The 57,671-nt window shown below is 46.0% G+C and carries 47 protein-coding genes, 1 tRNA gene and 1 pseudogene (2 of these 49 running past the window's edge); 13 read left to right on the forward strand and 36 right to left on the reverse strand.

Going from position 1 to position 57,671, the window contains the following annotated elements:
* Positions 1-411: the 5' portion of a bifunctional adenosylcobinamide kinase/adenosylcobinamide-phosphate guanylyltransferase gene (gene cobU / locus F453_RS0100430; RefSeq protein WP_018966226.1), read on the reverse strand. 117 nt of this gene lie to the left of the window's left edge; only the first 411 of its 528 coding nucleotides appear in the window; its start codon is at positions 409-411; its stop codon lies off the left edge, out of view.
* 217 nt (positions 412-628) lie between these two features.
* On the opposite strand from cobU, the gene F453_RS0100435 reads away from it, so the two are divergent.
* Positions 629-1,780: an OmpA family protein gene (locus tag F453_RS0100435; RefSeq protein WP_018966227.1), complete on the forward strand. Its 1,152-nt coding sequence runs from the start codon at positions 629-631 to the stop codon at positions 1,778-1,780.
* 373 nt (positions 1,781-2,153) lie between these two features.
* Positions 2,154-2,921, forward strand: a complete 768-nt coding sequence (locus F453_RS0100440) for an acyl-[acyl-carrier-protein] thioesterase (protein WP_018966228.1) — start codon at positions 2,154-2,156, stop codon at positions 2,919-2,921.
* Between the two features lie 119 nt (positions 2,922-3,040).
* Here F453_RS0100440 and F453_RS0100445 read toward each other — a convergent pair whose 3' ends face one another.
* Positions 3,041-3,901, reverse strand: a complete 861-nt coding sequence (locus F453_RS0100445; RefSeq protein WP_018966229.1) for a FimB/Mfa2 family fimbrial subunit — start codon at positions 3,899-3,901, stop codon at positions 3,041-3,043.
* A gap of 432 nt (positions 3,902-4,333) precedes the next feature.
* Here F453_RS0100445 and F453_RS0100450 point away from each other — a divergent pair, with 432 nt between their 5' ends.
* The 4 genes from F453_RS0100450 to F453_RS0100465 are packed head-to-tail and all read left to right on the forward strand — an operon-like array spanning position 4,334 to position 6,584.
* A complete protein-coding gene (locus tag F453_RS0100450; RefSeq protein WP_018966230.1) occupies positions 4,334-4,804 on the forward strand; it encodes a GFO_1088 family ECF-type sigma factor in 471 nt (156 codons plus the stop codon).
* A complete protein-coding gene (locus F453_RS0100455; protein ID WP_018966231.1) occupies positions 4,797-5,246 on the forward strand; it encodes a PG0215 family putative anti-sigma factor in 450 nt (149 codons plus the stop codon). Before F453_RS0100450 ends, F453_RS0100455 begins: the two co-directional genes overlap by 8 nt.
* 26 nt (positions 5,247-5,272) lie before the next feature.
* Positions 5,273-5,710 (forward strand): DUF6108 family protein, encoded by a 438-nt coding sequence (locus F453_RS0100460; protein WP_025789845.1) that lies wholly within the window; start codon positions 5,273-5,275, stop codon positions 5,708-5,710.
* 10 nt (positions 5,711-5,720) lie between these two features.
* Complete coding sequence (locus F453_RS0100465) at positions 5,721-6,584, forward strand: hypothetical protein (RefSeq protein WP_018966233.1); 864 nt, start codon at positions 5,721-5,723, stop codon at positions 6,582-6,584.
* 513 nt (positions 6,585-7,097) lie between these two features.
* On the opposite strand, the gene F453_RS0100475 is transcribed toward F453_RS0100465, so the two are convergent.
* From F453_RS0100475 to sppA, 14 genes are all read right to left on the reverse strand, one after another.
* On the reverse strand, positions 7,098-8,801 hold the full coding sequence (locus F453_RS0100475; protein ID WP_018966235.1) for a putative transporter: 1,704 nt from the start codon (positions 8,799-8,801) through the stop codon (positions 7,098-7,100).
* A gap of 56 nt (positions 8,802-8,857) precedes the next feature.
* Positions 8,858-10,621: a DUF349 domain-containing protein gene (locus F453_RS0100480; protein WP_018966236.1), complete on the reverse strand. Its 1,764-nt coding sequence runs from the start codon at positions 10,619-10,621 to the stop codon at positions 8,858-8,860.
* A gap of 113 nt (positions 10,622-10,734) precedes the next feature.
* Positions 10,735-11,661: a magnesium transporter CorA family protein gene (locus F453_RS0100485; RefSeq protein ID WP_018966237.1), complete on the reverse strand. Its 927-nt coding sequence runs from the start codon at positions 11,659-11,661 to the stop codon at positions 10,735-10,737.
* 737 nt (positions 11,662-12,398) lie between these two features.
* On the reverse strand, positions 12,399-13,325 hold the full coding sequence (menA, locus tag F453_RS0100490) for a 1,4-dihydroxy-2-naphthoate octaprenyltransferase (protein ID WP_018966238.1): 927 nt from the start codon (positions 13,323-13,325) through the stop codon (positions 12,399-12,401).
* Positions 13,322-14,191: a type II pantothenate kinase gene (gene coaW, locus F453_RS0100495; protein WP_018966239.1), complete on the reverse strand. Its 870-nt coding sequence runs from the start codon at positions 14,189-14,191 to the stop codon at positions 13,322-13,324. The genes menA and coaW overlap by 4 nt, the downstream gene beginning before the upstream one ends.
* A complete protein-coding gene (locus tag F453_RS0100500) occupies positions 14,182-14,877 on the reverse strand; it encodes a B3/B4 domain-containing protein (protein ID WP_018966240.1) in 696 nt (231 codons plus the stop codon). The genes coaW and F453_RS0100500 overlap by 10 nt, the downstream gene beginning before the upstream one ends.
* The gene (ligA, locus tag F453_RS0100505; RefSeq protein WP_018966241.1) at positions 14,874-16,874 is read right to left on the reverse strand and encodes an NAD-dependent DNA ligase LigA; all 2,001 of its coding nucleotides are present in this window, start codon (positions 16,872-16,874) and stop codon (positions 14,874-14,876) included. The genes F453_RS0100500 and ligA overlap by 4 nt, the downstream gene beginning before the upstream one ends.
* A 47-nt stretch (positions 16,875-16,921) precedes the next feature.
* A complete protein-coding gene (locus F453_RS0100510) occupies positions 16,922-17,731 on the reverse strand; it encodes a DUF4738 domain-containing protein (protein ID WP_009235279.1) in 810 nt (269 codons plus the stop codon).
* A 22-nt stretch (positions 17,732-17,753) separates the two neighbouring features.
* The gene (locus tag F453_RS0100515; RefSeq protein WP_018966242.1) at positions 17,754-19,070 is read right to left on the reverse strand and encodes a UDP-glucose dehydrogenase family protein; all 1,317 of its coding nucleotides are present in this window, start codon (positions 19,068-19,070) and stop codon (positions 17,754-17,756) included.
* Between the two features lie 44 nt (positions 19,071-19,114).
* Entirely contained in the window at positions 19,115-19,663 is a 549-nt protein-coding gene (rfbC, locus tag F453_RS0100520; RefSeq protein ID WP_025789843.1) for a dTDP-4-dehydrorhamnose 3,5-epimerase, read from the reverse strand.
* Positions 19,664-20,050: 387 nt separating this feature from the next.
* Positions 20,051-21,124 carry a thiamine-phosphate kinase gene (gene thiL, locus F453_RS0100525; RefSeq protein ID WP_018966244.1) on the reverse strand — a complete coding sequence of 358 codons (1,074 nt, stop codon included), beginning with the start codon at positions 21,122-21,124 and terminating at the stop codon, positions 20,051-20,053.
* 58 nt (positions 21,125-21,182) lie between these two features.
* Entirely contained in the window at positions 21,183-21,992 is an 810-nt protein-coding gene (locus F453_RS0100530; RefSeq protein WP_081619090.1) for a purine-nucleoside phosphorylase, read from the reverse strand.
* Positions 21,877-23,055, reverse strand: a complete 1,179-nt coding sequence (gene lpxK / locus F453_RS0100535; protein ID WP_018966245.1) for a tetraacyldisaccharide 4'-kinase — start codon at positions 23,053-23,055, stop codon at positions 21,877-21,879. Before lpxK ends, F453_RS0100530 begins: the two co-directional genes overlap by 116 nt.
* A gap of 9 nt (positions 23,056-23,064) precedes the next feature.
* Complete coding sequence (gene sppA / locus F453_RS0100540) at positions 23,065-24,840, reverse strand: signal peptide peptidase SppA (protein WP_018966246.1); 1,776 nt, start codon at positions 24,838-24,840, stop codon at positions 23,065-23,067.
* A gap of 460 nt (positions 24,841-25,300) precedes the next feature.
* On the opposite strand from sppA, the gene F453_RS15575 reads away from it, so the two are divergent.
* On the forward strand, positions 25,301-25,516 hold the full coding sequence (locus F453_RS15575; RefSeq protein WP_148295772.1) for a hypothetical protein: 216 nt from the start codon (positions 25,301-25,303) through the stop codon (positions 25,514-25,516).
* Between the two features lie 336 nt (positions 25,517-25,852).
* Here the strand turns inward: F453_RS15575 and F453_RS0100545 are convergent, their stop codons facing one another.
* From F453_RS0100545 to mltG, 11 genes are all read right to left on the reverse strand, one after another.
* Positions 25,853-27,412, reverse strand: coding sequence for a C10 family peptidase (locus F453_RS0100545; RefSeq protein WP_018966247.1), 1,560 nt, complete (start codon positions 27,410-27,412; stop codon positions 25,853-25,855).
* A gap of 301 nt (positions 27,413-27,713) precedes the next feature.
* Positions 27,714-27,787, reverse strand: a tRNA-His gene (locus F453_RS0100550).
* Between the two features lie 166 nt (positions 27,788-27,953).
* Complete coding sequence (locus F453_RS0100555) at positions 27,954-28,877, reverse strand: EamA family transporter (protein ID WP_018966248.1); 924 nt, start codon at positions 28,875-28,877, stop codon at positions 27,954-27,956.
* Between the two features lie 307 nt (positions 28,878-29,184).
* Positions 29,185-29,919, reverse strand: a complete 735-nt coding sequence (truA, locus tag F453_RS0100560) for a tRNA pseudouridine(38-40) synthase TruA (protein WP_009235290.1) — start codon at positions 29,917-29,919, stop codon at positions 29,185-29,187.
* Positions 29,920-29,945: 26 nt separating this feature from the next.
* Positions 29,946-31,544: a ComEC/Rec2 family competence protein gene (locus F453_RS0100565; RefSeq protein WP_018966249.1), complete on the reverse strand. Its 1,599-nt coding sequence runs from the start codon at positions 31,542-31,544 to the stop codon at positions 29,946-29,948.
* A gap of 12 nt (positions 31,545-31,556) precedes the next feature.
* Positions 31,557-32,894 carry a DUF3078 domain-containing protein gene (locus F453_RS0100570; RefSeq protein ID WP_018966250.1) on the reverse strand — a complete coding sequence of 446 codons (1,338 nt, stop codon included), beginning with the start codon at positions 32,892-32,894 and terminating at the stop codon, positions 31,557-31,559.
* A 138-nt stretch (positions 32,895-33,032) separates the two neighbouring features.
* On the reverse strand, positions 33,033-33,719 hold the full coding sequence (gene trmD, locus F453_RS0100575; protein WP_025789841.1) for a tRNA (guanosine(37)-N1)-methyltransferase TrmD: 687 nt from the start codon (positions 33,717-33,719) through the stop codon (positions 33,033-33,035).
* 30 nt (positions 33,720-33,749) lie between these two features.
* Positions 33,750-34,430: a DedA family protein gene (locus F453_RS0100580; RefSeq protein ID WP_018966252.1), complete on the reverse strand. Its 681-nt coding sequence runs from the start codon at positions 34,428-34,430 to the stop codon at positions 33,750-33,752.
* Between the two features lie 12 nt (positions 34,431-34,442).
* A complete protein-coding gene (locus tag F453_RS0100585) occupies positions 34,443-35,858 on the reverse strand; it encodes a tetratricopeptide repeat protein (protein WP_018966253.1) in 1,416 nt (471 codons plus the stop codon).
* 146 nt (positions 35,859-36,004) lie between these two features.
* Complete coding sequence (locus F453_RS0100590; protein ID WP_018966254.1) at positions 36,005-37,720, reverse strand: glutamine--tRNA ligase/YqeY domain fusion protein; 1,716 nt, start codon at positions 37,718-37,720, stop codon at positions 36,005-36,007.
* 969 nt (positions 37,721-38,689) lie between these two features.
* Positions 38,690-39,739, reverse strand: a complete 1,050-nt coding sequence (mltG, locus tag F453_RS0100595; protein WP_018966255.1) for an endolytic transglycosylase MltG — start codon at positions 39,737-39,739, stop codon at positions 38,690-38,692.
* Between the two features lie 189 nt (positions 39,740-39,928).
* Here mltG and F453_RS0100600 point away from each other — a divergent pair, with 189 nt between their 5' ends.
* Positions 39,929-40,573, forward strand: a complete 645-nt coding sequence (locus F453_RS0100600; protein ID WP_018966256.1) for an HAD family hydrolase — start codon at positions 39,929-39,931, stop codon at positions 40,571-40,573.
* Positions 40,574-40,938: 365 nt separating this feature from the next.
* Here F453_RS0100600 and F453_RS0100605 read toward each other — a convergent pair whose 3' ends face one another.
* From F453_RS0100605 to rfbA, 3 genes are all read right to left on the reverse strand, one after another.
* A complete protein-coding gene (locus F453_RS0100605) occupies positions 40,939-41,370 on the reverse strand; it encodes a BT0820 family HAD-type phosphatase (protein WP_018966257.1) in 432 nt (143 codons plus the stop codon).
* A gap of 63 nt (positions 41,371-41,433) precedes the next feature.
* A complete protein-coding gene (locus tag F453_RS0100610; protein WP_018966258.1) occupies positions 41,434-43,938 on the reverse strand; it encodes a GumC family protein in 2,505 nt (834 codons plus the stop codon).
* Positions 43,939-44,013: 75 nt separating this feature from the next.
* Positions 44,014-44,892 carry a glucose-1-phosphate thymidylyltransferase RfbA gene (rfbA, locus tag F453_RS0100615; protein ID WP_009235302.1) on the reverse strand — a complete coding sequence of 293 codons (879 nt, stop codon included), beginning with the start codon at positions 44,890-44,892 and terminating at the stop codon, positions 44,014-44,016.
* A gap of 439 nt (positions 44,893-45,331) precedes the next feature.
* Between rfbA and F453_RS0100620 the strand changes: the two genes are divergently transcribed.
* The 5 genes and pseudogenes from F453_RS0100620 to F453_RS15950 all read left to right on the forward strand — a co-directional run bounded on the left by F453_RS0100620 (position 45,332) and on the right by F453_RS15950 (position 51,006).
* Positions 45,332-46,453, forward strand: a complete 1,122-nt coding sequence (locus tag F453_RS0100620) for an MORN repeat-containing protein (RefSeq protein WP_009235303.1) — start codon at positions 45,332-45,334, stop codon at positions 46,451-46,453.
* Positions 46,454-46,522: 69 nt separating this feature from the next.
* Complete coding sequence (locus F453_RS0100625) at positions 46,523-46,960, forward strand: NanQ anomerase/TabA/YiaL family protein (RefSeq protein WP_234398246.1); 438 nt, start codon at positions 46,523-46,525, stop codon at positions 46,958-46,960.
* Between the two features lie 249 nt (positions 46,961-47,209).
* Positions 47,210-49,297, forward strand: coding sequence for an alpha amylase C-terminal domain-containing protein (locus F453_RS0100630; RefSeq protein WP_018966260.1), 2,088 nt, complete (start codon positions 47,210-47,212; stop codon positions 49,295-49,297).
* Complete coding sequence (locus F453_RS0100635; RefSeq protein WP_025789838.1) at positions 49,298-50,440, forward strand: DUF6057 family protein; 1,143 nt, start codon at positions 49,298-49,300, stop codon at positions 50,438-50,440.
* Between the two features lie 338 nt (positions 50,441-50,778).
* Positions 50,779-51,006: pseudogene (locus tag F453_RS15950) on the forward strand (hypothetical protein).
* A gap of 227 nt (positions 51,007-51,233) precedes the next feature.
* On the opposite strand, the gene F453_RS0100645 reads toward F453_RS15950, so the two are convergent.
* The 6 genes from F453_RS0100645 to mtaB all read right to left on the reverse strand — a co-directional run.
* Positions 51,234-51,926, reverse strand: a complete 693-nt coding sequence (locus F453_RS0100645; protein ID WP_026292398.1) for an ankyrin repeat domain-containing protein — start codon at positions 51,924-51,926, stop codon at positions 51,234-51,236.
* A 39-nt stretch (positions 51,927-51,965) separates the two neighbouring features.
* Positions 51,966-54,731: a methionine synthase gene (gene metH, locus F453_RS13975; RefSeq protein ID WP_052328490.1), complete on the reverse strand. Its 2,766-nt coding sequence runs from the start codon at positions 54,729-54,731 to the stop codon at positions 51,966-51,968.
* 105 nt (positions 54,732-54,836) lie between these two features.
* On the reverse strand, positions 54,837-55,316 hold the full coding sequence (smpB, locus tag F453_RS0100655) for an SsrA-binding protein SmpB (protein WP_009235309.1): 480 nt from the start codon (positions 55,314-55,316) through the stop codon (positions 54,837-54,839).
* Positions 55,317-55,376: 60 nt separating this feature from the next.
* Positions 55,377-55,886 (reverse strand): DMP19 family protein, encoded by a 510-nt coding sequence (locus F453_RS0100660; protein ID WP_009235310.1) that lies wholly within the window; start codon positions 55,884-55,886, stop codon positions 55,377-55,379.
* A 178-nt stretch (positions 55,887-56,064) separates the two neighbouring features.
* The gene (locus F453_RS0100665; RefSeq protein WP_025789837.1) at positions 56,065-57,090 is read right to left on the reverse strand and encodes a glycosyltransferase family 2 protein; all 1,026 of its coding nucleotides are present in this window, start codon (positions 57,088-57,090) and stop codon (positions 56,065-56,067) included.
* A 24-nt stretch (positions 57,091-57,114) separates the two neighbouring features.
* Positions 57,115-57,671, reverse strand: the final stretch of a protein-coding gene (mtaB, locus tag F453_RS0100670; RefSeq protein WP_018966266.1) for a tRNA (N(6)-L-threonylcarbamoyladenosine(37)-C(2))-methylthiotransferase MtaB. 784 nt of this gene lie beyond the right edge of the window; the window shows 557 of its 1,341 coding nt (coding positions 785-1,341); its start codon lies beyond the right edge, outside the window; its stop codon occupies positions 57,115-57,117.

The raw sequence follows: 57,671 nt of genomic DNA on the forward strand, positions 1-57,671 counted from the left end.
GCTTACTCCGCCACTTCCAATCTCGTTAGTAACGAAGATAAAGGTGGTTTCTTGGGCAGTAAGTTTATCGAACTCGGCCTTCAGTTCCTCAAGTGTCTTGTCTACATCTGGCAATGTTGAGGTGTCGTGATTTGCGTCGTAGAAAAAGTTGGTGCACCAAAGGGTGATGCAATCCACAACCACCACCTTATTATATAATAGGTGTTTGCTCAGTTTTTTTTCTTCTTCGATGTTGGTCCAGCATGCTCCGCGCCGTTCTTGATGCTTCGCAATGCGTTGTCTGAACTCATCGTCCCAAGCGTGAGCAGTGGCCAAGTACACCGGTGTAGGTGATAGGCTGAGTGCCATGCGCTCGGCTGTGATGCTCTTGCCGGATCGTTGCCCGCCCGTAATCAAAATGATTTTCTTCATGATGCGAAGTTACAAAAAAGGCGAAAGAGTGCGTAGAAAAGAACCATTTTTCTCGTTGTAAAGGTTAAATAGTGTTCCGTTTTATCTCTTTTTTGGGTAAATTAGGGGGTGAAATGCATCTTTTTTGAAGTTTTGTTTGGTGCTTACAGGTTTTTTCTTTTCCTTTGCAATCGTTTAGATTGAGATTTAAGACATTATCAAATTAAATTATTCAGGAATGAAAAAGTTGTTTACTCTTTTTGCTGCCGCTTCTTTGGCAGCTTCAGTTTCTGCACAAACAGTAACTGAAAGCAAAACTTTCGACAATTTCTACATTGGAGTTAATGGTGGTGTAACAACTAACACAACAGGTGTTAGATGGATGCATAACCTCAACCCTAACGCAGGTCTGCGTATCGGTCGTTACTTTACGCCCGTATTTGGTGTGGCAGTTGAAGGCAATGCTTACTTCTCTAACAAGCCAGGAGTGTCACATGGTACGTTCGTTCGTTTCATTAACAGCTCTGCTTTGGCAACCATCAACTTCAGCAACTGGTTTGGTGGCTACAAAGGTGAGCCCCGTACGTTCGAGGTTATCGGTTTGTATGGCTTCGGTTGGTTGCACACTTTCAACAACCAAGGCTGGAAAAACATAAACGCTCTTACCTCTAAGGCTGCTATCGACTTTGCGCTGAACTTTGGCGCTGCTAAACAATTCCAATTCTATGTTGAGCCCGCTATCGTGTATACGCTTAACGGTGCTGGTTACAGTGGTTTGGAATACAACCTCAATAAGTCGCGTGTTCAACTTAACGGAGGTTTGATTTATCGTTTCGGAAACTCTAACGGTTCGCACAACTTCACGGTTGCACAACTTCGTGATCAATCTGAAATCGATGGTTTGAATGCTCAGATCAACAGCCTTCGTGGTGACTTGAGCGGTAAAGAAAGCCGTTTGGCTGAGAAGGATCGTCAGATCGCTGACTTGCAAAAGGCATTGGATGACTGCAACAACCAACCCAAGACGATTGTTAAGAACGTGAAGTCGGAAACGGTTACCAACCTGCAACCCACCGTTCTCTTCCGTCAAGGTAAGTCGGTTATTGATCCCGCACAGTATGCTCCGCTGGAACTTATCGCTTCGTACATGAGAAATCATCCCGATGCTAAGGTAGAAATTCGCGGTTATGCTTCTCCCGAAGGTAGCGCTGAATTGAACCAAAAGCTTTCTAACGCTCGTGCACAAGCCGTTAAGGATGCACTTGTTAGAAAGTACAAGATTGCTGCTAGCCGCCTTACCACTAAGGGTATGGGTGTAACAGACACGCTGTTTGAAGAGGTTTCTTTCAACCGTGTTGCTACTTTCAACGACAGTACTAAGGGCGAATAATTTTCGTAACTAGCAAACAAAGATAAGTCCCGACATTCGAAAGAGTGTCGGGACTTTCTTATTTATAGGGTTAGGCAATATACAGACATGATGATGAAAGCTACGCAAGGGTACTGTCTGACAAGTCTGACCTTTTCTATTGATAAGTTTATTCTCGCCCATCAAACCATTCTAAATGTGCAAAGACCTTATTAATTGTCAACAAACTTGGGATGTAACATATTTTCTGACTACCTTTGTAGCCGTAAAATGGGGCAAGTATACCGTAAATGGTGCAGGGTAAGCCCACAATATGGCGCATCTTAGCCTATATTATTCTATGAGGGGTAATAGCTTTGGTGCAATTTGTTTTCAATTTAAACCGATAAGTATTATGACGTTAGATAAGATAGGAAAGTACGAATTCTTAATAGAACCATTTCATTGCGACTTCTCACAACGCCTTTTTATGGGACATTTAGGTAACCACTTGCTGAACGCAGCCGACTTCCATTCGAACGATAGGGGATTTGGTATGAACTATTTAAGTACCATACAGAAGACGTGGGTGCTTTCGCGGTTGGCCATTGAACTTGAAAGCTTGCCCAAGGCGTACTCGCGTATGAGCGTGGAGACATGGGTTGATGGCGTGATGCGTTTTTTCACCCATCGTAACTTTAAGATGACAGATGCAGAAACGGGTGTTGTTTATGGCTACGGGCGTAGTGTGTGGGCCATGATTGATACGGAAACGCGACAGCCTGCCGACATTCTAGCCGTAAAGGAAGGTAGCATCGTAAATTATGTTGACGATGTTACACCTTGTCCCATTGAAGCTTCTTCGCGCGTAAAGATAGGTGGAGAGGCAGACCTAGTGGGTTCTGTTGAAACCCATTACAGTGATGTTGACATTAATGGACATATCAATAGTGTGAAGTATCTTGAGCATCTTTTCGACTTGATGACTGAATCGTGGCATCAAGTTTATCGTGTTCAGCGCGTGGATGTGGCATACGTGGCCGAGAGTCACTTTGGAGATGTGTTACATTATTATAAGGAAGAGGTGGCACCAGACGAAGAACTTTATCGAATTGTGAAGTGTACGCCAGCTGGAGAAACGGCTGAAGTGTGCCGTGTGGCTGTGAAGTGGGTGGCGAAATAAGCTTTTTGTAGCCCGCCTTATGCCTTATCTTGGCGTGCCAAGATCTTTGCTCTCATTGATGAAAAAACGTTTTGCTGGTTCTTTTCTTGTTGCTTATAGCTTTTTAGAAATCCCTTACCTCATTTCTCTTCAACGTGTCCACCTTTCGAAAGGGCGTCAACAAAGTCGTTAGGAAGGTTGCATTTGTAGCACGTTCTCATACCAACTTTTACCGGTACGTCCTGATAATCCTCCTCATACAAGGTGTTACCATTCTTGTCGTTGAAGCTAACCTTAATCTTCAAGCCATCGCTTTCGCGACGTGGAAAAGTGTAGATGGCGAGTGTTGGCGGTGTGGTTCTCATTGATTCACTAACTTCGCGCGTTTCGGTTTCACGAGAAGCAACGCATCCTTCAAGGCTTTTAGCGTCTAACGTGCTGCTTCCACCCGTGTACTTAAATTCCACCTGTGTCACGTTTTGTGGTAAGGGGCTAGTGACGGCTAGTTGGAACATGGCCGTTACGCGTGTCATGGGTAAGGTATAGGTTGACTTACCCGACACAGTTATTTCTCCATTGTAGATGTATGTGTCGGTAACTTTGTTCTTATAGAAGGTTATTCGCTGTGCATTGGTGATGGTTGCGTGGCCCATTCCTGCATGAGTCACAGCCACAACGCTATATGTACCATCGTCTAGTCGCAAGGATGGTTTCATAAATAAGTCGTTGTCTGCCGACAAGTGCACACTCTTCACACGTTTACCGCTCTTAAACACACTCACGCTTAACTGGGTTAAGGGTGCATTTTTAATAGCGTATGGAGGGCTAGCCTCACCTATTTCCGCGTAGGGCTCTGTAGTTGGAGCTTCAAAGATGAGCGTTATTCCATCGGATTCAGCCACCTTTTCATGCTCGTTTTCAACTACTGGTTTCTCGCACGCTACAAAAAACAAAGCCAAAATACAAGTAAACGCGTATGCCAATCGTTTGTTGTTTGTCATGATATGTAGGTTCTAGTAATACTACAAAAGTAGTAAAAAAACATGAAACGTCATGTTTCATTATGAAATGTTTCGCTAAACAACCAGATTTTCTATGCTATCATTCTTTTTTTATGTAATTTCATCGTTTATTTTTCGCACAGAACACAAGACAATGCTAGTTTGAGATAAGAAGTTATTTTTCTTGCGTAAGAGAAGGTAGACAAATCGTAGTGTATGCTTATTTGTAATTAGATTAATCTTTATATGATAGGGCGTTAAACACTGATTCTTTACAAGCAGGTGTTGACTGTTCTTATCCGGGTCGCTCACTGAAGTATGAGAAATGAATAGTTTCAAATCTCTTTTTATTTGATTTAATACAAGAAAAACGTATTTTTGTGTCACAAAAGACAAAGTCTTGCGTACTATAAGTAAATAACAGAACATCAGATGACCGTCGACGAATATAAAGAAGAGGTGGAACGTAACAGACCACGCATGCTTTCCGTTGCTCGCAGCTATCTAAAAGCTAGCGAAGAGGCTGAAGATGTTGTGCAGGATGTGCTGCTGAAGCTCTGGCAATTGCTCGACAAGCTGCGTATTCCCATGGGGCCTTTAGCTTTGGTGCTGGTGAGAAACCGCTGTGTTGATTGTTTACGGCGACTCCAAACCACCATTGATATTCCCGAAAACGTGGCGGAGAGCGAGCCAGCATGTGATGAACGCTATGAAAAGGTGATGCAGCTCGTTGACAAACTGCCCACGATGCAGCAGACAATCATGCGGCTTCGTCACATGGAAGGCATGGAAATGTATGAGATTGCAGAACTCACGGGAAGTAAGGAAGCGGCTGTCAGAAAGTCGTTGAGCCGTGCACGACAGGCCATCAGACAGCAATTTAAACAACAAAGCAATGAATAAGGACGAAGAAATCAGGATTTTAGTCGCTCGCTTCATGGATGGTGACACCACACTTGATGAAGAAAGTAAGCTTTATTGCTATTTTTCTGGCAATGAGGTGTCAGATGACTTGCTACCGATGCGCGAATATTTCCGCTCGATTGCAGTCATGTGTACGCCCAAACGCAGTCAGTATAAAGGGAAACCTGTGTTGCTTGGCCTGCTTTCACGCCCGTTGTTCATTGGCATAGCTGCCTCAATTGCCTTGCTTGTAGCGGTGGGGGTGGGCAGCCTGTTGTGGCGATCAGAACCACAGGACTATTGCGAGGCTTACATCTACAATAGGTATGTGACTTCCCCTGGTACCGTAATGAAAGAGGTAGACGGAACACTGCAAGCCATTCGTCAGGATGGCGAATCAAACGTTGAAGGTCAGTTGCACAACATTTTCGGGAACCAATAAAAAAGGAAATGATTAAATACATCGTTATGAAACTTCGTTTTTTCTTAACAGCTATCGTGGCGCTTCTTGCCTTTGAGGCTCATGCTCAGCAAGGTTTGAACGTGAATGCTCTCTTTCAAGGTAAAGTGGTGCCGCATGAAGAGATGGTGGACGTCAGGGTGAAAGGCCGTGCCATCAGTAAATACAAACTTGATTTTTATCGCAGTATTCGTTTCAATGCTACCGAACAACAACGAAATGTGGTAGACGATTTGGTTGATAGCGACTGCAAAACGGCCATGGGAACGGAACAAACCACCCGAAACGGCATGACAACCCTTATCATGACGCTACCCAAACAGGGCAATATGAACCGATACCTGTGCTATCTTACCTGCCGAAAAGGGCGAACGACCATGATTACCGTGGTCTATATGGAAGGCAAAGTGGAAAGTATTGCCGAACTCAGGAAACTAATACATTAAGGATATAGTTATGAAAAAGATCTTCGTTTGCATGGCTTTGGCCTTTAGCATGGCAGCCAAAGCAACACCATCAGACAATGACACGGTAGTTGTTGAACGACCGCAGAAAGTGAGAATCATCACTGGTGACTCTGTACAAAGTGTGGAAGTGTGGGGTAAAGAGGGAAATCAAACCTTTCATTATGTGAGTAACATCCAGCTTGTCGACAGCAATTATGTGAGCACTTCGGCCATCAATGACGATACATGGAGCTTCTCTATTGCTGGTTTCAGTAAGCCGGGGAGGAAAAAATCCAGGACAGAGTGCTCGACTCACTTGGCTGTGGGCTTCAACAATGCCGTGGGAATGCCAACAGGTGCCGACATTCAGCCCTTCAAATCATGGGAGTTTTGGTGGATCGTGACCGATTGGACCTATCGTCCGTGGCGAAACAATCACTTTCTTTCAATGGGATTGGGGCTCGATTGGAGAAATTATCGCATGACTGACGATCTGCGTTTCGTGAAAGATAACCGCTCGGTGGCCCTCGACACTTACCCCATAGGAAGTACTCCCAAGTTCTCTCGTATCAAAGTTTTCAGCATCAACTTTCCTATCCGTTATGGATATGAAGGCAAATGGTTTGGTTTCAGCCTCGGTCCTGTGATCAATTTAAACACTTACGGCAGCCTGAAAACACGCTACGAAAAGGATGGTCACAAGGTGAAAGACGTGGACAAAGATGTACGTATCACTCCCGTTACAGTTGATTTCATGGGTACATTCTCTATTCGCGGTATTCCTGACTTTTATTTTAAGTATAGTCCTTGCAACTTATTGCGCGATGGCTACGGACCTAAGTTCAGAACCTTGTCGTTCGGCCTTATGTTTTAGCATGCCTATATATAGTAATAAGGTGGAAACTAGATCGGTTTTCACCTTATATATTGTCGTTCATATCAGCTATTCCCAATTAGTGTAACTGAGTAAAGACAACAAATTGGTTGCCTATGCGCGCATGTCACCATCAATCAGATGATCAAACTTACCACGGAATTGCTCAGCAAGGCACTTGTAGCCAAGAAAGATGAAGCACGCAAGGTAGAAGAACAAGATCGTAAAGTTAATCATGAAGAACCACTTGCGCCCCTTTAAGTGATAATGAAAAGGAGTCTGGCCAGCACCCAAGGTCGCATGCATAGGTGCTTTGAAGTTCTTAATGTATCAAAAGATTTCCAAAGCCATAGAAGAAATTAAGCCTCATGAACTTATCCCGAGTTGGCGAAAATAATGTAAGGCGGATACGGCTCATTAATGGAAAAGCCTACAACCAAAGAAGTTGGTTGTAGGCTTTTATTAGTTACAAATGTGGGACTCTTCGGCCCCGACGATGCTGCTATACAGTTTTTAAATTGAGCCACAGAAGAAAAGCACGATAAGCTGGGCAGTAAAAATGCGCAGGAACATGCTTAATGGATAAACGGTGGAGTAGCCGATGCCAGGTGCTTCACGTGAGCAAATCTGGTTAGCGTATGCCAATGCGGGTGGGTCTGTACAAGTACCGGCTAGCATTCCCATGATGGTGAAGTAATTAAACTTGTACACCAATCGGGTAATAGTACCGACAATAAGGATGGGAATAACTGTAATGATGAAACCTGTATATACATACTTAATTCCATCGCCTTGTATAACGGTGTCCCAGAAATGTGCACCCGCTTTAATTCCTACACTCGCAAGGAACAGCGCCAAGCCTATTTCACGGAGCATGAGGTTGGCAGATGTGGTGGTGTAGGTCACCAGCTTAAACTTATAACCAAAGCGACCAATGAGGATGGCGATAACCAACGGACCGCCTGCTATACCCAATTTAAGGGCAGCAGGTATACCATGAATGTGTAGAGGGATACTTCCGAAGAGAATGCCCACAATAATGCCGATGAAGATAGTGGCAATATTGGGTGCATCCAAACGGCGAGCAGAGTTACCCAGTACCTCGGCAACACGGTCAACGTGGTCTTCGGGACCGACAGCAACTACACGATCCCCAATTTGGAAACGGTGGCTTGGACTAGCAAAGAGGTTCATGCCTTGGCGAGTAATACGCGTAATGTTGACGCCGTAAACACTAGAGAAGTGCATTTCACGCAACAGTTTACCATTAATGGCAGGACGTGTAACCACGATACGCTTAGAAACCAAGGGTTGCTCTTTGTCTTCGTAAGCCCATTCTTCTGGTAACTCTTCGCCAATAAATACTTGAATAGCTTCTGCATCGCTCTCTGCACATACGATAAGGGCTTCGTCGCCTACCGAGAACACGGTATCTTGTTGAGGAATTACCACTTTCCCATCGTGATACAGCCTTGTGCAGACCATATCGCGGTTTAAGAACTCGGATATCTGGCCAAGGGTTCGCCCGTCAAGATACGAGTTGTTCACTCTCACGTGCATGACATATGGTTTGGCGTGTGGGTCTTCGCTTTCTTGAGCGGCAAGTTTATCTTCTTCTTCTTGCAAGTCTACGCGGCAGATGTACCTAACGGCGATGGTTGCACCGATGATACCTAGCACACCCAAAGGATAAGCACAAGCGTAGCCCGAGGCAATTTGTGGCAGGCCATTAGGGAACGAAGACTCTAAGCTTGTTAAAGCTTCGTTGGCTGCACCAAGACCAGGGGTGTTTGTTACGGCACCCGAAAGCGTTCCAACCATCATGGGGAGCGCATTCGGATCGCTTGTGTCGAAGAAGATGAAGTAGCAGGCAAACATCACGGCGACGTTCAATAGGATGAGGCTTACTGAAAGCAGGTTGAGCTTGATGCCACCTTTCTTGAAGCTTTCGAAGAAACCTGGACCAACTTGCAAACCAATACAGAAGACGAAAAGGATAAGTCCGAAGTCTTGCATAAAGGTAAGAATGTTGGTGGGAGCCGTGAATTTGATGTGGCCTGCCAAGATACCAACGAACAGAACGAAAGTTACTCCGAGGGAAATACCGCCCACTTTTATCTTTCCGAGCAGCACACCGCCTGCTATGACGACGGAGTAGAGCAGCACAATGTGTGCTACCGAATCGTTGACACTAAAGAGATTAATTAACCAGTCCATTTTTTACGAGGATAGGGTTGTTTTTAATAGTTATACATGTTGTTTGAATTCTGTTTTCAGTCTTGCTCTTGTTGGTCAATGGCCTTAATCTTCTGGCGTACAAGTTCCATGTCGTCTTTAAGCCTTTCTACCTTCCTGTTCATCTCGTCAACAAGGCTATTGCCCTTCTTGCTTTTGGCAGTGAGAAATCCAAGGTTGTTCTCGTAGGTCTGTATTTCTGACTTCAAGGCCTCGTAGCGACGCATTAGCCTGCCTCGTTCGTTGTCTATCACCTCGCCCCCTTTCTTAGCAAGGTTCTTCAGGTTACTCTTAAAGTCGTCTAACTTTTGGCTAGCCACCGATATGTTCAGCTCCTTATAGAGCTTGTCAACCGTTTCATGGAATTGTGCATATAGCTTATCCTTCTCGTTGAAGGGCACATGACCGATGGCGTTGTATTCTTCTATATGCTGTTTGATGGTTTCGGCCGCATTTTCAGACGTTGTTCCCATCATTTCTTTCAGCTTTGCAATCACCGCTTTCTTCTTGTTCAGGTTCTCGCGCTCTTCGCCTCTGGTGCCTGCGTGGGCAGCATTGCGAGCCTCAAAGAAGTGGTTGCAGGCTGCAATGAAATCGTTCCAAAGCTTGTCGCCCAGCTTTCTAGGCACCATGCCAATGGTTTTCCACTCTTTTTGCAGGGCAATAAGTTTGTCGGCAGTCGACTTCCAATCGGTGCTTTCAGAGAGTTGTTGTGCCTTTTCAACCAAAGCTTTCTTCTTTTCGGTATTCTCGGCGTACTTCTCTTTCATGCCTTTGAAGAATTCTGCCTTACGCGAGAAGAACACATCACAGGCCGTTCTGAACCGTTCGAAGATTTTCACGTTCATCTTCTGCGGTGCAAACCCGATGGTTTTCCATTCTGCCTGTATGTCGATAATTTCCTTCGTGCGTTTCTCCCAGTCGGCAGCTCCCTTATTTTCTACCGCTACAATGGCTTCCACCTTTTCGCAGAGAGCCGTCTTTTTAGCAAGGTTCTCCTCCTCGTTAGCACGCATTTCCTCGAAATGTTGCTGGTGGCGCTTGTTTATTACCGAAGATGCAGCTTTGAAACGCGCCCAAATTTGTTCGCGCAACTCTTTTGAAACGGGTCCGATTTCCCTATATTCCTGATGCAGTTCTTGCAGTTGGTGGAACGCGCTGATGATGTCTTTTTCATCGGCCAGACGCTCAGCGTTTTCGCAAAGCTTCTCTTTCAGTTCCAAGTTTTTCTTGAAATCGTATTCCCTAGCTTCGCTGTTAAGTTTGAGTAAATCGTAGAATTGTTCTACATAGAGCTGATAATTACGCCACAATTCATTAGCTTTTTCTGCTGGAACAGCCTTAATTTCTTTCCATTGCTGTTGCAGTTCCTTAAAGGCTTGATATGATTTGTTGGCTTCATCGGGTGATGTAGCCATGGCTTTAATCTTCTCTATGATTTCGTTTTTTTTCTGAAGGTTCTCTTGTTTTTCTTGTTCTTGTTCAAGAAAGAGTTTCGCCCTCCTCTCCTTTATCACGCCCATCTGTGCCTTGAACGCCTCTTCCACGGGGTCGGGTAGCACCTGATACGTGTTAGGATCACCGCCATTCTCCAAATATGCTTTTTGTTCGGCGTCGCGCTCGGCAATATGCAGTTTGTAGAATGTGGTTTTCAGGTTGTCTATTTCCTCTTTGTCAGGTGTCTCGTTCTCGGCTACAATGTCTGTTGCACGCCTAAGAATTTCTTCTTTAGACTTATAGGTCTTTTTGCTAGTGTCGTCTGTTGCGTTTTCTAGCAGGGCTTTCTCTTGAGAGTCCATCATTTATTATGATTTAGTTGATTATAACAATTACGCGTTGGTTGATTGCGGTGCAAACTTAAATAAAAAAGTCGAAAGAGCCTAATTTTAATGCATCTTTTTTTACTTTTATGAGTTTAAAGAAGGCGTTTCACCCTTAAAATCCACCACGATAGTCCCGAAACGAGGAACGAAATGATGATGGCCACGGCAAAGCCCCATTGGCTGGTCTCCATACCATTGATGAGGTTCATGCCGAAAAGCGAGGCAATAAGCGTGGGAAACATCATGACAATGCTCACCGAGGTTAGCGTACGCATCACCGTGTTCATGTTGTTGTTGATGATACTCGAATAGGTGTCCATCGTAGACTCGAGAATATCTGAGTATATGCTTGTCGTCTCTCGGGCCTGTGTCATCTCAATGTTCACGTCTTCAATGAGATCGGCGTCCAATTCGTCTACTTGTAGCTTGAATTTCAGTTTCGACAATAGGTTTTCGTTGCCACGAATCGAGGTGATGAAATAGGTGAGCGAGTCTTGCAAACGGCTTAGGCCGATAAGCGACTCGTTGTTTACGCCTTGGTCCAAGTTGTGTTTGGCCTTCTCGATGAGGATGTTTATCTGCTTCAGTCGTTTCAGATACCAAACGGCAGACGATAGGAAAAGGCGGAAAATCATGTCAACATGGTCGGTAAAACCCACTCCACGCTTCTGCTGATAGCTCACAAAGTCTATCATCATGTTGGTTTCGTAATAGCAAACGGTGATAGTTACATCGCGTTTGTGGATGATACCCAGGGGTACAGTCGTGTAAGGCGTTCGCGAGCGTATCTCCTTGACGTATGGTATGCGAAGGATGATGAGCATCCAACCGTCATCGTATTCGTAACGGGCACGCTCGTCGGTGTCGCTTATGTCTGAAAGAAAATAATCGGGAATATTAAACCTTTCTTCAAGAAGGGTTTGGTCTTCTTCCGTTGGACACGTAACCTGTATCCAGCAATTGGGTTGCCACTCGTCAATAACCTTAAGTGTAGAATTGAAATTCCAATATGTCCTCATAATGCTAATCTTCAAATAAGATGGGGCGGAAGATTAGCATCTTGCAGCTTAACCTCCTACCACGATGATAAATCTATCCGAATGATAATCGTCCATGTGTTGGGTGTTATTATTTTTATGGTGCAAAGATAATCAAAAATGGGGAAACAACGATTGGCTTTCTTAAAAAATCTTCATCGCAGAGGGTGCGATTATAGGCACCGCGACATTGTTGGGGGTGGCGGATGGTAATCAATAGGGGGAATGTGTAGATTAGAGGTGAAGCAGAGCGTATGTTAAATGTTCCTTCGCGTGCGTGTTTATAATATGGTGTAACTGTCATTGATAGCGATGGGATTATGAATGATATGGGCCGTTTTTTTGCATTACAGATGGAGGTTAACGATAACATGTTAACACACTGATATACTTCTGTATAAAGATATTGTGGTTTATGCAGTGTTACCTGTTAATTGGAAGCCCATTCCAGCTTATCTGGAATCGTGTTCCAATTGAACTGGAACAATGTTCCAGATAAGCTGGAATGGGCTTCCAATTGAACGATAACGCGATAAGAGGTGAAAAAGCTTAGTACAAGTGCTTACTTCGCACATTACGAGTAGCGATTTCTTAGAATGTGGCTTGTTTGGATTTGATGGGAAGTCAAGTGTTATTTCACTTTGGAGAGGGTGAAAATAACTGTCTTGAACATTACTTTGCGAATGACATGTAATGTAAAAAAAAAGGCAGTTTGCTTTCTACCCCAGCATGGTATCGAGCAACATTCCTGTGGCCGTTGCAATGCCGTAGATGGTGATGTTGGCTGCTGTTTTGCCCAACACTTTGTTTAAAGCCTTACCTTTACGAATGGCTTTCATTGTGCGGAATGTTTTAAAATGGAGGGGAATGTAGCACAACGAGAGGGCAAAAGCAAAGTAATGGCTGTGTGCGATGAAAACAATGCCAGACAGGGCGATAGCAAAAAGTCCTACAAAAAGGTATAGCCTCAAGGTGCGGTTGAGACCTAACCTAACGGCGAGGGTGCGCTTTCCGGCTTCAATATCGTTCTCGATGTCACGAAAATTGTTCACGATTAACAGGGTGTCTATCACAAATCCGCATGCAAGAGCTAGGACGAAGGGCTCGGCAGAAAAGCTGAGTGTTGGGTGAGGGAGTGCTAAAAGATAGGTGCCATAAACAGGAACGAGTCCGAAAAACACCAGTACGAGCACGTCGCCCATGCCTTTATACGATAGATGGGTGGTATATAGGAAACAAAAGACAACACAAATCAGCCCCACCAAGATGGTAATCCATCCACCAAAGAGGATAAGTGGAAGGCCAATGATGCAGGCCAGAAGGGTGGTGATGTATAAGGCACGCTTCATTTTGGCAGGTGTTATCCAACCTTGTGCACAAGCGCGCTTCGGACCAAGACGCTTTTCGTTGTCGTTACCTTTACGAAAATCGAAGTAATCGTTAACAAAGTTGGCATCTATCTGCATCACAAAAGCAAAGAGAAAGCAAAACACTATGGGCAAGGGCCTTATCTCATTGGTGGCTTCTAGATAGGCCGCTATGGTCCCAAGCAATACGGGGACAGCCGCCCCAGTGAGTGTCTTGGGACGTGCAGCCAACAGCCATGCCTTCGCTGAATTGGTTTTAACGATCGTGTTCGTGCTCATTGCTTGCCGTGGAGGGGATGTCCCTTTGTTTTCTTGTCGAGTATTCCTTGATAATAATAAAGGGCTGCGCCAATGGCCGTGCAGAACTCGCTATGCTTAGGAATACGGAAATGTACATGATAAAGCCTTTCCATGGCGGGGAAAACATCCTTGCATTGGGGTAGGAGGGTGAGGTTGCCGATAAGCACAAACTCTTTTATGCCTGTATTCAGCGATGAAAGGATGGTGCCGCTACCAATAGACTGCAACACCATACAGATAAGCCCGAGGGCGATGTCTTCGCGCGAGGCGTTGCTTTTGGCGTTACCGAAGAGGCTTGCGGTGGCATCCATGGGCAGTCCGGGTAAGGGTAGGGCACTGATATCGCCGATAAGTAGGTTGATGTTGGTGATGTCGCCATGTTCGGCTAGCGACGAAACCTGTTTGATATCGTCGGTCTTGAGCAAGATACGCGATAGTCCTTGCAGTGTACCACCACCGATACCGATGCCACCAATGTGCTCGATGCGGTCGCCATCGCATTGCACAAGCGATGTTCCCGTACCCATACTTACCACAATCATGCGATCTATCTCCGTCTCATAGCGTGCCCCAAGTCCGTCGGCCAAGAACTCTTCGGCCTTGTTTGTGGGCAATCCGTAGATGGGTTCGTTGATGTAGGCCGCGCCAACACCAGTGAGCATCACGTGCTCAACATCGTCTAAAGAAATCTTATTGTCGTGCAGATACTTGCCAAATGCACCGTAGAGCGAGGTTACGGGGTCGGTGGCTTTGATGCGTAGGGGCGAAATAACGATGCCATCCTTGTTTATCCCTACAATCTTTGTGGTGCTGATGCCCACGTCTATGCCGATAACTATTCCCATGTTTTGTTTGCAGTGTCTGGTTTGAAAATAAAGAATTGTCCGCCATCGCTTTGGCAATGGTCGCGAAGCAAGTTCGAAATGAAGGTGGCGTTTTCGCGAACACGAGCTTCATTGCCATCGTAACCGTTGATAAGTACCAACAATTCGCGAGTGTCTAGCGTGAGTTTAGTGCGTTCGTTATCGCTTGTGGGGGTACCAATGCCGCCCAGCTCGTCGCGATATACGGGTAAGCCCTCGATGTTGAGCATGCCTCTGCCAATACCTTCGTATGGTTCGCCGGCTTTTCCTACGCCTAAATGTAGGGCCGTACCCGAGATTTTGGAGGCGTCGAAGCCACCGATGCTGTACCCATGCACGATGCTCGCTAGGTTGATCAGGTCTACCAAGGTGTTTGCTTGATAAAGATTCTTACCTTGTAACAGGCGTCTGATGAGCGCTTCGGAGGCTGGACGGTAGCGCGAAGGGTCTTTGCCCAAGGCCTTATACACCTGTCTTGTGGCGGCAATGCTGGGTTGCTGTTTCAGTGTTTCGGTGGTAAGCGCCTGCCGAAGTTGTGTTTGGGTGGCCTCAATCTTCTCCCACAAATGGGTATCGAGGGGCGTGTTAACTACCTTAGCCACAAGACAAGCGCCTACAAATGAGGGGCATGCTGCGGCTATTTCGGGCATAACGTCAACGCTTATCATTGTTCCAACATGTTAAGGAAGGTATCTTCGTCTATCATTTCAATGCCTAGTTGTTGCGCTTTCTGCATCTTCGATGGGCCCATATTGGCTCCGGCGAGGATGAAAGACGTTTTGTTGCTTATCGAACTGACATTCTTACCGCCGTTACTTTCAATCATCGCCTTATATTCATCACGACTATGTCGTTCGAAAACACCGCTGATGACGATGTTCTTGCCTGCTAGCTTGTCGCTTGCGATTTGTTGCTGATCGGCACTTAGCGCCATTTGCAGCCCATGTTGGCGAAGTCGTTCGATAATGTTGAGGTTCACCTCATCGTGAAAAAAGCGCACAACGCTCTCGGCAATCACCGTTCCCACGCCTTCAACTTCAACAAGTTGTTCGGGGGTAGCTGTCATCAGTGCGTCTATCGACTTGAAATGTTTGGCCAAGAGCTTGGCGGTGGTTTCGCCAACGAAACGTATTCCTAGGGCAAAAAGCACCCGTTCGAAAGGCGTAGATACAGAGTCTTGAATGCCTTTCACGATTTTCTGTGCTGATTTCTGCCGTGTGCCGTCGCCATTTATTTGCTCGGTGCGTATCTCATAGAGGTCGGCCACGTTGCGAACGATGCCCTTGCGGAAGTAATCGTCTATGGTTTCGGGACCGATGGAGTCGATATTCATGGCCTTTCGGGCGATGAAATGTTCGATACGGCCTTTTATCTGCGGTGGACAACCTGTGTCGTTAGGACAATAATAGGCTGCTTCGCCAGCATATCTAACCAGTAACGATCCGCATTCGGGACAGTTACTGATGAAGTGCACTGGTTGGAGGTCGGGCGAACGATGACTAACGTCTACGCCAACAATCTTGGGAATGATTTCGCCACCTTTCTCTACGAACACGTTATCACCGATATGGAGGTCAAGACTACGAATGAAGTCTTCGTTATTGAGGGTCGCACGCTTCACGGTAGTGCCTGCAAGCAAAACGGGTTCCATGTTGGCGACGGGCGTTACGGCTCCTGTGCGCCCCACTTGGAACGTAACCTCGTTGAGACGGGTACAAACACGCTCGGCCTTAAACTTGTAAGCGATGGCCCAACGTGGGCTTTTGGCGGTAAAGCCAAGCTGTTGCTGTTGGCGCAAGCTGTTTACTTTGAGCACAATACCATCGGTGGCTACGGGCAAATCGTGGCGCGCGGTGTCCCAATGGTTGATAAAATCGTATATCTGTTCTAACGAATTGGCCTTGCGTATGCCTTCACTTACCTTAAATCCCCATGCCTCTGCCGTTTTTAGGTTTTCATAATGGCCATCAGATGGAACGTTTTCACCGAGCAGATAATATAGGTATGCGTCTAGCTTTCGTTTGGCAACAAGCTTTGGGTCAAGGCTCTTTAAAGTGCCACTGGCAGCATTTCGCGGGTTGGCAAATAAGGGTTCTTCGGCCTTTTCCCTTTCAGCGTTTAGTTGTTCGAACACCTTCCAAGGCATCAATATTTCTCCGCGAATCTCAAATTCATCGGGGTAACCAGTGCCAGGAAGAACAAGTGGAATGGCACGAATTGTGCGAACGTTAGCCGTTACGTCGTCGCCCTGTTCGCCATCGCCACGGGTAACAGCCCTAACGAGGCGTCCTTGTTCGTAGGTGAGCGATATGCTAAGTCCGTCGTATTTCAATTCGCAACATACCTCAAACGGCTGTCCGTCAAGGTCTTTACGGACGTTTTCGTACCAACTTGCCACCTCTTGTTCGTTGTAAGTGTTGGCTAACGACAGCATGGGATACCTGTGGCGTACCTGGGTAAAGCCTGTGCTGAGGTCGCTACCTACGCGTTGGGTGGGCGAATTGGGGTCGTACACTTCGGGGTGTTTGGCTTCCAAGTCTTGTAACTCGCGCATCAGGTGGTCGAACTCTTGGTCGGACAGCGTGGGCGAGTTCTGCACATAGTATAGGTAGTTATGGTGATGAAGCTGGTTTCTTAGTTCCTCAATTCGTTTAATATCTTCCATTTGTGGCTATTGGGGTAAGGGTTAGACATTAGAGCATGGCTGGGCTACTAGTTGCCTAGCTTCATTTTGAGTTTGCCTGCAGGCGAAACGTTAACATCTACCACGTAGTAGCTGGGCGAATCGGGCATGGCAAGCAAGGCGTTGAAGTGTACACCGTCTTTGTCTACACGATAAAGCGTGAGGTCGCTAAGGATAGCTTGCATCAGGAAATCTTCTGGTACGAACTTCTTGAAGTCGTTTTTCTTGAAGTCGTGAGAGAAAAGGCGGTTTGCACCCGAGTACACCGTGAGGTTCACGATGTTGTCGTGGTACACATTGTCTACCTCTACGCCCTCGTCGCTGTAAGTGGATTTGATAACCTTATACGTTGTTGGGTTCACTTGTATGTAGCAACGATAGCGCATATCTTCGTACGACACCACCGTATCTTTCTTTACCAACTGGTTCTGATTTAATACTTGTGCCTTGTTATTGTCGAATTGGAACTTGTCGAGAACGTCTTCACTGAGTGTGAGTTTTACTGTTTCGCCATTCGAATTCTTGAACATGAAGAGGTGGGGAGCCTGCTTCACGATGGGATATTTCACCATATCGTCGGCTCCGTGGATAACCAGCGTATCTCTGAATATTTGGAAATAGGCGGGGTAACTGGTGGAGTCGGGGTAGAAGATGGTGTCACCCTTCACCTTAAAGGCCACACTTTCGTCTTCAGCGTTTATCCAAATGCCTTGCAGCATTTGTTTAGCCACTTTGTCTTCTACGGCCTTTCCCTCATTTTTGGGAGTCTTGGGGCCACATGCCACAATAACTATCGTGGCACATAACAAAGCGAGGATGTTGTTTATTCGTAAAGTCATCTTGTATATACAATGTATAACGCTATCGGCCTATGCTGTGATATTCAAAGCCGTAACTTTCTAATTCTTTCTTCTCAAATATATTTCTGCCGTCGATAAGCAGCTTTCGGTTCATCACTTTGCCAACAATTTCCCAGTTGGGCAACCTAAACTCATTCCATTCGGTAAGCAACAGTAGGGCGTCGGCATCGTTAACGGCATCGTATAGGTCGCTAGCATAGTTCACCGCAGTGCCAATTCGCCTTTCGCATTCGGGCATAGCTACGGGGTCGTACACCTTAACGCGACAGCCTGCTTGCTTAAGCAACTCGATGGTAACTAGTGCGGTAGACTCACGCATGTCGTCGGTTTCGGGTTTGAATGATAGTCCCCAAAGGGCGACGTTTTTGTTGTTGAGTCCTTCTTTGGCAAAAGCAGCTGTCAGCTTGTTGAAAACAACGTGCTTTTGGGCATCATTAACGCGTTCAACAGCTTTAAGAACCTCCATCGAATAACCCATGTCGTCGGCCGTTTTGATAAGGGCCTTGACATCTTTGGGAAAGCAACTGCCACCATATCCACAACCTGCATAGAGGAATTTTCGGCCAATGCGTGTGTCGCTTCCTATACCTGCACGCACCATGTTCACATCGGCTCCCACGCGTTCGCATAGGTTTGCAATGTCGTTCATGAACGATATGCGGGTGGCTAGCATGGAATTGGCGGCGTATTTGGTCATTTCCGCACTGGGGATGTCCATAAAGATGACCCTGAAATTGTTGATGAGGAAGGGCTTGTACAGGCGGGTGAGCATGTCTTTTGCCTTTTCGCTCTCCACGCCAACCACCACACGGTCGGGACTCATGAAGTCTTTGATGGCGTTTCCCTCTTTTAGAAATTCGGGATTGCTGGCCACATCGAACGTGATGTCTGCGTGGCGTTTGTCCAACTCGGCTTGTATGGTTTGGCGAACAAGCTTTGCCGTTCCTACGGGAACAGTGCTCTTTGTTACCACCACCATATATTTGTTGAGGTGTTGACCGATGGTTCGGGCAACCTGTAGTACGTATTTGAGGTCGGCACTGCCGTCTTCGTCGGGTGGAGTTCCAACGGCTGAGAAAACGATTTGTTGCTCGTTGAGGACGCTTTCCAATGAAGTGGTGAACCGCAGACGACCCGCCTTGACGTTCTTAAGCACCAATTCGTCTAGCCCAGGTTCGTAGATGGGAATCTCACCACGCTTAATATGTTCTATCTTTTCGGCGTCAACGTCCACACAGGTGACGCTTGCTCCAGTGTCTGCAAAGCATGCTCCCGAAACAAGTCCTACATATCCCGTTCCTACAATAGCTATATTCATTGGTTAACTTTCCTCCTCTTGGTATGGTTTGTTTACCTTATGGCTTATTCGAAGACCTCTGCTTCGCTTAGGCTTTTGCCGTTAAGGTCTTTCGGACTGGTAATTATCTTGTCGTATTCGATGGGCCATTGTATGCCCAACGTCTCGTCGTTCCACCTGATACTTGTTTCGCTTTGTGGACAATACACGTTGTCTACCTTGTAGGTGAACACTGCTTCGGGACTCAATACGAGGAAACCATGGGCAAAACCGCGAGGTATGAACAACTGTCTTTTGTTTTCTTCGCTCAGTTCTACGGCTACATATTTGGCGAAAGTGGGTGAACTCTTGCGCAAATCTACGGCTACATCGAGCACCTTGCCTTTTATAACGCGCACCAATTTGGCTTGCGAAGCATCGCCTTTTTGATAGTGTAGGCCACGAAGCACGCCAAAAGAAGATTTTGATTCGTTGTCTTGAACAAAGTCTACTTTGCCCACATGTTTCTCAAACTCTTCTTTTTTCCAGGCTTCAAGGAAATAACCGCGTTCATCGTTGAAAACTTTCGGTTCGATAATGAACACGCCTTGCAGTTCTGTTGCTATGTATTCCATCGTGATGTTCTTTTTGATGTACAAAGATAGTATAAAACAAAGAAACTGCAAAAGAAAATTAATAAATAACCCAAGTTGAGGTTAAGTTAACATATTGAAGGTTACGACTACCTTATTATATATAAGAGGAGTATGCAATTTAAGGTTCTTTCAATCTCAATGGTTTATTGAGGGCTCCATGGCTTTTTATTGTTTCATGTCTGATTTTACTTTATTTTCCTATTATGCTGTTATTGGATATACCGAAAAAGCTCCCGATTTCACCGCGAAATCGGGAGCTTTTAGCGTTGCAAAATGCCCAGAACACGGGCAAAGTGTATGGCGATAAAGCGCCTGTTAGAGGCCTTTTGCCACTGCTTTTGACTGTTAGGCTAAGCTGCTTTGAGGTTATTTGGCTTGCAGAGGATTCCAACCTTGGGCCGTAATCTCGAATTCGGAGCCGTCGCGAGCGACAAGTTGTTTGCCAAACTCTGGCTTCGTGATATGTCCGATGAGTTTTACACCCTCCATTTTTTCTATCTTGGCATGGTCGCCGATGGGTACGGTGAACAGTAACTCGTAGTCTTCGCCACCATTCATGGCGCAAGTTGTTACGTTCATGTTCATTTCTTCGGCCATCACCGCTGTCTGATAGTCGATGGGAATATTCTTTTCGAACACCCTACACCCGCAGTTGCTTTGGTCGCAGATATGCAAAAGCTCACTACTAAGCCCATCGGAAATATCCATCATGGCCGTAGGCTTAATGTTTGCTTCACGCAATCGCTTAATAATATCCCCTCGCGCTTCGGGCCTAAGCTGTCTTTGTAAGAGGTATTCTTTACCAGCAAAGTCGGGCTGAAAGGCCTTTAGCTGTTGCAGAGCCAGCTGATCGTTCTTCTTCTTAGCCTCGTCCACCTGCTGGTAATACACGGTTTTCTCCCTTTCAAGCAGTTGCAGACCCATGTAAGCTGCGCCTAAGTCGCCTGAAACGCATATCAAATCGGTGTCTTTGGCACCATTGCGATATACGATTTCGCTCCTTGGTGCTTCGCCAATACAGGTGATGCTAACGGCCAATCCTGTGTAGGATGAGGTGGTGTCGCCACCAACGATGTCTACTTTCCATTGTTCGCACGCAGCACGCAGTCCCGCATAAAACTCTTCGAGGTCTTCAACTTTAAAGCGTTTGCTTAACGCAAGGCTTACGATAAGTTGGCGCGGAGTGCCGTTCATGGCAAAAACGTCGCTGATGTTTACCTGTGCCGACTTGAACCCTAAGTGGTACATGTCGATGTAAGTAAGGTCGAAGTGCACGCCTTCCATCAACATGTCGGTAGTTACAAGTACCTCGCTGTCGGGATAGTGCAGCACGGCGCAATCGTCGCCCACACCATATAGGGTTGCGTTGTTGGTGGTTTTAATGTCTTGCGTTAGGCGTTTTATCAGTCCAAATTCGCCAAGCGCGGATATTTCTGTCATTGTCTGTTACTTAATTTCGAGGGTGAAGGCCTGTTGTGAGCCTTTTCTTTCGAGTGGATTAGCTACGTTTGATAATCTCTCTCATGATCTCGGTCATGAGCGGTTGAGCCTTATTGGCTGCCACTTGCACCTCTTCATGACTTACTTCTACGGGTTGGTCTTCCAATCCAAGGTCGGTAATGATGCTCATTCCAAACACTTTAATTCCACAATGGCGTGCCACGATAACCTCGGGAACAGTGCTCATGCCAACAGCATCGCCACCTAGTCGATGATACATCTTATATTCGGCTGGTGTTTCGAACGTGGGTCCTGATACGCCAACATAAACGCCATGAACCACCCTGATGCCCTTTTCCTTGGCAATTTGGTCGGCTAGGTCGCGCAATTGCTTGTCATAAGCCTCGTGCATGTCGGGGAAACGAGGGCCGGTGGGGAAGTTCTTGCCACGCAAAGGATGTTCGGGGAAGAAGTTGATGTGGTCGTCGATAATCATCAAGTCGCCGATAACGAAGTTGGGGTTCATACCTCCCGACGCGTTAGAAACGAACAGTGTCTCAATGCCTAGTTCGTACATCACGCGTTCGGGGAAAGTTACCTCCTTCATATCATAACCTTCATAGTAGTGGAAACGGCCTTCCATGGCCATGATATCTTTACCACCCAGTTTACCGAAGATTAGTTTTCCTGCGTGTCCTTCAACCGTAGACACAGGGAAGTTAGGTATCTCGTTGTACGGGAATTCGTATTTGTCAGTTATTTCTGAAGCTAATTGGCCCAGACCCGTTCCGAGAATGATTGCCGTTTTTGGGTTTGTTGTCATCCTTTGTTTTAACCAGGATGCTGTTTCTTGAATTTTTTCGTACATAGTTTATTATTTTGTTGTTAAATTCTTCTTCCTGTCCCAGCATGAATTGGATGCGAATGGGAAGGGCGTACATGCTTTCTTTCACCTCGTCTTCAAGACCTTCTACGAACTTGATGCGCGATGCATCCTTCTCGGTTGTAATGATAATCTTGGGCGATGGCAGTGCGGCGAACTTGCTGTTGATCTCCCGAACGTCTTTCTTAGAGAAGTTGTGGTGGTCGGGGAAAGCCAGTAAGTGTAGGTTGTAGTTATACACTTCCAAGTCGTGCTGCATCTGTTTGGGCGATGCAATGCCTGTAAGTAGCAATACGTTGCATGATTTTGGCAAGCTGTTGAGTGCAATCGAACTTGTTCCAAAAACCTGTTTAAGGTTGTCGTAAGCCAGCGTGGTAAAGTAAAGCGACTGGTAGGGGTAGAGGTCTAGCGCCTTCATCAGCACCCGATATTCCATTGGACGTAGGTCTTTGGGACATTTGGTGATAATCACGATGTCGGCTCTCGACTTACCTTCTTGCGGTTCGCGCAGACAGCCAGCAGGCAAAAGCTTATCGTAGATGATAAGTCGGTGGTAGTCGATAAGGAGAATGCTCACACCGGGTTTTACGTAGCGGTGTTGGTAAGCATCGTCTAACAGTATCACGTCGACATCTTTGGTTAGCCCATCGCTGGTTAACCTGTCTATGCCTCGTGTTCTTTTCTTATCCACGGCCACGTATATGTCGGGGAATTTCTGCTTTATTTGGTATGGTTCGTCGCCAATTTGCGACATCGTACTGTCGTTGTCGGCCAACACATAGTCCTTACTCTTGCGTTTATATCCCCTTGAAAGTACGGCCACCTTCAGCTTATCTTTGAGCAACGACACAAGATATTCCACATGAGGAGTCTTTCCTGATCCACCCACAGTGATGTTACCCACCGAGATGACGGGTATGTCGAAAGCCCTAGATTTAAGTATGCCAAGCTTGAACATCAGGTTACGAAATCCTACGCCAAGCCCATAGAGCCAGCTTAAAGGTGTGAGCCATTCTCGGATTTTGATGAAATCGCCTTCTGTTCTCATATTTATATTCTATCTGATGTTAAGATCCATCGGCAGACGGGCCTGTATGGCTCCGCGCTGATTGATGTTGCGAATGAGCATAAATGGTTCGTAAGCAGCACCGAGGGTCAGGCGTAGCTGTTCGTCTAGGGTGTTACGGGGAACCACACTATTTAATATTTGGTCTTGCCAGCTGGCAGGTGCGGGGTATTCGGCCAAGCCATAGTCTTTCAGTTTAGCCAATTGTGCAGCCTTCTCTACGGCCTCTTTGATGCCTCCAAGTTGGTCTACCAACTTTATTTTCACGGCATCGTTGCCCAACCATACGCGTCCTTGCGCTATCTTGTCAATGTGGTCTACAGACATTTTCCTACCTTGCGAAACGCGATTGAGGAATGTGGCGTAACCGCGATTAACGTATCCTTGAAGCATGGCCATCTCTGTGGCGCTGAATGGACGTGCAGCTATGTTGCCAAAGGCGCTATTTGCGTTGGTTTTTACTTCGTCGAACTTCACACCTAGTTTTTCGGTTACCAGCCCGCTAAGGTCGGGGAATACGCCAAAAATGCCGATACTGCCCGTCAACGTGTTGGGTTCGGCCACAATCCAGTTAGCTCCGCAACTCATATAATAACCTCCCGAGGCAGCATAGTCGCCCATCGACACCACAACGGGCTTCTTTTTGCGCAGCTCTGTCACCTGATGCCAAATCTGTTCAGAGGCGTAAGCGTCGCCACCAGGTGAGTTCACGCGTAGCACAACGGCTTTGATGTCGTCGTCGTTTTTGAGGTCTTCCAAGTTTTTGCAAATATCTTTCGACACGATATTGGTACTGTTGTTGAGCATTCCGCCTGGTGCAATCTGTACGATTTCACCCTCAGCGTAGTAGATGGCAATAGTTCCATCGTCGGTGTTAACGTCTTGTCGTACGTTACACATTTCCGTTACGCCAACTTGGTTGATGCTCTTGTCGGCATCGATGCGAAGAAGCTTCTTCACCTCACCCTTCACTTGGTCGGCATAAAGCAGCTTGTCTACAAAGCGTTTTCTAACAAGACTTTGTGCATCGGCAAAGAATTGGTATTCGTCGGCGTAGGTGTTAAGGGTGGGAATGCTTATCTTTCTGCTTTCGGAAACAGCCTTACAAACGTTGGCCCATAGTCCGTTGAGATACATAGACACTTGTAAGCGGTTGGCGTCGCTCATCTTCGTTTCGGTGAACATCTCCGTTGCGCTCTTAAATGTACCTACTTTCGCCACCTGATACTTAATGCCGAATTTGGCGGCGAGGTCCTTAATATAATATGGTTGCGAGGCTAAACCATGCCAATCTACCTGTCCTTGTGGGTTAAGGTAAATGTGGTTAGCCACCGATGCCACGTAATAGCAACCTTGGGTGTAAGTGTCGGCGTATGCTACAATCCATTTGCCGCTCTTCTTGAAGTCGACTAGGGCGTCTCGTAGTTCTTGAAGCGTGGAGAAACCAGCAATTAGTGGCCCTCCTTCTAGGTAGATACCCTTAATGTCGTCATTGTTTTTAGCTTTCTTGATGGCCAGCAACATGTCGTTGAGGCCTGTGTTTTCGATGGTATTTCCAGATAAGAAACCCAGTACGTTGGGAGCTGCCATCTCGTTGATGCTACCCGATAGGTTAATGGTTAATACGGAATTGTCTTTCAGTTTGGTTTCTGTGTCTGTTGAAGCAATCATTCCAATGATGCTCATCATCATAAAGGCGAAACTAATTGCACAGAATAGGAAAATTCCGAGAACGGTGGCAAGTACACTTTTAAAAAAATCTTTCATATAACAATGATATAATAGGTTGTGTTTAAGCTACGCCGTTGGGCAAGGCTAAATATAATAACGTAGACGCGCCGCTATGTGGTGTGGTTCGCCTAGATAGCAGTGCTTAGACACGTTATCATGCAAAGTTATCGATTTTACATTGAAAGGCCTCATCTTTTTAGTGTTTTTTAAGGCACACATGTTAAAATCCGCGCTTTGCATCATGTTTTGTCGTTTATACGATATTGCGTTTTAAAGCTTAGTTTTCGTAATTTAATCTTTCTTGTTGTCTAGTAGTTTGAAGGAAAGGAGGGTGTCTAATTCGTTGCCTTGCTTATAAGTTTCGTCTTGTTCTTGCGGATTTATCCATGATCTTTTGTTTTGCCTGGTATATCTGCGTTTGTGTTTTCTTGTGCTTTGAAGTATGCGTGCTTGTTGCTTAATGCCTGTATGAGCAGGACAGAAGTATGGTTCTAATATGAAAAAACCTAGTGCCTATTGTGGAGCACAAGGCTTTACCGAACGACAGGCCATGCTCTGCACGTCCACTTTTTGTGGTGTCAACGGTTTCAGAGGGGGCTTTTTCGTCTGTGTATATTGCTTCAATATCACTGCAAAAGGCATGTCTACTGAAGCAGTTGATGAAAAGAAAAGATGTCGGAATGAAATCAAGTATACCAAGCTTTACGGCTAGCTAGTGCACTACAAAGGGTCTTGTACTGTGAATACAAGTCTTTTGTAGCGAGACTACAAGCTTTTTGTAGTGTGGCTACAACTTGCTTGTAGTGTGACTACAACTTGTTTGTAGTGGCACTACAAAGGGTCTTGTACTGACACGTTGATGAAATAATGCCCAGTAAGGGCATACTAGACGTGACGGGGAGAATGGGCTTTCTACCTATGGAAGAAGCACTTAAAGCATGCATTCCCTGTTTAAACTGGCTGCATAATATCGTGAACAAGTCCACATAGCTTACCTTATTTATCGGTTTCGGGTATACGAACACACCCAAAGAAAAAAGCAACTAGCCTATTTCTCTTTTGTGCTTAGGCTTACATTAGTGTTCAGCGTGTAGTCTAAGTTCCTGTCCTTCCAATCGTAAGACTCGACACTAACCTTGTGTTTAGAGAGCACCAGTGTTTGGGTATTGCTGTAAGCGATAGGTTGCCAACCCGAAAACTTATCGGGTTTGGCCATCAACTCGTTGAACACAGGCATGATGGTGTATTTGCCGTTAGGTAGTTCGGAGAGGTTGATGTTGTTAAATCGCAAGTCTTTGGTAACGTGCATGCTGGTCCATTGTAAGGCGGGGTCTTTAAATTCCACTACTTTTACCAGCTTTCCTTTCTTGTTATACACGGCCAAACCTACCTTCCCGGTGAAGAGACCAAGTTCGCCATTGCTCTCGTTGTATGTTCCGATGTTTTTTAAGCTTGCTTGTATGGGGAAGTTTCTTGGCACTTCGTTTTGCAAAAACCTAAACGCGTCGATGGCTTCGGCCTCTAGCTCCCTCACCTTTTTAAATTGAGGATGGTTGCCTGTTTTGGGATGAGCCAGCACCGCTTCCATTTCGAGGGCGAAAAAGTCTGTTCCAAACACATCGTCATCTAGTGGAGTGTAGAGCGTTGAGAGATCAAACCAACCATCGTTCTCGCCTGCCCATCCCCAATTTACATGGATGTAACCTTGCTTGTCGATGCCATCGAGTAAGAACGAGTGACTGCTTTCGCCGATGAGTACGGGGTAGCCGTTGGCCAATTCGTTTACCACCAGTTCGTAGAACATACCTTTGGGCATGTATTCCTTGTTGAGATGCTTTACCGAATATTCGAAGTTCTTGCGCAGTGCGTCTAATGCCCATTGCATGTTCGACATGCTTCCTGTGGCTTCGTACTTCATGTTAACGGCTTTTCCTACATCGCTAAGCAACACGCCAACTGCGTCTTTACCCGCATCGTCCATTTGTTGGCTGGTGTCTTTAATCTTATTCCATAGGTATATGCTACTTTTTTGGGCATGAGTTCCTGAGGAATTGATAAATTCGGAGGGACGTTTTTGTGGCCATTTGTTGTGATACATCAGTTGCGAAAGTGCAGTTGCCACGCATCCAGTAGGCATATTAACGTCTTTGGCTTTGGGTGTGTGTATCTTAAAGGGCATTTCTTGGTTCCATGCACAAGACAAAAGGGGACTTATCGGTTTCTTCACATGCAACTTTAACTTTGAAAATCCAAGTCTGTTGCAGCGATAGGCCTTTACCATCAGTTCGTAATGGCGAAGTAGCGAATAAAAATAGTCGGGTAGGCGAGCATCGTTGGCGGTGAATCTGTTGCCATAACCAATTATCTCGGGCAAGTCGCTTTCGCCCGAAACGATTACAAAACCTTTGTGACCAGTGTTGGTGAAGATATAAAAGGTTGGGTCGCCATCGGCCTTTAAGGTACTTCTGTTGATGAGTTCGGGCTTTGCAAAGTACTTTCGGGCAACGTTGAACGCCTGCTGTTGACTAACCTGAGCCGCTTTGGCGCAGGCCATCAAAGCCAAAAACGCAATGAGGAGGCATGCCTTCCGGGTGTTATTATTTTTCATGTTGTCTTGGTACAAGAAAGTTGTTGTCAAGGTTTTATTCCCCTAAATGATGTTCATGGCTATTGGGGCCTTTAATGGGCGTCTTTCATGGGGTGTACACCTTTGATGATATTAGGTGTTGCAAAGATAGATAAAAGTTATTTATTTTACAAATAATGTGGTGTGTTTGTTCAGTATTTAGTATTTATTTACCATTTACTTTTCGATTATTCGGTTAAGGTTGAGTGCTTTAAGGAGGATGAAAAGGGTATATGACGAAAAACGTTCCTTTCCGTAAATGGAAAGGAACGTTAATGGGGTGGGTGGCTAGTCGGATTCGAACCGACGACATTCAGAACCACAATCTGACGCTCTAACCTACTGAACTATAGCCACCGTGTTAGACCTCTTTTCTGAAATCGATTGCAAAGGTATAGTTTTTATTTGGATATACCAAATGTTGAGTACGCTTTTTTGTCGTTATCGGTTATATTTTGGCGTGTAGAACAAATTTTGATGGCTTTTCGCTTGCATGTAGCCCGAAATACAAGCAAACATATGGCTAGCCCTTGGAGCCAAAGTATAGGCAGAGCATGCCTAGCAGAACAAGAAATAAGTCGAAGGCTTTGCGTTTGAGGTTTTTCTCTTGAAAGACGAGCGCACCAAACAAGAATGATACCAAAACGCTGCCTCGCCTTACCATCGACACGATGGAGATCATGGCTTGTGGCTGGCTTAGGGCGTAGTAGTAGGCAAAGTCTGCTGCGCAGAGAAATAAACTGATCATTACGATTGACCACCGCCATTGAAAGGGTTGGGTGGTTTTGCGCTTGGGATACCATAGCACGAGCGACACAATGGCCATCATGCCGCACTGGTATAGGTTGTACCAGCTTTGCACAGCCATCTTATCTAGCCCCATTCCACCTTGTTCTGTCGGGCTTAGCAGGTACTTATCGTATAGTCCGCTGCATGCGCCTAGCACTGCGGCCAGTGCAATAGCGTATATCCACTTATTGTGTTTGAAGTCGATACCTTCTTTTTTGCCGCTCCTGCTTAAAAGGAAAAAGGAGCAAATGGCCAACGCTACGCCCATCCATTGTAGTAAATAGAGTTGTTCGCCATAAACAAGCATCGCACCAATAAGGACCAGTACTGGGCGTGTGGCATTTATTGGGCCTACGATAGTTAGTGGAAGGTGTTTCATGCCTATATATCCGAAAATCCATGAAGACAGTACCAACATGCTCTTAAAGAAGATGTAAGCATGTGTAGATAAGCTGGTGGCCGACACGTAGAACATGTTGGTGGGCGAAAACCAACCTAAACGACTGCCGAGGATAAAGGGAATGAAAATGAGCGATGAGAAAACGGTGTTGAGAAACAACACGGGGAGAATGGCATTACCTTTCAACGACAGTTTCTTAAAAACATCGTAGAATCCTAGAAGGGTGGCCGAAAGAAAGGCTAAGAGTAACCAAAGCATGTGGATTTGTTATGTTGTGGAGGAGTTGTTGAGTTTCTGAGTTCGTGAATATTTAAGTTTTGGGGTTGCTGAACTTATGAACTCGTGGTTTCGCGAGCTTATAAACTCACGAACAAACAAACTCGTGAATCCAATAACTCATAGACTTATAAACTCACGAACTTAAAAACTCGAATTAATATTGTACGTCTTCAAAGTAATAACTTATAGCCTCATAAACTCATGAACTCAAAAACTTAAATTAATATTGTACGTCTTCAAAGTAATAACTTATAGCCTCATAAACTCATGAACTTAAAAACTCAAATTAATATTGTACGTCTTCGAGAAACAGAGCGTGGCCAGGAACCGACTCGCCTGCTTGTTGGCGTGACTTGGAATGAAGTATATCGACGAATTGTTCGAGGCTAACCTTATGCCAACCCACGTCTAGAAGCGTGCCAACAATGGCGCGAACCATGTTGCGGAGAAACCTGTTGGCCGAGATGCGGAAGTGCCATTTGGTATTGGAAAGCCTTATCCAGCGTGCTTCGTAGACATCGCAGAGGGTGGTTTTTGCGTCTGAATGGCTTTTGCAAAATGCGCCAAAGTCTTTGTGGGATAACAATATCTGTGCGGCATCGTTCATCAATTGGAAGTCGGGCACTTGGTGTAGGGCGTACGAATAGGCACGACAAAAGGGGTCGCGGTCTAGATGTACGTAATAATGATAGGTGCGTTTGGTGGCACTGAAGCGTGCATGCAGGCCGCCATCTATGGGTTTTATCTGGTTGATGGTGATGTCGAAGGGCAATACACGATTGAGTTTGTAGGTGAGTTGCACCGTATCTATGGGTTCTTCTTCGTCGAAATGTGCAACCATGGTACGTGCATGAACGCCAGTATCGGTGCGTCCAGCCCCAACAAGTTCTACGGGATGGCGGAGAAGAAGCGACATAGCACGTTGCATTTCCGCTTGAACCGAGTTGGCGTTAGGCTGAATTTGCCAGCCATGATAGGCTGTTCCGTCGTACGAAAAGTATATGAAGTATCTTTGTTTCATCCTTACAAAGGTACAAAATATAATGGTTATAGCTGTTGTATCTGCCGTCTAATTCGGAACCATTTGCGTGCATACTGGCTCAAGGCATAGACGGAGGCAATGAGAATGTAGGCTAAATAGGTTTGAAAGAGATTGAATTGGAGTCCATCGAGTGTGGAGTGGGGAAGTGATGATATGCCATTGACCAGCGTTTGTACGGTTGTGGCGAGCCATTGCATGGTGTCTAGCACCAGGTTGTGGAGCAATGGCGCACCTTGAACGATGAAAGAGGCGAGCGTGGCATAAAGCAAGAGGGTTATGAGTGGAAGTATTAGTAGGTTGGAGAGTAGAAAATAGCATGAGAAACGCCCAAAGTAATAGGCTATAAGGGGCATTGTGCCTACTTGGGCGGCTATGGAAACGCAGACAATTCCCCATACAGGGCGAAGTAAACATGCCCAACGCGAAGTGCTTTGGTAAAGCGAAAACAGTGGCGGATAGAAAATAATGATGGACAATACGGCCAAGAACGACAGTTGGAAACTAACATCCCAAAGGGTGGAAGGGTTGGCAATAAGCATCACGATGCAGGCGAAAGCTAGCGAATTGGCCGAAAGGCGGTCGCGATGGAGTAACGAAACGAAGGCATAGAGGGTGAGCATCAGGGCCGAACGGACGGCTCCTGGGGGCAAGCCCACTAAGAAAACATAGCCCCAAAGAGTCGCTGTGATGATGGTTTGGACGATGAACTCGGCCCAATCACGACGCACTATGCGATAGAGAATGGTCGAAAAGAGTGTGGAAAGCACGCTGTAGATGATGCCGAGATGCAAGCCCGACAGGGCCAATACATGCGAAACACCCGCCTTGCTATATGCTTCGCGTTGTGTAGAGGTAAGATTCGACTTTTCGCCGAGGGCAATAGAGGCTATCAACGCTTGGTTGTCGGCACTTAATCTTTGTTGCCAGGCGTTGCCGAGCAGGCGTTTCCTGACCTGTAAGAGTTGTAAACGTAGTTTTTCTACAACGGGTATTCGTTGCATTTCTTCGTTGGTTAGCTGCGTGTTTTGCCAATCGGCAAAGTAAACGAAGGTAGTTGCGTAGATTTGATGGGATTGCATCCAACGTTCGAAGTTGAATTTTGAGGATGGAAAAAGGGTAAAGTCGTTGTTGAAAACCGATTGGGCTACGATTGTTGAACCTGTGGTGAGACTCTGCCAATGGTTGGTTAGTGTGTCTTTAAGTATGGATGCACGAACGAGAAAGGGCGTATGGCTGTTGGACTTTTCGGCTATATCTATGATCAAGAGATTGCATTTTAGCACCTTGCCATGAGCTGTGGGTGTGTCGGTAACGATGGCCTTGTATGTAACGGCTTGGTTGATGGGGCACGAATGCCTATCGCTTTTTTGTAAAGCCATGATCCATGCTCCAAGAAAAACAGAGGCAACGAGGATGGTGACACTAGACAGATGGGCATGACGAATGGTGAGAACAGCCACAGCCGCAGTGCCAAGTAGGAGCGAAACGCAAGTTGAGGGATTGGAGAAAAAGGGAATGGCGTCGGCCAACACTATCCCAAGGATGAGCATCAGGGCGATGCGCACCAGCGGATAGAGTTGGATGACGCCATTGGGACGTGTCATATCACGCCTGTTTTAGAACGAGTAGGAGAAGCCGATAGATACAAATTCGCGCATTTGTAGGTAGCCGTGCTTCTCGTCGCGTGTAGCTCCATCGTCGAAACGAGGATAAACGAAGAGCTTAGAGCTGATAAATTTGTTGAACTGGAACGTGAAAGTGTTTTCCCATTCCACTTCTGCCCTGCGATAGGTGGTATATCCGTAGAGGCGTGTTTGCCAGCTGATGGGTTCGGCTATCTTCCACATCAGGTCTACGGTAAATTCCGAACCGAAGTCGTGAAGTGTGTGGCTGTCGGGGCTTAGTCCATAGCGGGGAGCTACCGAAAGCCTGTCTACATAGCGGAAGTTATAGGCTAAGGGGGCGAGATGTATCGAACCCTTGAGCCTTCCCTTAATCCAGTCTACGTTGTAGTCCATACCAAGCGAGAGGTTTGCATTGAAAGGCGACATGAAATCAGATGCAGCCTCACCACTGTTGTTTTTATATCCGCGCAAGAATTGGGTGTAGGCCACCAATTGTAAAGTGTAATACCACCGCTTAGTGGCTTGAAGTCCTAGCTTGCTGGTAAATCTTATGAGGTCTTCTGATGTCTTGAGGCTGTGCAGGGTGTCGCTAGGCGAGGTGATGAAACCCAGTTTCATTTCGAGCTTATTGTCGAACTTCACCTTCTGTTTGTTGTTGTAGTTGCACTGTATGGTTACGGCGCTCACCATCGAATAGTTGCTTTCGCCACCTTTATGCCAGTTGGCCGACACGTAGTTTTGCAAGAATTGTAGGTAATAATCGCTCTTGAAAGTCCAGAAATTGGGCTTGGTGACCACCACGTTAATAGGCCCGTTTTCGGGCTCGATGGGCGTTTGCGATTCTTTTTCGGCCAATCCAGCATCCGACCTTATAACAACGGGCGTTGTTTTAGACTCTGGTGCCACGTTGTGCAGCACCGTTTCGCGATTTAACACTAAATCGGGCCTTTTAAGATAGATGCCTAAAAGGGCCTTATCTGTAAACCTTGGAGCAAGATAATCTGCCCTTTGGTTTTGTGCCTTATTAATGGTACTGTCGCTCGACAGGTCGAAGAGATCTCTGGCGATACCTTCGTAAAAAGTGAGGGGCGAGAAAAGCCTGAAGCTTTGGTAAGGAACGATGTCCTCTACGAAGTCGCGTGAAAGTGCGCTTTTGTCGTTTTGCCTATACACCTTATTATATAGGACGCTCAGCGAGTCCTCATAACTTCGTAGTAGAGTTGTGGTATTATCAGCCCTGTCGGTGCGATGTGTGGGGCGTGTTTGTTGCGCTTGAAGCGTAACAACACCAAGGGTAGATAATACAAGGATACTTAAAACGTGTTTCATTACAACTATTTTACTTGCAAAGGTAGCTATTTTTCTACGTTTTGCATTTTGTTTTACATCTTTTTTTATTGCTTTTTGCTAAAAGCATGACTGGAAATTACAGACTGACATTTATGTTCTCTTATGGTCAAACATCTTCTATTCGCCCTTGTTATCTAATAAATCTGGGCGCAGCTGCTTTGTTCTTTCCAAGGCTTGTTCCATCTCCCATGTCTTTATTTTGGCTTCGTTGCCACTGAGTAATATAGGTGGAACTTCCCAACCTTTATAGGTTGCAGGGCGCGTATAGATGGGAGCGGAGAGCAAGTCGTCTTGAAAACAATCGGAAAATGCACTCTGTTCATCGCTGATAACCCCAGGAATGAGCCGCACAATGGCGTCGGCCATTACAGCGGCAGCCAGTTCGCCGCCAGTGAGCACATAGTCGCCGATGGAAATTTCGCGTGTGATGAGGTGGTCGCGAACGCGTTGGTCTACACCTTTATAATGTCCACAAAGTATAATGATGTTGCCTTTGAGCGACAATTCATTGGCTACATGCTGGTCGAACTGTTGCCCATCGGGCGACGTGAATATCACTTCATCGTAGTCTCGTTGGGCTTTAAGGGCAGAAATGCAGCGATCTATGGGTTCGCATTGCATCACCATACCAGCAAATCCACCGTATGGATAATCGTCTACACGCCTCCATTTGTCGGTAGAATAGTCGCGAAGGTTATGCAAATGTATTTCTGCCAACTCCTTTTTTTGTGCGCGTGCCAAGATAGATTCGTGTACAAAGCCTTCTAACATCTCTGGCAACACGGTGATAATGTCTATTCTCACTGTTGTATTTCCTTTCTTTACGTCGTCTTTTTATTCGCCGTCGTTGTTGGTTGAGCCTTTCGTTACAGACGAAGCATTTGCCTTACGCTTTTTTCTTTTTCGCATCTGCCACCATATAACGGCAATGACAGCCACCACAGCGATGGCAATAATCACCACGAGTTGTATTTGGCTGTTATACTCTTCGATTTTGTTATAGAGTTCTTCTTTGGGAACGAACGAGTGAAGATACCAACCGAGAGTGGCCAAAACGGTGTTCCAGATGCCTGCACCGACGGTTGTATAGAGTATGAACTTCCAAAACTTCATCTTCGACAGACCAGCGGGGATGGATATTATTTGACGTATGCCCGGCAGAAGTCGGCCTGTAAGCGTGGCGATAACTCCATGATCGTAGAAGTATTTCTCAGCTTTCTCAATCTTTTCTTGGTTGATCAGGCAGAGATGCCCCAGTCTGCTATTGGCAAAACGATATACCACGGGGCGTCCGAGGTAATAAGCGGCAAAGTAGTTAGCCGTAGAACCAAGCACGGCACCTATGGTTGCTACAACCACAACAAGTACGATATTGAGTTCGCCAGCTGCTGCACGGTAGCCGGCAGGCGGCACGATGAGTTCTGAGGGGGCGGGTATGACGGAGCCTTCGATGAACATCAAGAGCAACACCGTCCAATAATTGAGGTTGTTTAGCAGGGGTAATAACCAGCTCATTTCTACTTTTCTTTACTTTTGTTTTGTGATATAATTGTAATAACTCTCAGGTTCGAGGTTTTTGGGAAAATACTCGCCGAGAATGTTTCTTGCCTCTATGGGGTTTAGTTCGCAGGCTTTGCGTAGGAAATATAGGTATTCTGACTCCTTATTTAGACATTTACAGCAGAGTGCCATGTGCGAATATCCGTCCTTCCAATCGGCAGGAGTCGTTTGAAAAAGTGTGTGAAGCATTTTATATGCCAGTTGCATATAGCCATTGTCGTAAACGGATATGGCGATACGGAAATACACATTGGGGGCTGATTTGGAGTTTCTTACAGCCTCTAAGAAAAAATCTTGGGCGGCAAAAGGATTGCCATTCTCTAGCTCAATGTGACCTTTGAATACCGTTAGCTCGTCTTTATCACCCCCGCCTGTGGCTATGGCCTTGTCTACATACGCCAAAGCTTCATTCACTTTGCCTAGCCTTGATAGCGCAAAGGCCATTTCCTGATAAATCTCGGTTAAATTAACCGACTCGGGAACGGCCATTTCTTCGGCCTTTTGCAAATGTTTTAGGGCCTCTTCGGGGCGATCTAGGTTGATGAGAGTCATGCCAATGAAAATCTCTCCTGTTTCATCGTCCCGATGAAGCTTGTTAAATCGGGTGTAATAGGTAAGTGCCTCTTCATACTCGCCTAAGCTAAACATGCCATTGGCTTTGTTAAGTAAGGCCTCTTCGTCGTCGGGATTGATGGCGATAGAATATTCACTGCTTTCGATAGAATCCTTAATGCGGTTGCTCAAAAACTGTGATGAGGCCAGCTGATTCCAATAAGGGGATGCAAAGGGGTTTTCTTCTACAAGTCTTTTGAATATCTCTTCGCCCTGCTGGTATTCGCCCTTACCCAGTGCAATGCGTCCTTGCACCTCCTGGTAGTCAGTCGCTTGCTTGTTCTCTGCCATCGACAGCCATTCTTGCGCACTGTCTATCATGTCGTAATCCAGGTACAAGTCGGCCACATCGAGAATAAAGTCGTCTCTTTCCGCTTCGTCTTGCCATTCCAATTGATGGCGTAAAAACTCGTCGGCTTCATCTTGTTTGTTCTCAACAAGCTTTATTTCTGCACGTAAGTACACACATTCGGCTTCCGATTGGTCGTCTATTTGGTCTACATACCATGTAGCCTTCTCCGGATTGTTTTGCTTCAACAGTTCGTATCTGCCCATGAACACCAATGGAGCCATTGCCCCAGGGAACATGTCTACACCTTTGAGGGCGGCATTCACAGCTTCGTTCGTCCGCCCATCGCCATAGTAATATTCGGCAATGTCGGCCAGCGCGTCCGAGTCGAAGTAAGCTGCACGCCCCTCCTGCTCGGCTTCTTCGTAGCGTTGGAATATCTCCTGAAACTCCTCGCTGTTGAAATAGCTGTCGTTCATCATCTTGTTTAAACAATCAAGAGGGGCGAACTTGGTTCGTCCCTCATGTTAGAGTTGTGTGACGAGGATTATAATGCATCTTGTTCTGATACTCTTCGTCTTAATATTAGAATGGCTTTGTATGCCAGTCTTCACTCCTTATAGGCTGCTTACTTGTTCTGTTTGGCCCACGTATCTTTCAAACCTACAGTCTTGTTGAATACAGGGTGTTCGGTAGAAGTGTCGGTATCGGCCATGAAATAGCCAATACGTTGGAATTGCAAATACTCGCCTGGCTTCTTATTGGCTGCGTAGTTCTCTACGTAGCAGTTGGTGAACACCTTCTTCGAGTCTTTATTAAGCAGTTCCCTAAAATCCCTTTCGTCGGCCGAGGGATTTTCCACATCGAACAAACGGTCGTAAACGCGAACCTCAGCTTGGGTGCAGTGGTCGGCCGAAAGCCAATGCAATGTACCCTTAACCTTACGGTTTGCACCATCCATACCACTCTTACTCTGCGGGTCGTATTCGGCTTGCACCTCCACGATATTGCCTTCAGCATCTTTGGTGCAACCTGTGCACTTCACGATGTAGGCGCTTTTCAGTCGTACTTCTTGGCCAGGTGTCATTCTGAAGAATTTCTTAGGTGCGTCTTCCATAAAGTCTTCGCGTTCCATCCACAGATTTCTCGAGAAAGTGGTGGTATGCGTTCCGTCGGCAGCATTTTCGGGATTGTTCACCGTTTCCATTTCTTCGGTTTGCCCTTCGGGATAGTTTGTAATCACCAACTTTACAGGATTAACCACCGCCGTTACGCGACAAGCACGCTTGTTGAGGTCTTCGCGCACCGAGGCTTCAAGTAAAGCCATGTCGTTAAGAGCGTCGAACTTGGTGTAGCCGATAGAGTCTATGAACATGCGAATGCTCTCGGGTGAGTAGCCTCTACGGCGCATGCCACAAAGTGTAGGCATTCGTGGGTCGTCCCAACCTGCCACCAAGCCCTCGTCTACCAGTGTGTGCAGCTTGCGCTTGCTCATCACCGCGTTGGTGAGGTTCAGTCGGTTAAACTCTATCTGGCGTGGTCGGAAATCGTTGATGTTATCCATTTCGCCGTTCATCTCTTTAAGGAAATCGATGAACTTATCGTACAATGGACGGTGAGGAACAAACTCCAACGTGCAGATGGAGTGCGTTACGCCCTCGAAGTAGTCGCTTTGACCATGTGCGAAGTCGTACATGGGGTAGGCGTTCCATTGTGTACCCGTGCGATGGTGCGGCGTATGGATGATGCGATACATGATGGGATCGCGGAAATGCATGTTGGGGTTGGCCATATCTAGCTTTGCCCGCAGCACCATAGCGCCTTCGGGGGTGTCGGGATGGTTCATTTTCTCGAACAAGGTGAGGCTTTCTTCAACAGGCCTATCCCTAAATGGCGATGCAGTTCCTGCCTTTGTGGGTGTGCCTTTTTGTTCGGCTATCTGCTCGCTTGTCTGTTCGTCGATGTAGGCGTGGCCTTTTTTGATCATCCATACAGCGAAATCCCATAGCTTTTGGAAATATTCGGAGGCGTAATAGATGTTTTCCCATTTAAAGCCTAGCCACGTTATGTCGTTCAATATGTTTTCTACATACTCGTCTTTTTCTTTACTGGGATTGGTATCGTCGAAGCGCAGGTTGCATGTTCCGTTAAATTTCTCGGCCGCTCCGAAGTCCATGCAGATAGCTTTGGCATGGCCGATGTGTAGGTATCCGTTAGGTTCTGGGGGGAAACGCGTTTGTATGCGCCCGCCATTTTTCCCTTCGGCCAGGTCTTGCTCAATGATTTGTTCTACAAAACTCAGGTTTTTTTTCTCCTCATTTGAGTTTTCTACTCTTTCTGTCATTGTCTACATTATTATATTATAGTGCAAAGGTACGATAAAGCAGCATAATATCAAAATTCGCATTAGCTTAAATGTTCCATTTTTAACATGATGTGTCAAAATATGTTTTCTAACATAATAAAAAGTTTGCGTAAATGAATTTCATCGCGTAACTTTGCACTCGTTATCCTGAATACAATCTTTTTGCCTTAAAAAAGCTAATACCTATTGAGATTAGATGCGCTGCACTGTGAAGTGTGGCGCATTTGTTTTATCAAAGTTTTTACAACATGAATGTGTTGATTTAAGTGTGTGCCCACACAGATACAGCAGTAAAACCTAGCGTTGGCGAACTTCCTTTTACTTTTCTTAACGTACTTTTAATTTACAGAAAACATGACGTATAAATCGGAGTTTCTAAGTAATTCTGACGTGTTTTAGGATGATGCGTATAACATAACATGCCTCACGACCACGTGATTTTATATTTCACCAGTTACAATTTCCATTTTCAACCCGTACATACCTTCTTTAAATACGCGAGTATACGCGCGTGCGAGGAAGCCATAAAGAGGCTATTGAATATTCGAACAAGAAACAATCGCAGGACGAGTTGTCTGTTGTTGATATTCAGTTTCTGATGTTCGATATGTAGTTCTTTGCTTAGTCGTCCTGTTCCATGTAAGATGGAATCTTGTTACATCTCACATGGAACAAGGTTACATCTTATATGGAACAAGATTCCAGATGATGTGTAACAGGGTTACATATTAAATGTAGCGAGGTAGGAGTTGTAAGAGTCGTGCTTGAACGCTTGTTAATCAATTTTCAAAGGCTATTTCCCAAGAGTTTCATTCGCAATAAAATTCCATAGCAAAACTGTGTAGTCTTTGTTGTAGAAGAGCCTATGTTCGAAACATTTAGCTTGATACCGAACAGCGCTTTGCGATTTGTGGCATTCAAGACACGCCACAATCGCCTACACGCACGTTACTTTATACCCCTTTGGTTGAGGGCTTTGGTATATTTTGCGGCATTAGCCATGTGTTCGGAGTATGTCCTAGCGAAGTTGTGTGTACCGCTAAAATCTTCTTTGGCACACATGTATAGGTAGTCGTGCTTTTTAAGGTTGAGCACGGCTTCAATGCCTTCTACACTTGGAATGCGTATCGGACCGGGAGGCAGACCCGTATTGCGATAGGTGTTATAAGGACTATCGATGTAGAGCAGCTTATTGTAGATGCGTTTAAGTCCAAATTGTTGCCACGCATATTTAATGGTGGGGTCGGCTTGTAGCGGCATACCATTGGGGTATTCTGCGTTTCTCAACATCAGTCGGTTATAATACATGCCTGCCACCATTGGCTTTTCGGCGTTGTTGGCCGTTTCTTCGTCTACGATGCTAGCTAATGTTATAACCTGCACTGGCGAGAGTTTTAGTTCCTTAGCCTTTACGGTTCGGTCTACATCCCAGAAGTTTTTGCTCTCTTTTTGCATGCGGTCGAGTAGCTTTTCGGTAGAGACGTTCCAATAAATGTCGTAAGTGTTGGGGATGAACATGCACTGTATCGTTGCCGTGTCATAGCCATAGTGGGCGCATATTTTAGGGTCGCGCAAGGCTTGCAGCAGTTGTGTGCTGTCCATCATCAGGCGTTTGCAAACCTCGGCAGACAGTCTTTCGAGCGTTCTTACGCTAGGAATGGTGAGGTTTACAGGCTCTTGCATGCCGTTTTTTAGATGTCTGAACACCACAAACGCTCCTTGGCCTGGCTTGATGGCATAGCGTCCCGACTTCACATGCTCGTCGTACGAGCTGTGGCGGGTAAGCGTGCGAAATCCGTTTAGGGCTTGAGGCGCGCAAATAGGTTCGAGTTTAGCGTACACCGAGTCGATATTATCATCGTTATCGATGTATACGTATTGCGTGGCACTGCCTGAATGGAGCATAGCCGAGAAAAAATAATAATACAATATGCCCAAGATTACGAGCACGCAAATGCCCGCGGGGATGAGATATCTCTTTACACAGTTGTGTTTCATTGTCGTTCGTACTTTTTTTCACTGCAAAGTTAGTAATTTAAAACAACATCTGTGGCGAGGTGAGCATATTTTTATAACTTTGCACTGCCTGTTATTGGTCGCAGGTTAGGTGCTCATGGCAGTACAGCCTATGTGTTTGCGACTTTTGCGGCAATAAGTTTTTAGAATAATATGGATAGTGTAAAAAGGATGATAAGAGAATACGACACCTATATATTTGATTTAGACGGCACGCTGCTTGACACATTAACGGATTTGGCAGCTAGCTGCAACTACGCCTTGCAGCAACATGGCATGGCTCAACGCACTATTGACGAAGTGCGTATGTTTGTTGGCAATGGCGTAAAAAAACTGATGGAGCGTGCCATTCCCGATGGTTTGGCTAATCCACAGTTCGATGAGGTGTACCAATGTTTTCGTCAGCATTACCTTAAACATGGACTAGACCACACGGCACCTTACCCTGGTGTGTTGCCGATGTTGGCCGAATTGAAGCGGCGCAACAAAAAGATTGCCGTGGTGAGTAATAAGTTTTATATGGCCACGGAAGAACTGTGCAAGCACTTTTTCGACCAGTATGTGGAGGTTGCTATTGGCGAACGTGAGGGCATAAAGAAAAAACCAGCGCCTGACACCGTGCTGGAGGCACTTGCGCAATTGGGCGTAACGGGCGATAATGCTGTGTACATTGGCGACAGCGACGTGGACATTGCGACAGCCAACAATTGCCAATTGCCGTGCATCAGCGTGCTTTGGGGATTTCGCGACAAGGATTTCCTACTCCGTTCGGGTGCAACCACGCTTATCAGTGCACCCGAAGAGTTGTTGGTGTAGTGGCGTATCGGTTTTTGGGGGAATGTTGATTTGTTGGCATTCTTCTGTTTAAAGTCTGCTCCATAAAAAGCTATGCTTGGGTACAAGTTTTCTTTCCTGTATCGTTCTTTGGTGTTTTTTGTCTTTATCTGATGTCTTTATCTTATTCTTTTAGTTGCATTGTTCACCATGCTCCTTTAAGTAATAGGCGAAATCTTCTAAGATAACATCTAAGAATTCATTATATGTTGCTGACAAGCAGCTTCAAACAACAAAGCCATGTCTTCATCCATCAATGGGGAAGACATGGTTTTGCAGTATTTGTATGTTGACAATGTGGTGACAGGTGGTGAAGTGGAGTGGGGCGGAGTGCCGTTTTTGTCCAATCAGAACTGCCACCAATGTTTTTTCTTTTTATAACTTTCGGGATTGTTTTGTGCCTTGAGTGCGTTCCTAACGATTTGCTTATAGGTTACGTTTTCTGTCACCATGCGATAGATTTCACCCCAATCGGGCAGTCCGCCAACATTTCTGTCGTCGATAAAAAGGTCGGCTTTGAGCTTTCGGGAGAAGTGATTGTTCTTTTCCTTTTCCTCTTCGGGGTAGTCGCGGTTCACTGCATAGAACTCCACACCTCGTTGTCTGCACCATTCTACAGCTTCGTCTAGCAATTCACCTTCCCTTACGCTCCATAAGATAAGTCTGTGCCTATCCTTGATAAGCATCTTCAAGGTTTCGATAGCAAAGGGAATTTCCTCGCCGATTTGTGGATAATGGTGTTCTACAATGGTACCGTCGAAATCTACTGCTATTGTCATGTTTATTCTTTTTAGCGGGTTCCATCGGCCTAATTACCGATGAAACCCGCGTTATTTGTGCATTTAATGTTTCACTGATGTGTCGTTCTCGTTGCTGTAATGGCTGTTGCTGTAATTGCCATAGTTGCCATAATTGTTGTAACGACCATATTTTCCGTATCTGCCATAATAGCCATACTTGGCGTATCTGCCGTATTTGCCATAGCCATAGTAATATCCATACTTCTTCTTCGACAAGTCGATGCCGTTTACCACTACGCAGATGTTGGGCAATTTGTTCTCAGCATGCAATGTGTTGATGAGTTCGAAATTCTCTTTCGGCGTGTAATCGGCACGACAAACGTATATCGTAAGGTTCGAAACTCTACCCACTTGCAATGTGTCGGTAACCAATCCCACGGGCGCGGTGTCGATAATCACATAGTCGTAAGTATGTTTGAGCTGGCCAATGATGTCGTCTAGCGAGGTTCTTGTCAGCAATTCGGCGGGGTTTGGTGGTATCGGGCCGGCCATAAGCAGTTCCAGATTGTTGTTAACACCCGATGGTAGCGTCTGTGCTTGTATGTCTGCGGCTGTTATTGTTGACTTAACGAGCAGGTTGGTGATACCATGTCGATGGTCGTCGATCTCGAAAAGTTCGGCCAATCGTGGCTTACGGATGTCCAAACCAACTAAGATGACCTTCTTGCCAAGCAGTGCAAACGATACGGCCAAGTTGGCTGCGGTAAATGTTTTACCTTCGCCCGAAATGCTCGAAGTGAACGAAATAACCTTCTCTCCTTCTTTAAGCATGAACTGTACGTTGGTACGCATCGAGCGGAAGATTTCTTCCATCTGGTTATTCTTGTTCTCGTGAACAACAATATCGGCCTTTGTTTTTGCCGTATCGCTTGCGATGGCCACGTCGGCGATGATTGGCAGGCGGGTGAGGCGTGCCACATCGTCGTGTCCTTCAATCTTATATCTGAAGAAGCCAACGAGGAAGAACACAATGCTTGGTATGGCTAAGGCTGCTGCCATGGCACCCATGTAGATGGTAGTAGACTGTGGAGCTACCTTACCAACTAATGCAGGGTCGTCGATGAGCTTACCCTTGTCGGCCGTTGCAGCCAAAGAAATAGAGTTCTCTTCACGCTTTTGCAACAACATCAGATACAAGCCTGCCTTCACTTCAAGCTGTCGTCCGATCTGTTTCATCGTCTTCTCCTGTTCTGGCGTTTGCTGTATCATGCTATTATACTTGCCATACTGCGAAGCCACAGCATTTCTTTGGATGTCCATGCTACGCTTGGCTTGTGCCATTGCTCGGCGGATACTGCTCGAAAGATCGTCAAGTTGCGACGTAAGGGGCGTTACCGTGGGGCTGTTTTCAGATGCACTTCTAAGCAAACGGTTGCGTTCGAGCACAATCTCGTTGTATTTATTAATCAACGATACGGCCGATTGGTCACTGATACCAATGTTAGCGGGCAACGTTTCATATTTATGAGAAGGCTCATTCATGTAGTCGGTGATGCTGTTAAGCAACGCTATCTGAGTGTTAGCCTCTGCAAGCTTCTGATCATATTGGTCACTATTGGATATGGCTTGGTTGGCGCTCATCTGCAATTCCACCATCTTGTTTGCCTTTTTATAGCTTTCAAGTTGGCTTTCGGTGCTGCCCAACTCCGTATTAATCTTTTCTAGCCTTCCGTTGATAAACTCTTCTGTCCTTACGGCTACCTCGTTCTTGTCTTCGTTGGCTTGTCTGTTGTAGCAAATGGCCAGTTGTCTGAGATAATCTTTTGCGCGTTCAGGGCTTTGGTCGTTGATGGTAAGAACGGCGATAGAGGTACTTTTCGACGACTGGGCAATGCTTAGGCCAGCCGCATAGCGAACGGCCACAGTCTTGGGAGGGCTTATACGCACCAACATCTTTTCCCCTTCCTGCATAGGAGTTGTTGAATTGGGTATGAAAGTGAGAATACCCGTTTGTGTGCCAATGGCTGCGGGTAAGGCCGTAAAGCTCTTGTCAATGGCGTAGGACTTACCAGGTGCTTCCGAATTGGTGGAATAATAAGTACCCTCTACATGGTATTTCTTTCCCTCTCGTGTTATCGTGAGTGTAATGGGATAGTTTAACATGTCGAGGTGCATGGGGTCTATATCCACCGTTATTGGTTGATTCTTGTATATCAGCCTATTGGTTACTTTACCCGAACTCATATAAGTGGTGTACAGCTTTAAGTCTTTCACCGCTTGGATGGCAATGGAGCTCGACTTTAAAATCTCCATTTCGTTGTCAATACCTGTTGAGTTGGTTACCATACCCAGGTTTGTGGCGTATTGCAAGCTGTTTCTTCCCCTGGTGTTGTTCTCTTCTTTAATAAGCAGTTTTGCGTATGCCTGATATATTGGGGTGGTGTAGCGCAAATAAATGCTAGCCAACCCAAGGCAAATAATTAATGATAAAGCAAACCATTTCCAATTTAGGATCAGGGTCATGTAAATGGTTTGGAAATTGAATAGCGACTTACCCGCAGGCTCTTGCTCGCTTTCCAATGTGTTCTTTTTAATGTTCTCTTCCATACAATCTGTTGTTTCTTATACCTATCTCTCTATATACTTATTAAATTTTACTGTCGTTTTGATATGCCGCGACTTTTATTTCGCACCCTCGGCAATTCTCATGAGATATTGTCCATACTGGTTTTTAATCATGGGTTGTGCCAAGGCCTTCACTTGTTCCTTGTCAATCCATTTGTTATCCATTGCTATTTCTTCCAAACAAGCCACCTTTTGGCCTTGCCTCTTCTCAATCACCTCGATGAAAGTACTTGCTTCGCTAAGACTGTCGTGTGTACCTGTATCGAGCCAAGCAAAGCCCCTTTGTAGCGTTTGCACTTTAAGCGACTGCCTTGCAAGGAACTCTTGGTTCACGGTTGTTATTTCCAATTCGCCTCTTGCACTGGGTTTGATGTTCTTGGCAACCTCAACTACCGCGTTAGGGTAGAAATATAGTCCCACAACGGCATAGTTACTCTTGGGCTTTTGTGGCTTTTCCTCGATGCTAAGGCAATTGCCTTTATCGTCAAATTCAGCCACCCCATAACGTTCGGGGTCGTTAACGTAATATCCAAAAACTGTTGCCTTGCCATTGTTAGCAGCCTCGACGCTCTGCCTAAGCATACCAGTGAAGCCTGCACCGTAGAAGATATTGTCGCCAAGAACAAGGCAAACGGTATCATTCCCGATAAATTTCTCACCAATGATAAATGCCTGCGCCAATCCGTCGGGGCTAGGTTGCTCCGCATATTCAAACTTTACACCCAAGTCTTTGCCGTCGCCCAGCAGGCGTTCAAAGCCCGGGAGGTCGTGGGGAGTGGATATTATCAATATCTCTCTGATGCCTGCAAGCATCAAAACAGATATTGGATAGTAAATCATGGGCTTGTCGAATATGGGTATCAATTGTTTGCTCACCCCCTTAGTGATGGGGTAAAGCCTTGTACCTGAACCTCCTGCAAGTACGATTCCTTTCATACGCTTAACTTGTTTAACGAATTATTGGACGATAATGATGTTATATACCGCGTTGAGGTGTTTAGTGCATGTCTTTACGTAAATGGCAATTTATCAGTTTGTTGTTATGGGGCGAGATGGTGAAAATAGGGAGGAAATATTTCCAAAACCATTTCTTTTCTACCATTCTCACCATATAGCGCAATTCTATACTACACTCCACACCTATTAATATATGTTGCAAAGATAATAATAAAAAATGAAAGTTATCTTTTTAATAACATTTTTGTTGGTATTATTGTGTCTTCAAATGCCATTTATGCTTTTAACGACCATATCTTTTTCTTATTTCTTTATGCAATTTATTCTTTGTCTTGTGCATTTTTACTCTTAATTTTTGCTAAACCGTTTTGTCGTTCGAATTAAAATACCTAATTTTGAAATCCGAACAATCAATAAGATGAGAACAGTGAAAAATAACATACTAACTCTGCTAATATTTTTCTTACCGTTGGGCGTTTCAGCACAGAAGATAACCGTAGGTTCGTGCAATACGATGGACGGAGGCCTTTATAAGGGTGAGATGGCAGGAGGAAAACCACATGGCAAAGGCAATACGTTGTATAGTAACGGTGAAACATACGAAGGCGAATACGTAAAAGGTAGACGTCAAGGGTATGGTGTTCGCACCTTTTCGGATGGTAAACGCTACGAAGGACAATGGTTTCAAGACCAGCAACATGGCAACGGTACTTGCTACTTTGCAAACAACAATAAATACGTAGGTTTATGGTTCCGTGGTCATCAGCATGGACATGGCATTATGTATTATTATAATGGTGACAAGTATGAGGGTAACTGGTCTTACGACAAGCGTCGAGGCAAGGGCCGATATACATTCTCTACGGGTGCCTATTATGATGGAAATTGGATCGACGACAAAAAGTCAGGACAGGGTTTCTTCGATTGGGGCGATGGCTCTAACTACAACGGAATGTGGGTAGACAACCAACGCTCGGGTAAAGGAACCAACCGCTATGCTGACGGAGACGTGTATGTGGGTAACTGGACCGACGACATACAAAACGGAAAGGGCATATATAAGTTCCAGAATGGCGACGTTTACGAGGGCGATTATGTGCAAGGCGACCGCACAGGACAAGGTATATTCAAGTATGCCAATGGTGATCGCTATACAGGACGCTTTCTCGAAGGCGACAAAGATGGAAAGGGTACTTTCGTTTGGGCCAATGGCGACACCTATGTAGGCGACTGGAAGAAAGACCGACAGAATGGACACGGCAAGCTTACAAAGAAAAGTGGAGACGTGTTTGAAGGTAACTTCGTTAACGGAAGGGTAGAAGGCGAGGTGATTATACACTACGCCGACGGATCGCGGTTTAAGGGAACGTACAAAGGTGGCAAACGAAACGGAAAGGCGATAGAAGAAGACAAGGCAGGAAACAGGTTCGAAGGAACTTACGTTAATGGCGTTCGCGACGGCCGTTTTGTAGAAAAAGATAGAAATGGACAGGTGAAAGCCAAGGGCCATTACGAAAGCGGTAGGCGCTTTAACGACTGATAAACGGGCGAAGACCTGCCGTAATAAGGTGCATACAAAGAATTTAGAGTAGGAGATATGGTGTTAGACATGTTACATAACTTTGGAAAATACGTGGCATTAAACCCGTATTTCCCCTTGGTGGAAGCTTTTATGCGGGAGCATCTGCTTGAAGAACTTGCGCCAGGCACATATAATATAAAAGGTGAAGACGTAGTGTTGAAGGTTGAAATGGCGACAGGGAAAAGCCAAAGCGAAGCCGTTTTGGAGAGCCATCGCCAAATGATCGACATACAAATACCGCTCCAACAGCCAGAAACATTTGGCTTAGCTGCCTTTACATCGCTACCTGATGCACCATATTCTTCTGAAAAAGACATATCATTTTACCCCGAAGCCGCTGCACAAAACTATATCACATGCCCTCTTGGAGCATTTATGATATTCTTTCCTGAAGACGCACACGCCCCTTGTATCGCTCCGAATGCAAGCTTTAAAAAGGCTATATTTAAGGTGCGCAACGTGTAAAGACTGGACAATCACGATATTTTCATTATATTTTTGAACATAAGTTGCACTGGTTTTGCTTACTCCTTGAGATCATTTAATGGGCTAGACAATTTACAGGGAACGGTGAAACCAGGCATTTCAACATAAAAGACATATAGGTTAAACCAACATGATGAGGCCTTGCCGGTAACGGAGTGTTGACGGAAACACCCTCAAACAACCGCCAGTTGCCGTTAAGGTGCTCGTACATAATTAATTGCATTAACTATGTCAACAAAAGACGCTAACCCCACAAAGAAAGTGAAAAAGCCTTCGAAGAAGACCGCAACGTCCCCACAAGCAAGCAATGCGCACATGGGACTGGTAAAAAATGATGCCTATCTCGAACCATACGAAGATGCGATACGAGGCAGACACGACCATTACTTGTGGAAACTGAACCAATTGACAGGTAATGGCCGCAAGTCGCTAACCGACTTTGCCAATGGTCACGAGTATTATGGTCTGCATAAATTGTCGAAAGGCTGGGTGTTCAGAGAATGGGCGCCCAATGCCACCGAGATATATCTTGTGGGCGATTTCAATGGTTGGCAAGAAACTGAACGCTACCGTGCCACGCGCATTGAGGGAACGGGCAACTGGGAATTGCGCCTTTCTGAGAAGGCCATAACTCATGGCGACCTCTATAAAATGCATGTATATTGGAATGGTGGACGTGGAGAACGCATACCCGCATGGGTGCGTCGCGTGGTTCAAGACGAACAAACGGGGATCTTCTCGGCACAGGTGTGGCAGCCAGAACACGCCTACGAGTGGTCGAAAAAGAAGTTTAAGCCCAACACTTCGCCCTTGCTCATCTACGAATGCCATATTGGCATGGGGCAAGATGCCGAAAAGGTGGGTTCGTACACCGAATTTAAAGAACTTGTTTTGCCGCGTATCATCGACGACGGATACAACTGTATACAGATAATGGCCATACAGGAACATCCCTATTATGGAAGTTTCGGCTATCATGTCAGCTCTTTCTTTGCTGCGTCTTCACGTTTCGGTACGCCCGAAGAACTGAAATCGCTTATCGACGAAGCCCATAAGCATGGCGTGGCCGTTATTATGGACATCGTACATTCTCATGCCGTGAAGAACGAAGTGGAAGGTTTAGGCAACCTTGCAGGCGATCCTAACCAGTTCTTTTACCCAGGCGAGCGACGCGAACATCCAGCTTGGGACTCACTATGTTTCGACTATGGCAAAGACGAAGTGATACATTTCCTCCTTTCCAACTGTAAGTATTGGCTCGAAGAGTTCCATTTTGACGGCTTCCGCTTCGATGGTGTCACCTCGATGCTTTACTACAGTCATGGCTTGGGCGAAGCTTTCTGCAACTATGGCGATTACTTTAACGGGCATCAAGACGATAATGCCATCTGCTACCTCACGCTGGCCAACAAGCTAATACACGAGGTTAACCCCAAGGCTATTACTATTGCCGAAGAGGTTAGTGGCATGCCAGGCCTCGCAGCACGCATCGATGATGGCGGATATGGTTTTGATTACCGCATGGCAATGAACATTCCCGACTTCTGGATTAAGACTATCAAGGAATTGTCTGACGAGAATTGGAAGCCTAGTTCCATCTTCTGGGAGGTAAAGAATCGCCGTTCAGACGAGCGAACCATATCGTATTGCGAAAGTCACGACCAAGCTTTGGTGGGCGATAAAACCATTGTGTTCCGCCTTATTGATGCCGATATGTACTGGCATTTCAAGAAAGGGGATGAGAATGGGGTTGCGCATCGTGGCATTGCCTTACATAAGATGATACGACTTGTTACCGCAGCGGCTATCAATGGAGGCTACCTCAATTTCATGGGCAATGAGTTTGGGCATCCCGAGTGGATTGACTTCCCACGCGAAGGCAACGGATGGAGCTATAAATACGCGCGTCGACAATGGAATTTGGTAGATAACAAGGAACTGGATTACCATTATCTGGGCGACTTTGATAAGCAAATGCTTAGGGTTATCAAGAGTGAGAAGGACTTTATCAAAACTCCTGTGCAGGAAATTTGGCACAATGATAGTGATCAGGTTCTCGCTTTTATGCGTGGTGACTTAGTTTTCGTTTTCAATTTTAACCCTACCACTTCGTTCACCGATTATGGTTTCTTGGTTCCGACAGGAGCTTACAATGTGGTATTGAATAGCGATGCCAGCGAGTTTGGCGGTAATAACCTTGCCGACGATAGCGTTACGCACCTCACTAATTACGATCCGCTGTACGTGGCAGAACGTAAAGAGTGGCTAAAGCTATATATACCAGCCCGTTCAGCAGTTGTGTTAAGGAAAAACTAAATGAATATTTCACTTCAAAAGAATGGAGCGATGCTCTCCCAAGTATTGTGCTCCATTCTCTTTTGTCTTTATTGTTTTGCCTACACTTGTTTCTATCAGGCGCAAGAGTTGGCATTGATGGTGCACCGTCTTACGGGCGGTGTGCCGCTCTACCTTAACCGTTGGGTTGTTGGTTTGTTGCTTACCGCTTTCTTGCTGTTGCTACAAATGGGCGTCTTCCGACTTATGAGGAGTGTACTAAGACTGTATATCTTGTCTTTCGTACCCTCGTTCTTGTTGCTGATGTTTCTTTCTGCCTTTACTGGCATAGCACCTTTCTCGGCCTTTTTTCCTAAGTTATGCGTGTCGTTGGTGCTTATTGCGTTGGCAATCTGTTTGTTCCTAATGGGCGTAAGGCAAGTTTCCACGACCCAAGAGGAAGAAAATCCGACTGCCATTCCTTACATGTCCATGTGGTTTATGGCTCTATTAATGTTTGCCACAGCCTACGGAGGGGCAGTGTATGGCAAGCTTCATCAACGCCTTGTTATGGAAACGCTCATTAAAGGCGGACATAGTGAGGAGGCTTTAGAGGTGGGTAAGCGGGATATGGACACCGATTCGTTGCTCACTTCACTGCGCACGCTGGCTTTGGCCAATGAAGGGCTTCTAGGCGAGCATCTTTTTGAGTACCCCTTAATGGGTAAATCGGCTGCGATGATGCCTGATGGAAAGTCGGTGAAATGGCTTACTTTGGATGCCAAAACACTCGACTCGCTGTTCGTTATCATCACTCCCCACGACGAATACATTAACTTGGCCGGACTAGAAAAATGGTCGGAACAACATAAGCTCACCAAACCGGCTTACGATTATATGCTTTGTGGCTATCTTTTAGACCGACGTTTAGATGCCTTTGCAGCAAAAGTGTTCCGCTATTATCCCAACAACAACGAGTTACCCAAGCATTATCGCGAAGCGCTTACTTTGTATATGCACCAGCGCACTAATCCCGTGGTGTATTACATGGATAACTTAATGGAGACCGATTATCAAGATTACCAGGATTTGGAGAGTAAGTATAAGAACCGAACAGAACGCATCAATGCTCTTCGCGGCGTTTATGGCAACACCTATTGGTTTTATTACGCGTACGGCAAATAGGCTTGATAGCTGTACGTAACTAGTGCCTTTAGCTCCTTCTTCTAAATTTAAGGGTTATTTCCTTGTGTATTATATGAGTATGTGCATAAGTGTATAGTAACTTATAAGGCATTGTTCCGTATCGTATTTTCAGGTAATCTATCATCCATGTTAGCGAGAGTTCTAGATAAGAGCAATACGTTATGCCAACTGCTGCGTAGCATTTGTTGTCGAGATAGCCACTTCTTTACCTATCCTGTCTTGTTCTGAAAAGACATGGTATCTTATCCCGAACTCGCCAATTAATCATTCCATCGTTCGCATTTTCATTGTTCAGAAAATGCGCTTTCTAAGCCCCGATTATGTATTATTACATTAACCGCCGTGTTACGTCTGTTTTGGACTGCTGTTCCATGTTATCTGGACTGCTGTTCCAGTTGAATTGGAACACTGTTCCAACTTAGCTGGAACAGGAGTCCAACTTAGCTGTAACAAGGCGAGAGCTGAAAAAGCTCACTACAAGCGCTTGTTGGGTGGGGGATGAAAGATGGCGTTTGATGGTAGGAAGGGTAAGTTGGTGGTGGTGATAGGCTATGGAATGAACCGCCTAGATACTGCCAAACTAGCATCAAACGATACGAGAATTCGGGACAAGATACGATGCTTTTTTGAGCAAGAATAGGTAAAAAACGAATGGTTGTCTCACCAACCACTACACGGTAGTTGGCATAACGAGTATCTCTTATCCCAGACTAGCATAGTGGTTGATGCCCTAATCATCGCACAAAGTAACAAGGCATTTTCATACAAACCCCTAATTACCCCTTGTCTTTTCTAGTATCTTTATTATTTGGCTATGTTTTTGTTGTCTAGCATAATAGAGCGCAGTTCGCCCCTCTTCGTCTTTTATTCCTTTCTTTGCACCATACCTTAGCAGCAATTGCACCATATATTTGTTGCCTTTCATAACGGCTGTAATTAGCGGATTTTCTATATAGTCGCCACCTAGATTGCCAATACCATCCGCCTTGGCACCATGTTTCAGCAAAAGTGAGGCAATGGCGATGTTATTCACATTGCAACTGGCCACCAATGGGCAAAGCCCGTCTTCGTTATAAGGTTTGTTTGGGTCTGCTCCCAGTGTCAAAAGCTGCTTCACCAAAGCATAATCTTCGTTGCTTATAGCCATGTTAAGTGCATCGTATATAAATATTTCGTCAGAATATGCACAGTCTATATTCGCTTTCATGGCTATGAGCTTCTGTATGGCTGGCTTGTTCTTATATAGGCACGCATAGCCCAATAGTGAATACGAGTGGTAAGAATCCAAGGGAATTAGGGAGTCGACGTTGTTGATGTGTTTCATATTAGCCGTCAATTCAGCAAGGTTATTTGTTTTTATAGCCTTTATTGCCGAGCGGTAATAGTCTTTATGCACACCCTTCTTGGCATACCCTAAACTGGCCATGCAAAGAAAAAGGAGAGAAGAGAGAACGAGTCTTTTCATTGGTTATTGTATATATGTTTGATTGTAACACGTCGGCATCTAATCATCGAACAGCCTAAGTCGGTTTTTACGTGCTTCTTCTATGGGTAGCAACTTTTGTTGTTTGTCTTGATAACTTGCCCTTAAACTTTCGTATTTGTCGTTCAGTTCGTTCATGTAGGCAGGCTCTTCGCTCTTGTTCAGTAGTCTGGCGGCAGCCAAAGAGTTTTGGCTGGCATCTTTCATCCAAACCACTGGACCGCCATAAACGGGTGCTATCTTCAAGGCGACATGCAGTTGGCTAGTGGTTGCGCCACCAATCATGATGGGAATATCCAGTCCTGCCTTCTCCATCTCTTGCGCCACGTTAATCATTTCTTCCAGCGAAGGCGTGATAAGTCCACTCAGCCCGATGATGTCTGCCTTTTCTTCAATGGCCTTCTTGATAATCTGTTCGGCAGGAACCATCACACCAAGGTCTATCACTTCGTAGTTGTTGCAGGCCATCACCACGGCCACGATGTTCTTGCCAATGTCGTGCACATCACCTTTCACCGTGGCAAGGATAACCTTACCTGCTTTCGTTGCACCCACTTTCTTCTCTTTCTCGATGTAGGGTTGCAGTATGGCCACGGCCTGTTTCATCGTTCGCGCCGTCTTAACAACCTGCGGAAGAAACATCTTGCCTGCTCCAAAGAGCTCGCCAACCTCGTTCATGCCTGCCATCAGCGGACCTTCAATGATGTCTACGGCATGCGGAAAATGCGCTAATGCCAAGTGCAGGTCTTCGTCTAGATGGTCGCCAATGCCTTTGCGCAAGGCGTATTTCAGTCGTTCGTCCAGCTCCAAACTTCTCCATTCCTCTTCCTCTTGCTTCTGTACGCTACAGTCGCCACTTGCTATACCCGCCTTTCGCCGCTCTTCCTCTTCCTTTTTCTTGTTGGCCAATTCAATCAAGGCCTCGGCTGCATTGGGCTTTCGGTTAAGAATAACATCCTCGATAATCTCCAATTCATCGGTGGGAATGTCGCTGTAAGTTATCTTCGACGATGGATTTACGATGCCAAAGTCCATGCCTTCGTTGATGGCGTGGTACAAAAATACAGCGTGCATGGCTTCGCGAATATAGTTATTGCCCCTAAACGAGAATGAAAGGTTGCTCACGCCACCACTGATATGCGTGCCAGGGAGATTTTTACGTATCCACCCAATCGAGCGTATGAACTCGTGTGCATAGTTGTCGTGTTCTTCGATACCCGTTGCGATAGCCAAAATGTTCGGGTCGAAGATGATGTCTAGTGGGTTCATGCCCACCTCTTGCGTAAGAATGCGGTATGCGCGTTGCGCTATTTCTATTCTCCGTTCAAAGGTAGTGGCCTGTCCTTGCTCGTCGAAACACATCACCACGCATGCTGCGCCAAAGCGTTTCAAGGCTCTAGCATGTTCAATAAACAGCTCCTCGCCCTCTTTTAGCGAGATAGAGTTAACGATACACTTGCCTTGCACACATTTAAGGCCAGCCATGATGACTTCCCATTTAGAAGAATCGATCATGATCGGCACGCGTGCGATGTCGGGTTCGGCAGCAATCATGTTGAGAAACGTGGTCATTTCTTTTTCAGCATCAAGCAGACCGTCGTCCATGTTGATGTCTAGCACCAATGCGCCATCAGTAACTTGTTTGCGCGCAATGCTTATGGCCTCGTCGTATAGCCCTTCCTTGATAAGTCGAAGAAACTTTTTACTACCAGCCACGTTACACCGTTCGCCCACATTAACGAAGTTAACTTCGGGCGTAACGTTGAGCATTTCCAGGCCCGAGAGCCAAAGCGAGGTAGGTTTGCTTACCACGACGTGCGGCGTTTTGCCTTTGGCCAAAGCCGCATAGCTAGCGATAAACTTGTCGTCGGTACCACAACAGCCGCCAATGATGTTCACTAAGCCCTCGTTTATAAATTGGGCAATCTGCGGCGACGTGCTTTCGGCGGTTTCATCGTATTGTCCCATGGTGTTGGGCAGTCCTGCATTGGGGTAAGCCGAGATGTAATAGGGCGCTTTGCTCGCCAATTCTTTGAGGAAAGGTTTCATTTGGTCGGCACCGAAAGAGCAGTTAAGGCCTACCGAGAAGATGGGGTACGAACTGATGCTGGCTAGAAAACCCTCGATGGTTTGTCCGCTAAGGGTTCGTCCGGCTAAGTCGCTCACCGTCATACTGAGCATGATGGGCAGATCAACGCCTTGCGTTTGCATCTCGGTTATGGTGGCGTCGATGGCTGCTTTAGCGTTAAGCGTGTCGAAGATGGTTTCTATCAAGATGGCGTCTACGCCTCCTTCAATCAGAGCGCTCACTTGTTCGCGATAGGCGTCAAATAGTTGGTCGTAGGTGATGTCGCGTGCTGCGGCATCGCTTACGTCGGGACTCATCGAGCAGGTTTTGTTCGTTGGACCAACCGAACCACACACAAAGCGTGGCCATTGGGGTGTGCTGAACTCGTCGGCGGCCTTTCGTGCCAGCTTCGCACCAGCCAAAGCCATGGAGCGTGATAGGTGTTCGAGTTGGTAATCGGCTTGCGATATGATTTGCGAAGAAAAGGTATTAGTCTCAATGAGGTCGGCACCAGCAGCCAAATATCTGCGGTGAATGTCGAGAATAAGGTCGGGACGAGTAATGTTCAATACGTCGTTGTTGCCTTTTAGTTGACCTTTGTGATGTGCCAAAGCGGCATTTCTGAAGTCTTTTTCCTCCAAGTTGTAGTCTTGAATCATGGTACCCAGCGCGCCGTCGAGTATCATGATGCGCTGTTTTATTATGTCCTGAATTTTCATCTTGTCGACCTTTCCTTTCCCATTTGCGCCTATTGGGCGTGTTTATCAACTCTACAACTTGTTTGAGTATCATTGAAATGCAGCGTGGAATAATTAAAACCTGCCTTAATACCGCTTTATTGCCCTGTCCATTTGTCGGCGATCTTCTTTTTCTTTGAGTGTTTGTCGCTTGTCGTACTCTTTCTTACCGCGCACCAAGGCGATGTCTACCTTTGCCCGTCCGTGGGGATCGATGAACACAAGTGTGGGTACAATGGTGAATCCCACCTGCTTGGTAGCCTCTTGAAGTTTGCGTATTTCGCGCTTGGTGAGCAACAACTTGCGGTCGCGTTTGGCTTCGTGGTTGGCAAACGAACCGTAGAAATAGGGTGAAATATTCATGCCCTTTACCCACAGTTCGCCGTTGTTGATATAGCAAAAACTGTCTACCAGCGAGGCCTTTCCCAAGCGGATAGACTTTATTTCCGTTCCCGTGAGAACGATGCCAGCCATAAATGTTTCAACGAAGAAGTATTCAAATGAAGCCTTCTTGTTTCTTATCTGTACGGCGCTTTTCTTTCTTATCGAATCTGTTTCTTTGCCCATTGTTTGTCCTTTCTTTGTAAATGTGGCGTGCTTGCAGGGGGAGGCCCGTGCAGTAGCCGTTTAGTTCACAATCTCTGCGAACTCTTCTATATGCCCATCTATATATTGTGCGATGGCGGCCGTCCACTCTTCTTCATGTTCAACGAAGGTATCGTCGAAATCATCGAAGACTGGAAAGCGCTCGAAAAGTGACATAAACTCTTCGTCGGTGCAGTCTTTCTCAATCTCTTCACGATACTTTTTGTAGTTGGAATGCACCTTGCTGAGGAGTCGCCCCAATTCGATGATACCCCATTGCTTTACCATCTTGGCAAAGGGATTGAGGAAAATAAATCCGCCATAGCCGTTATGTATCAGTTGGATGAAGCCTCCGTCCATTACTTCGTCGCGCAAAATGCGGTAGGCCAAGAGTGTTATTTGGCTGGCGTTGAGCTGTGCCATGGTGTCAGCGGTTAGCTCTCCGTCCACAGAAGCATTGATGGCATCTACAAAGATGTCTACAAAGGCGTCCATTCCTTCTTCTGCCGCTTGTCTTAAAGCGGCATCGCTAACTGTTACTTTGTTGGGCATAGTTGAATGTTGTATATTATGTTATGGTGTACAAAGTTACAACAAAACCGTGTAACGCCTGCAAAATAGGGAGAAGAATGTGTGCAATGGGGTGGTGGGGAAGCGTGGAATGGGGTGTTAAAAGCCGCTTTGTTCGGTGGCTATAAGCCCTTGCGAATGTCTTGGCAAGGGTTTTTCTTTACTTCTGTGGTAGAGAATCGAAGGTGCGCCTGCCTCTTACGTAGTATTGCCACAGAATGGCGAAAGGGCTATTGGGGTTTTCGGCGTGTATGGTTTTGGTGTTTTGTATCTCTGCGCGGTCGGTGTCGAAGCTGTGTTTCCATGCGTTGAAGTCGCGACGTGCCTTGATAATGGCTTTGAAGTCGCCCCAATTTCTGTTGACAATGAGGGTTTGCAAGGCCGCAATATAGTCTAAAAATAATCGCCAAGTCATAACCTTGCGCATCTGTGAAGAGGCAAGGTTCTTGTAAAGCATAGTGAGATTGTTGCGGAAGTTGAGATAGGTTTTCATTGGGTTTACCTTAGGCAACGTGCCGCCACCTACGTGATAAACCGTACTTTCTGGTATACAGAATATCTTTTTACCCATAAGTCTCAATCGCCAGCAGAGATCTATCTCCTCATTGTGGGCAAAAAAGCGGGGGTCGAGACCGCCCACGGCCCAATAGTCTTTGGCTCGCACCATGAGACAAGCGCCTGTTGCCCAGTGTATTTCTTGGCGGTAGTCGTACTGTCCTTCGTCTTTTTCAACGTGTTCGAATATTCGACCGCGGCAATAGGGATAGCCCAAGCTGTCGATAAAGCCGCCCGATGCACCGGCATATTCAAACGCTTCTTTATCGTGCATGGCTAAGAGCTTGGGTTGACAGGCTGCGGTGTCGGGGTGGGCGTCCATCTCTTCGATGAGCGGGGTTAGCCATTGGTGGGTAACTTCAACGTCGGAATTGAGCAACACGTAGTATTCGGCATCTATTTGAGCCAGTGCCTTATTGTATCCTTCGGCAAATCCCCAGTTCTTTTCTAAGACGATGGTTCGGCAATGAGGAAAATGCTGGGCGAGATAGGCCAATGAATTGTCGGTTGAAGCGTTGTCGGCAACGTATACCACCGCATCGTTACGCGAATGGCGCATAACGGAAGGCAGATATTGGGCTAACATTTGCTGCCCATTCCAGTTCAAAATAACGATCGCGACTTTGTCCATGGCTCAATTCTTGTGACGAAATTATTATATAAGTTCTACCTTTACTGCACTTTTGTTGTGGTTGAATTGGGTTAACCTAACGGGCAGCAGTTGGTTGTCGAATTCATCTTTGGCTAGTCGGGCAGGCAATTCAACGCGCACGTAGTTGGGGGTGAAACCATGCATGGCCTTTCCTTTGGCTGCCTTTTCAAAAAGCACTTGGCTTTGTGAGCCGATCTGTGAGGCATAGAAAGCTTCCAATTTCTCGTCGGATAGCTCCAAGAGTAGTTTGCTGCGACGGCGCTTTTCGGCATCACTAACCACGTAGGGGATGCGAAGGGCAGCTGTTCCTGGACGTTCGCTGTAAGGGAATACGTGCAACTGACTGATGTCTAATGATTTCAGAAAATTGTAGCAGCCTTCGAAATAGGCGGGTTCTTCGCCACGCGAGCCCACCATGACGTCTACACCTATGAAGGCATTGGGTATTCGTTGCTTAATAAGCTGCACCTTATGGGCAAAGAGGGCGGTGTCGTATCGGCGTTGCATCAGCTTTAAAACCTCATCGCTTCCGCTTTGTAAGGGAATGTGGAAGTGGGGCA

Source organism: Hoylesella loescheii DSM 19665 = JCM 12249 = ATCC 15930 (assembly GCF_000378085.1).
GTDB classification, from domain to species: domain Bacteria; phylum Bacteroidota; class Bacteroidia; order Bacteroidales; family Bacteroidaceae; genus Prevotella; species Prevotella loescheii.

Bases quoted from the DNA above. Each gene is read 5' to 3' on its own strand.
- F453_RS0100565 (WP_018966249.1), bottom strand. From the start codon at position 31,544: ATGACACGTCCCAATGGCGTCATCCAACTCTATCCGCTGGTGCGCATC.
- F453_RS15575 (WP_148295772.1), top strand. From the start codon at position 25,301: ATGAAAAAACCTAGTGCCTATTGTGGAGCACAAGGCTTTACCGAACGA.
- F453_RS0100590 (WP_018966254.1), bottom strand. From the start codon at position 37,720: ATGACAGAAAGAGTAGAAAACTCAAATGAGGAGAAAAAAAACCTGAGT.
- F453_RS0100545 (WP_018966247.1), bottom strand. From the start codon at position 27,412: ATGAAAAATAATAACACCCGGAAGGCATGCCTCCTCATTGCGTTTTTG.
- thiL (WP_018966244.1), bottom strand. From the start codon at position 21,124: ATGACAGAAATATCCGCGCTTGGCGAATTTGGACTGATAAAACGCCTA.
- mltG (WP_018966255.1), bottom strand. From the start codon at position 39,739: ATGAAACACAACTGTGTAAAGAGATATCTCATCCCCGCGGGCATTTGC.
- lpxK (WP_018966245.1), bottom strand. From the start codon at position 23,055: ATGAGAACAGAAGGCGATTTCATCAAAATCCGAGAATGGCTCACACCT.
- F453_RS0100580 (WP_018966252.1), bottom strand. From the start codon at position 34,430: ATGAGCTGGTTATTACCCCTGCTAAACAACCTCAATTATTGGACGGTG.
- metH (WP_052328490.1), bottom strand. From the start codon at position 54,731: ATGAAAATTCAGGACATAATAAAACAGCGCATCATGATACTCGACGGC.
- F453_RS0100475 (WP_018966235.1), bottom strand. From the start codon at position 8,801: ATGGACTGGTTAATTAATCTCTTTAGTGTCAACGATTCGGTAGCACAC.
- F453_RS0100555 (WP_018966248.1), bottom strand. From the start codon at position 28,877: ATGCTTTGGTTACTCTTAGCCTTTCTTTCGGCCACCCTTCTAGGATTC.
- F453_RS0100645 (WP_026292398.1), bottom strand. From the start codon at position 51,926: ATGAAAAGACTCGTTCTCTCTTCTCTCCTTTTTCTTTGCATGGCCAGT.
- F453_RS0100585 (WP_018966253.1), bottom strand. From the start codon at position 35,858: ATGATGAACGACAGCTATTTCAACAGCGAGGAGTTTCAGGAGATATTC.
- rfbC (WP_025789843.1), bottom strand. From the start codon at position 19,663: ATGGAATACATAGCAACAGAACTGCAAGGCGTGTTCATTATCGAACCG.
- F453_RS0100625 (WP_234398246.1), top strand. From the start codon at position 46,523: ATGTTACATAACTTTGGAAAATACGTGGCATTAAACCCGTATTTCCCC.
- F453_RS0100445 (WP_018966229.1), bottom strand. From the start codon at position 3,901: ATGACAAACAACAAACGATTGGCATACGCGTTTACTTGTATTTTGGCT.
- F453_RS0100455 (WP_018966231.1), top strand. From the start codon at position 4,797: ATGAATAAGGACGAAGAAATCAGGATTTTAGTCGCTCGCTTCATGGAT.
- F453_RS0100610 (WP_018966258.1), bottom strand. From the start codon at position 43,938: ATGGAAGAGAACATTAAAAAGAACACATTGGAAAGCGAGCAAGAGCCT.
- F453_RS0100570 (WP_018966250.1), bottom strand. From the start codon at position 32,894: ATGAAACACGTTTTAAGTATCCTTGTATTATCTACCCTTGGTGTTGTT.
- F453_RS0100440 (WP_018966228.1), top strand. From the start codon at position 2,154: ATGACGTTAGATAAGATAGGAAAGTACGAATTCTTAATAGAACCATTT.
- F453_RS0100530 (WP_081619090.1), bottom strand. From the start codon at position 21,992: ATGTACGAAAAAATTCAAGAAACAGCATCCTGGTTAAAACAAAGGATG.
- F453_RS0100510 (WP_009235279.1), bottom strand. From the start codon at position 17,731: ATGACTTTACGAATAAACAACATCCTCGCTTTGTTATGTGCCACGATA.
- F453_RS0100635 (WP_025789838.1), top strand. From the start codon at position 49,298: ATGAATATTTCACTTCAAAAGAATGGAGCGATGCTCTCCCAAGTATTG.
- truA (WP_009235290.1), bottom strand. From the start codon at position 29,919: ATGAAACAAAGATACTTCATATACTTTTCGTACGACGGAACAGCCTAT.
- F453_RS0100665 (WP_025789837.1), bottom strand. From the start codon at position 57,090: ATGGACAAAGTCGCGATCGTTATTTTGAACTGGAATGGGCAGCAAATG.
- F453_RS0100435 (WP_018966227.1), top strand. From the start codon at position 629: ATGAAAAAGTTGTTTACTCTTTTTGCTGCCGCTTCTTTGGCAGCTTCA.
- F453_RS0100515 (WP_018966242.1), bottom strand. From the start codon at position 19,070: ATGAATATAGCTATTGTAGGAACGGGATATGTAGGACTTGTTTCGGGA.
- F453_RS0100465 (WP_018966233.1), top strand. From the start codon at position 5,721: ATGAAAAAGATCTTCGTTTGCATGGCTTTGGCCTTTAGCATGGCAGCC.
- menA (WP_018966238.1), bottom strand. From the start codon at position 13,325: ATGAGCACGAACACGATCGTTAAAACCAATTCAGCGAAGGCATGGCTG.
- F453_RS0100660 (WP_009235310.1), bottom strand. From the start codon at position 55,886: ATGCCCAACAAAGTAACAGTTAGCGATGCCGCTTTAAGACAAGCGGCA.
- sppA (WP_018966246.1), bottom strand. From the start codon at position 24,840: ATGAAAGATTTTTTTAAAAGTGTACTTGCCACCGTTCTCGGAATTTTC.
- F453_RS0100460 (WP_025789845.1), top strand. From the start codon at position 5,273: ATGAAACTTCGTTTTTTCTTAACAGCTATCGTGGCGCTTCTTGCCTTT.
- F453_RS0100500 (WP_018966240.1), bottom strand. From the start codon at position 14,877: ATGATAAGCGTTGACGTTATGCCCGAAATAGCCGCAGCATGCCCCTCA.
- F453_RS0100485 (WP_018966237.1), bottom strand. From the start codon at position 11,661: ATGAGGACATATTGGAATTTCAATTCTACACTTAAGGTTATTGACGAG.
- F453_RS0100630 (WP_018966260.1), top strand. From the start codon at position 47,210: ATGTCAACAAAAGACGCTAACCCCACAAAGAAAGTGAAAAAGCCTTCG.
- smpB (WP_009235309.1), bottom strand. From the start codon at position 55,316: ATGGGCAAAGAAACAGATTCGATAAGAAAGAAAAGCGCCGTACAGATA.
- F453_RS0100605 (WP_018966257.1), bottom strand. From the start codon at position 41,370: ATGACAATAGCAGTAGATTTCGACGGTACCATTGTAGAACACCATTAT.
- rfbA (WP_009235302.1), bottom strand. From the start codon at position 44,892: ATGAAAGGAATCGTACTTGCAGGAGGTTCAGGTACAAGGCTTTACCCC.
- F453_RS0100480 (WP_018966236.1), bottom strand. From the start codon at position 10,621: ATGATGGACTCTCAAGAGAAAGCCCTGCTAGAAAACGCAACAGACGAC.
- coaW (WP_018966239.1), bottom strand. From the start codon at position 14,191: ATGGGAATAGTTATCGGCATAGACGTGGGCATCAGCACCACAAAGATT.
- ligA (WP_018966241.1), bottom strand. From the start codon at position 16,874: ATGGAAGATATTAAACGAATTGAGGAACTAAGAAACCAGCTTCATCAC.
- F453_RS0100600 (WP_018966256.1), top strand. From the start codon at position 39,929: ATGATAAGAGAATACGACACCTATATATTTGATTTAGACGGCACGCTG.
- F453_RS0100450 (WP_018966230.1), top strand. From the start codon at position 4,334: ATGACCGTCGACGAATATAAAGAAGAGGTGGAACGTAACAGACCACGC.
- F453_RS0100620 (WP_009235303.1), top strand. From the start codon at position 45,332: ATGAGAACAGTGAAAAATAACATACTAACTCTGCTAATATTTTTCTTA.